This window comes from Meridianimarinicoccus marinus (genome assembly GCF_040689105.1).
Taxonomy (GTDB): Bacteria; Pseudomonadota; Alphaproteobacteria; order Rhodobacterales; family Rhodobacteraceae; genus Meridianimarinicoccus; species Meridianimarinicoccus marinus.
Map to the genome: position 1 here is coordinate 56,235 of NZ_JBFBVU010000006.1, position 54,151 is coordinate 110,385.

The 54,151-nt window shown below is 64.0% G+C and carries 58 protein-coding genes (2 of these 58 only partly in view); 26 read left to right on the plus strand and 32 right to left on the minus strand.

Annotated features, from left to right (window positions below):
* A protein-coding gene (locus tag AB0T83_RS06830) for a DegT/DnrJ/EryC1/StrS family aminotransferase (RefSeq protein WP_366192292.1) crosses the window boundary here: on the plus strand, window positions 1-211 show its 3' end. It extends 983 nt beyond the left edge of the window; the window shows 211 of its 1,194 coding nt (coding positions 984-1,194); its start codon lies off the left edge, out of view; its stop codon occupies window positions 209-211.
* On the opposite strand, the gene AB0T83_RS06835 is transcribed toward AB0T83_RS06830, so the two are convergent.
* From AB0T83_RS06835 to AB0T83_RS06850, 4 genes are all read right to left on the minus strand, one after another.
* Complete coding sequence (locus AB0T83_RS06835) at window positions 208-1,194, minus strand: LysR family transcriptional regulator (protein WP_366192293.1); 987 nt, start codon at window positions 1,192-1,194, stop codon at window positions 208-210. The genes AB0T83_RS06830 and AB0T83_RS06835 overlap by 4 nt on opposite strands.
* A 49-nt stretch (window positions 1,195-1,243) precedes the next feature.
* A complete protein-coding gene (gene phaR, locus AB0T83_RS06840) occupies window positions 1,244-1,855 on the minus strand; it encodes a polyhydroxyalkanoate synthesis repressor PhaR (RefSeq protein WP_366192294.1) in 612 nt (203 codons plus the stop codon).
* A 147-nt stretch (window positions 1,856-2,002) separates the two neighbouring features.
* On the minus strand, window positions 2,003-2,458 hold the full coding sequence (locus AB0T83_RS06845; RefSeq protein WP_366192295.1) for a phasin, PhaP: 456 nt from the start codon (window positions 2,456-2,458) through the stop codon (window positions 2,003-2,005).
* Window positions 2,459-2,589: 131 nt separating this feature from the next.
* A complete protein-coding gene (locus tag AB0T83_RS06850; protein ID WP_366192296.1) occupies window positions 2,590-4,389 on the minus strand; it encodes a PHA/PHB synthase family protein in 1,800 nt (599 codons plus the stop codon).
* Window positions 4,390-4,494: 105 nt separating this feature from the next.
* Here AB0T83_RS06850 and phaZ point away from each other — a divergent pair, with 105 nt between their 5' ends.
* Window positions 4,495-5,769, plus strand: coding sequence for a polyhydroxyalkanoate depolymerase (gene phaZ, locus AB0T83_RS06855; protein WP_366192297.1), 1,275 nt, complete (start codon window positions 4,495-4,497; stop codon window positions 5,767-5,769).
* Between the two features lie 60 nt (window positions 5,770-5,829).
* On the opposite strand, the gene AB0T83_RS06860 is transcribed toward phaZ, so the two are convergent.
* The 4 genes from AB0T83_RS06860 to AB0T83_RS06875 all read right to left on the minus strand — a co-directional run bounded on the left by AB0T83_RS06860 (window position 5,830) and on the right by AB0T83_RS06875 (window position 8,837).
* Window positions 5,830-6,282 carry a GNAT family N-acetyltransferase gene (locus AB0T83_RS06860; protein WP_366192298.1) on the minus strand — a complete coding sequence of 151 codons (453 nt, stop codon included), beginning with the start codon at window positions 6,280-6,282 and terminating at the stop codon, window positions 5,830-5,832.
* Window positions 6,264-7,256 carry an alpha/beta hydrolase gene (locus tag AB0T83_RS06865; RefSeq protein ID WP_366192299.1) on the minus strand — a complete coding sequence of 331 codons (993 nt, stop codon included), beginning with the start codon at window positions 7,254-7,256 and terminating at the stop codon, window positions 6,264-6,266. Before AB0T83_RS06865 ends, AB0T83_RS06860 begins: the two co-directional genes overlap by 19 nt.
* On the minus strand, window positions 7,253-8,014 hold the full coding sequence (locus AB0T83_RS06870; protein ID WP_366192300.1) for an alpha/beta fold hydrolase: 762 nt from the start codon (window positions 8,012-8,014) through the stop codon (window positions 7,253-7,255). Before AB0T83_RS06870 ends, AB0T83_RS06865 begins: the two co-directional genes overlap by 4 nt.
* 67 nt (window positions 8,015-8,081) lie before the next feature.
* Window positions 8,082-8,837 carry an SDR family NAD(P)-dependent oxidoreductase gene (locus tag AB0T83_RS06875; RefSeq protein WP_366192301.1) on the minus strand — a complete coding sequence of 252 codons (756 nt, stop codon included), beginning with the start codon at window positions 8,835-8,837 and terminating at the stop codon, window positions 8,082-8,084.
* Window positions 8,838-9,063: 226 nt separating this feature from the next.
* Between AB0T83_RS06875 and thrS the strand changes: the two genes are divergently transcribed.
* From thrS to AB0T83_RS06905, 6 genes are all read left to right on the plus strand, one after another.
* Window positions 9,064-11,010 carry a threonine--tRNA ligase gene (gene thrS, locus AB0T83_RS06880; RefSeq protein ID WP_366192302.1) on the plus strand — a complete coding sequence of 649 codons (1,947 nt, stop codon included), beginning with the start codon at window positions 9,064-9,066 and terminating at the stop codon, window positions 11,008-11,010.
* A gap of 339 nt (window positions 11,011-11,349) precedes the next feature.
* Window positions 11,350-11,640, plus strand: a complete 291-nt coding sequence (locus AB0T83_RS06885) for a BufA1 family periplasmic bufferin-type metallophore (protein WP_366192303.1) — start codon at window positions 11,350-11,352, stop codon at window positions 11,638-11,640.
* Window positions 11,641-11,697: 57 nt separating this feature from the next.
* The gene (bufB, locus tag AB0T83_RS06890; RefSeq protein ID WP_366192304.1) at window positions 11,698-12,564 is read left to right on the plus strand and encodes an MNIO family bufferin maturase; all 867 of its coding nucleotides are present in this window, start codon (window positions 11,698-11,700) and stop codon (window positions 12,562-12,564) included.
* Window positions 12,561-13,310, plus strand: coding sequence for an HvfC/BufC N-terminal domain-containing protein (locus AB0T83_RS06895; RefSeq protein WP_366192305.1), 750 nt, complete (start codon window positions 12,561-12,563; stop codon window positions 13,308-13,310). The genes bufB and AB0T83_RS06895 overlap by 4 nt, the downstream gene beginning before the upstream one ends.
* A 4-nt stretch (window positions 13,311-13,314) precedes the next feature.
* Window positions 13,315-13,872 carry a DoxX family protein gene (locus AB0T83_RS06900; RefSeq protein WP_366192306.1) on the plus strand — a complete coding sequence of 186 codons (558 nt, stop codon included), beginning with the start codon at window positions 13,315-13,317 and terminating at the stop codon, window positions 13,870-13,872.
* Window positions 13,873-14,095: 223 nt separating this feature from the next.
* The gene (locus AB0T83_RS06905) at window positions 14,096-14,305 is read left to right on the plus strand and encodes a cold-shock protein (RefSeq protein WP_366192307.1); all 210 of its coding nucleotides are present in this window, start codon (window positions 14,096-14,098) and stop codon (window positions 14,303-14,305) included.
* 58 nt (window positions 14,306-14,363) lie between these two features.
* Here the strand turns inward: AB0T83_RS06905 and AB0T83_RS06910 are convergent, their stop codons facing one another.
* Together AB0T83_RS06910 and AB0T83_RS06915 are read right to left on the minus strand one after the other, a co-directional pair.
* On the minus strand, window positions 14,364-14,843 hold the full coding sequence (locus AB0T83_RS06910) for a dihydrofolate reductase (RefSeq protein WP_366192308.1): 480 nt from the start codon (window positions 14,841-14,843) through the stop codon (window positions 14,364-14,366).
* Between the two features lie 2 nt (window positions 14,844-14,845).
* The gene (locus AB0T83_RS06915; RefSeq protein WP_366192309.1) at window positions 14,846-15,661 is read right to left on the minus strand and encodes a thymidylate synthase; all 816 of its coding nucleotides are present in this window, start codon (window positions 15,659-15,661) and stop codon (window positions 14,846-14,848) included.
* A 195-nt stretch (window positions 15,662-15,856) separates the two neighbouring features.
* Here AB0T83_RS06915 and AB0T83_RS06920 point away from each other — a divergent pair, with 195 nt between their 5' ends.
* Entirely contained in the window at window positions 15,857-16,285 is a 429-nt protein-coding gene (locus AB0T83_RS06920) for a VOC family protein (protein WP_366192310.1), read from the plus strand.
* A 63-nt stretch (window positions 16,286-16,348) separates the two neighbouring features.
* On the opposite strand, the gene AB0T83_RS06925 is transcribed toward AB0T83_RS06920, so the two are convergent.
* The 3 genes from AB0T83_RS06925 to AB0T83_RS06935 form a co-directional block, all read right to left on the minus strand.
* Window positions 16,349-16,846 (minus strand): MarR family winged helix-turn-helix transcriptional regulator, encoded by a 498-nt coding sequence (locus tag AB0T83_RS06925; protein WP_366192311.1) that lies wholly within the window; start codon window positions 16,844-16,846, stop codon window positions 16,349-16,351.
* Window positions 16,847-16,908: 62 nt separating this feature from the next.
* Window positions 16,909-17,193, minus strand: a complete 285-nt coding sequence (locus AB0T83_RS06930) for a succinate dehydrogenase assembly factor 2 (RefSeq protein WP_366192312.1) — start codon at window positions 17,191-17,193, stop codon at window positions 16,909-16,911.
* Window positions 17,193-17,618, minus strand: a complete 426-nt coding sequence (locus AB0T83_RS06935) for a helix-turn-helix domain-containing protein (protein ID WP_366192313.1) — start codon at window positions 17,616-17,618, stop codon at window positions 17,193-17,195. The genes AB0T83_RS06930 and AB0T83_RS06935 overlap by 1 nt, the downstream gene beginning before the upstream one ends.
* A 48-nt stretch (window positions 17,619-17,666) precedes the next feature.
* On the opposite strand from AB0T83_RS06935, the gene AB0T83_RS06940 reads away from it, so the two are divergent.
* The gene (locus tag AB0T83_RS06940) at window positions 17,667-18,869 is read left to right on the plus strand and encodes a pyridoxal phosphate-dependent aminotransferase (protein WP_366192314.1); all 1,203 of its coding nucleotides are present in this window, start codon (window positions 17,667-17,669) and stop codon (window positions 18,867-18,869) included.
* A 9-nt stretch (window positions 18,870-18,878) separates the two neighbouring features.
* Here AB0T83_RS06940 and AB0T83_RS06945 read toward each other — a convergent pair whose 3' ends face one another.
* Both AB0T83_RS06945 and AB0T83_RS06950 read right to left on the minus strand, forming a co-directional pair.
* Window positions 18,879-20,255 (minus strand): MATE family efflux transporter, encoded by a 1,377-nt coding sequence (locus tag AB0T83_RS06945; protein WP_366192315.1) that lies wholly within the window; start codon window positions 20,253-20,255, stop codon window positions 18,879-18,881.
* A 53-nt stretch (window positions 20,256-20,308) separates the two neighbouring features.
* A complete protein-coding gene (locus AB0T83_RS06950; protein WP_366192316.1) occupies window positions 20,309-21,073 on the minus strand; it encodes a hypothetical protein in 765 nt (254 codons plus the stop codon).
* Window positions 21,074-21,211: 138 nt separating this feature from the next.
* Between AB0T83_RS06950 and parE the strand changes: the two genes are divergently transcribed.
* From parE to AB0T83_RS06975, 5 genes are all read left to right on the plus strand, one after another.
* Window positions 21,212-23,173, plus strand: a complete 1,962-nt coding sequence (gene parE / locus AB0T83_RS06955) for a DNA topoisomerase IV subunit B (RefSeq protein ID WP_366192317.1) — start codon at window positions 21,212-21,214, stop codon at window positions 23,171-23,173.
* Window positions 23,174-23,275: 102 nt separating this feature from the next.
* Window positions 23,276-23,632, plus strand: coding sequence for an RcnB family protein (locus tag AB0T83_RS06960; RefSeq protein ID WP_366192318.1), 357 nt, complete (start codon window positions 23,276-23,278; stop codon window positions 23,630-23,632).
* 23 nt (window positions 23,633-23,655) lie between these two features.
* A complete protein-coding gene (locus AB0T83_RS06965) occupies window positions 23,656-24,318 on the plus strand; it encodes a DNA-3-methyladenine glycosylase I (protein WP_366192319.1) in 663 nt (220 codons plus the stop codon).
* Between the two features lie 72 nt (window positions 24,319-24,390).
* Window positions 24,391-24,858, plus strand: a complete 468-nt coding sequence (locus tag AB0T83_RS06970) for a DUF302 domain-containing protein (RefSeq protein WP_366192320.1) — start codon at window positions 24,391-24,393, stop codon at window positions 24,856-24,858.
* 64 nt (window positions 24,859-24,922) lie between these two features.
* Entirely contained in the window at window positions 24,923-25,360 is a 438-nt protein-coding gene (locus AB0T83_RS06975) for a DMT family transporter (protein ID WP_366192399.1), read from the plus strand.
* 56 nt (window positions 25,361-25,416) lie between these two features.
* Here AB0T83_RS06975 and AB0T83_RS06980 read toward each other — a convergent pair whose 3' ends face one another.
* From AB0T83_RS06980 to proS, 5 genes are all read right to left on the minus strand, one after another.
* Window positions 25,417-26,100, minus strand: a complete 684-nt coding sequence (locus AB0T83_RS06980) for an ABC transporter ATP-binding protein (RefSeq protein ID WP_366192321.1) — start codon at window positions 26,098-26,100, stop codon at window positions 25,417-25,419.
* Window positions 26,093-27,376: a lipoprotein-releasing ABC transporter permease subunit gene (locus tag AB0T83_RS06985; protein ID WP_366192322.1), complete on the minus strand. Its 1,284-nt coding sequence runs from the start codon at window positions 27,374-27,376 to the stop codon at window positions 26,093-26,095. The genes AB0T83_RS06980 and AB0T83_RS06985 overlap by 8 nt, the downstream gene beginning before the upstream one ends.
* A 107-nt stretch (window positions 27,377-27,483) precedes the next feature.
* Window positions 27,484-28,665 carry an ammonium transporter gene (locus AB0T83_RS06990; RefSeq protein WP_366192400.1) on the minus strand — a complete coding sequence of 394 codons (1,182 nt, stop codon included), beginning with the start codon at window positions 28,663-28,665 and terminating at the stop codon, window positions 27,484-27,486.
* A 205-nt stretch (window positions 28,666-28,870) separates the two neighbouring features.
* Window positions 28,871-29,560, minus strand: a complete 690-nt coding sequence (gene aqpZ / locus AB0T83_RS06995) for an aquaporin Z (protein ID WP_366192323.1) — start codon at window positions 29,558-29,560, stop codon at window positions 28,871-28,873.
* Window positions 29,561-29,714: 154 nt separating this feature from the next.
* Window positions 29,715-31,052 carry a proline--tRNA ligase gene (gene proS / locus AB0T83_RS07000; protein ID WP_366192401.1) on the minus strand — a complete coding sequence of 446 codons (1,338 nt, stop codon included), beginning with the start codon at window positions 31,050-31,052 and terminating at the stop codon, window positions 29,715-29,717.
* Between the two features lie 163 nt (window positions 31,053-31,215).
* Here proS and AB0T83_RS07005 point away from each other — a divergent pair, with 163 nt between their 5' ends.
* From AB0T83_RS07005 to AB0T83_RS07020, 4 genes are read left to right on the plus strand one after another with little or no spacing between them, the layout of a single operon-like run.
* Window positions 31,216-32,319 (plus strand): AI-2E family transporter, encoded by a 1,104-nt coding sequence (locus AB0T83_RS07005; RefSeq protein ID WP_366192324.1) that lies wholly within the window; start codon window positions 31,216-31,218, stop codon window positions 32,317-32,319.
* Window positions 32,316-33,029, plus strand: a complete 714-nt coding sequence (locus tag AB0T83_RS07010; protein WP_366192325.1) for a P-loop NTPase family protein — start codon at window positions 32,316-32,318, stop codon at window positions 33,027-33,029. The genes AB0T83_RS07005 and AB0T83_RS07010 overlap by 4 nt, the downstream gene beginning before the upstream one ends.
* A gap of 21 nt (window positions 33,030-33,050) precedes the next feature.
* Complete coding sequence (locus AB0T83_RS07015) at window positions 33,051-35,240, plus strand: RNA degradosome polyphosphate kinase (protein WP_366192326.1); 2,190 nt, start codon at window positions 33,051-33,053, stop codon at window positions 35,238-35,240.
* Window positions 35,241-35,297: 57 nt separating this feature from the next.
* Complete coding sequence (locus tag AB0T83_RS07020; protein ID WP_366192327.1) at window positions 35,298-36,848, plus strand: Ppx/GppA phosphatase family protein; 1,551 nt, start codon at window positions 35,298-35,300, stop codon at window positions 36,846-36,848.
* Here the strand turns inward: AB0T83_RS07020 and AB0T83_RS07025 are convergent.
* Together AB0T83_RS07025 and AB0T83_RS07030 are read right to left on the minus strand one after the other, a co-directional pair.
* Window positions 36,845-37,060, minus strand: a complete 216-nt coding sequence (locus tag AB0T83_RS07025) for a hypothetical protein (protein WP_366192328.1) — start codon at window positions 37,058-37,060, stop codon at window positions 36,845-36,847. The genes AB0T83_RS07020 and AB0T83_RS07025 overlap by 4 nt on opposite strands.
* A 249-nt stretch (window positions 37,061-37,309) precedes the next feature.
* The gene (locus tag AB0T83_RS07030; protein WP_366192329.1) at window positions 37,310-37,990 is read right to left on the minus strand and encodes a TerB family tellurite resistance protein; all 681 of its coding nucleotides are present in this window, start codon (window positions 37,988-37,990) and stop codon (window positions 37,310-37,312) included.
* A 112-nt stretch (window positions 37,991-38,102) separates the two neighbouring features.
* Here AB0T83_RS07030 and AB0T83_RS07035 point away from each other — a divergent pair, with 112 nt between their 5' ends.
* Window positions 38,103-38,558, plus strand: coding sequence for a GFA family protein (locus AB0T83_RS07035; RefSeq protein WP_366192330.1), 456 nt, complete (start codon window positions 38,103-38,105; stop codon window positions 38,556-38,558).
* On the opposite strand, the gene AB0T83_RS07040 is transcribed toward AB0T83_RS07035, so the two are convergent.
* Together AB0T83_RS07040 and scpA are read right to left on the minus strand one after the other, a co-directional pair.
* Window positions 38,543-39,052 carry a GNAT family N-acetyltransferase gene (locus tag AB0T83_RS07040; protein WP_366192331.1) on the minus strand — a complete coding sequence of 170 codons (510 nt, stop codon included), beginning with the start codon at window positions 39,050-39,052 and terminating at the stop codon, window positions 38,543-38,545. The genes AB0T83_RS07035 and AB0T83_RS07040 overlap by 16 nt on opposite strands.
* Window positions 39,053-39,121: 69 nt before the next feature.
* The gene (gene scpA / locus AB0T83_RS07045; RefSeq protein ID WP_366192332.1) at window positions 39,122-41,260 is read right to left on the minus strand and encodes a methylmalonyl-CoA mutase; all 2,139 of its coding nucleotides are present in this window, start codon (window positions 41,258-41,260) and stop codon (window positions 39,122-39,124) included.
* A 198-nt stretch (window positions 41,261-41,458) separates the two neighbouring features.
* Between scpA and AB0T83_RS07050 the strand changes: the two genes are divergently transcribed.
* Window positions 41,459-41,860 (plus strand): DUF4174 domain-containing protein, encoded by a 402-nt coding sequence (locus AB0T83_RS07050; RefSeq protein ID WP_366192333.1) that lies wholly within the window; start codon window positions 41,459-41,461, stop codon window positions 41,858-41,860.
* Window positions 41,861-41,936: 76 nt separating this feature from the next.
* Here the strand turns inward: AB0T83_RS07050 and AB0T83_RS07055 are convergent, their stop codons facing one another.
* The 5 genes from AB0T83_RS07055 to AB0T83_RS07075 all read right to left on the minus strand — a co-directional run bounded on the left by AB0T83_RS07055 (window position 41,937) and on the right by AB0T83_RS07075 (window position 47,062).
* Window positions 41,937-43,982: an ATP-binding protein gene (locus AB0T83_RS07055; protein ID WP_366192334.1), complete on the minus strand. Its 2,046-nt coding sequence runs from the start codon at window positions 43,980-43,982 to the stop codon at window positions 41,937-41,939.
* A gap of 77 nt (window positions 43,983-44,059) precedes the next feature.
* Window positions 44,060-44,449, minus strand: coding sequence for a hypothetical protein (locus AB0T83_RS07060; protein ID WP_366192335.1), 390 nt, complete (start codon window positions 44,447-44,449; stop codon window positions 44,060-44,062).
* The gene (locus AB0T83_RS07065) at window positions 44,446-44,835 is read right to left on the minus strand and encodes a hypothetical protein (RefSeq protein WP_366192336.1); all 390 of its coding nucleotides are present in this window, start codon (window positions 44,833-44,835) and stop codon (window positions 44,446-44,448) included. The genes AB0T83_RS07060 and AB0T83_RS07065 overlap by 4 nt, the downstream gene beginning before the upstream one ends.
* A 97-nt stretch (window positions 44,836-44,932) precedes the next feature.
* Entirely contained in the window at window positions 44,933-45,493 is a 561-nt protein-coding gene (locus AB0T83_RS07070) for a DUF4760 domain-containing protein (RefSeq protein WP_366192337.1), read from the minus strand.
* Window positions 45,494-45,529: 36 nt separating this feature from the next.
* Window positions 45,530-47,062 (minus strand): acyl-CoA carboxylase subunit beta, encoded by a 1,533-nt coding sequence (locus tag AB0T83_RS07075; RefSeq protein WP_366192338.1) that lies wholly within the window; start codon window positions 47,060-47,062, stop codon window positions 45,530-45,532.
* 177 nt (window positions 47,063-47,239) lie between these two features.
* Between AB0T83_RS07075 and AB0T83_RS07080 the strand changes: the two genes are divergently transcribed.
* Complete coding sequence (locus AB0T83_RS07080; protein WP_366192339.1) at window positions 47,240-48,478, plus strand: multidrug effflux MFS transporter; 1,239 nt, start codon at window positions 47,240-47,242, stop codon at window positions 48,476-48,478.
* Window positions 48,475-49,890, plus strand: a complete 1,416-nt coding sequence (locus tag AB0T83_RS07085) for a helix-turn-helix domain-containing protein (protein WP_366192340.1) — start codon at window positions 48,475-48,477, stop codon at window positions 49,888-49,890. The genes AB0T83_RS07080 and AB0T83_RS07085 overlap by 4 nt, the downstream gene beginning before the upstream one ends.
* Window positions 49,891-49,935: 45 nt before the next feature.
* Here the strand turns inward: AB0T83_RS07085 and AB0T83_RS07090 are convergent, their stop codons facing one another.
* Together AB0T83_RS07090 and AB0T83_RS07095 are read right to left on the minus strand one after the other, a co-directional pair.
* Window positions 49,936-50,169, minus strand: a complete 234-nt coding sequence (locus AB0T83_RS07090) for an HP1242/YdcH family protein (protein WP_366192341.1) — start codon at window positions 50,167-50,169, stop codon at window positions 49,936-49,938.
* 110 nt (window positions 50,170-50,279) lie between these two features.
* Complete coding sequence (locus AB0T83_RS07095; protein WP_366192342.1) at window positions 50,280-51,020, minus strand: YebC/PmpR family DNA-binding transcriptional regulator; 741 nt, start codon at window positions 51,018-51,020, stop codon at window positions 50,280-50,282.
* Window positions 51,021-51,492: 472 nt separating this feature from the next.
* Between AB0T83_RS07095 and AB0T83_RS07100 the strand changes: the two genes are divergently transcribed.
* The 3 genes from AB0T83_RS07100 to AB0T83_RS07110 all read left to right on the plus strand — a co-directional run bounded on the left by AB0T83_RS07100 (window position 51,493) and on the right by AB0T83_RS07110 (window position 53,017).
* Window positions 51,493-52,044 carry a hypothetical protein gene (locus AB0T83_RS07100; RefSeq protein WP_366192343.1) on the plus strand — a complete coding sequence of 184 codons (552 nt, stop codon included), beginning with the start codon at window positions 51,493-51,495 and terminating at the stop codon, window positions 52,042-52,044.
* 88 nt (window positions 52,045-52,132) lie between these two features.
* Window positions 52,133-52,402 (plus strand): hypothetical protein, encoded by a 270-nt coding sequence (locus AB0T83_RS07105; RefSeq protein WP_366192344.1) that lies wholly within the window; start codon window positions 52,133-52,135, stop codon window positions 52,400-52,402.
* Between the two features lie 189 nt (window positions 52,403-52,591).
* Window positions 52,592-53,017: a PEP-CTERM sorting domain-containing protein gene (locus AB0T83_RS07110; RefSeq protein WP_366192345.1), complete on the plus strand. Its 426-nt coding sequence runs from the start codon at window positions 52,592-52,594 to the stop codon at window positions 53,015-53,017.
* A 362-nt stretch (window positions 53,018-53,379) separates the two neighbouring features.
* Here the strand turns inward: AB0T83_RS07110 and AB0T83_RS07115 are convergent, their stop codons facing one another.
* Window positions 53,380-54,151 carry the final stretch of an SLC13 family permease gene (locus AB0T83_RS07115; protein ID WP_366192346.1) on the minus strand. It continues 989 nt past the right edge of the window, so only the last 772 of its 1,761 coding nucleotides appear in the window; its start codon lies off the right edge, out of view; its stop codon occupies window positions 53,380-53,382.

Consider the following 54,151-nt stretch of genomic DNA (forward strand, 5'->3'; position numbering starts at 1 on the left):
CTTCGGCCTGTCCACCGACAACGCCCGCGCCTTCTGGAACTGGCAGTTTCTGGACGACCGGCCCGAGCTGCCGCAAACCCGCGAGATGCTGATGCGCGCCTGCGACACGCGCCTGCCCGCGCGGCTGACCCGGCCAGAGCTGGATTTCATCGCCGGGGCGCTGCTGATGGCGGTGTCCGACATCAAGGAGGCCCGCGCCTTCGGCACCTAGGGCGCCGCCGCGCCCGGCCCGCTGTCCAGAACCTTCAACTGGCCCGCCAGCCACGGCATCTGCCGGACCGAGGGCGCGACGATCATGTCTTGCAGAATGGCCCGCAGCCGCGCGGCGGTCTGCGCCGGCACCCGGCCCATGACCTCGCGGCGGGCATGCAGCGAGATCCGGCGCGACAGCGGCTCCATCGGCAGCGGACAGATCCGCACGTCGTCAAAGAACCGATGCGCCCGCAGAAAGCCCAGCGGTGTCAGGATGGTCCAGCCCGCCCCCTGCGCCACCATCGCAAGGATGGCGTGATAGCTGTCCATCTCGAACCGATGCAGAAGCGAAACGTTCTGGCGCGACAGATGCGCGGCGATCTGGCGGCCCATGTGATGGCGCTGGGTGTATTGCACGAAGGGAAGTTCGCGCAGATCGGCCAGCACGACGGGTTCGGCCCCGCCCTTGGGCAGTGCGGCGACGAAGGGTTCCGCCAGCAGCGGATGCACCTCCATCCAGTCCGCCGCAACCGAGGTGTCCGCCGCAACGATCACGTCCAGCGCCCGTTCGTCCAACTGGGTGAACAACCGGTGACTGGCGCCGGTTTCCAGCAGGAAGCGGCAGGCGCGCAGATCTTCGGCCATCTCGGTCAGCAGGCGCGGCGTCACATCGGCATCGAAATCCTCGATCATGCCCAGACGGAACCGTGCCAGATTGGCCATGTCGCGACGGGCCAGTTCGGCGCGGGCCAGGTCGGCCTCGTCCAGGATGTTGCGCGCGCGGCGCAGGAAGATATGGCCTTCGGGGGTCAGTGTCAGGGGCCGCGCGCTGCGATCCACCAGCCGGGTCGAAAGACCGGCCTCAAGGTTGCTGAGTTGCTGGCTGACCGCCGAGGGGCTGGCCTCCAGCCGACGCGCTGCCGAAGAGATCGACCGCTCCTCGGCGATGGCGGCAAAGACTTCCACCATCCAAAGCGAGATGCGACCGGGGCTGTCTGCCATCAGGGCCAGCCCCCGGCGGCATCATGACCCGGTCGCGACGAGCGGGCAATCATTTGCCCAGCTTCGACATCTTCTCTTTCAGTTCCGCCAGTTGGGACTTGATGTCTTCCAGTTCCTGACGCTCGTCATTGCTGAGGTCTTCCGGGACCGGCGCGGCCTCTGCGCCCTGGCTTTCGCCTTCGGGGTCTTCGGGCATCGGCATGGTGCCACCCGGCCCGCCCTTCCAGCCCGGCATCATCGACGACAGGAAAGCTTTCTGCTGCCGCTGCATCGCCTCGAACCCCGACATCGGGTTCATCGGCGACGGCATATGCGTGAAGTTCTCCATCATCTTCGACTGGCTGTCGCGGAGCATTTCGAAGGACATGGCCAGAAACTGCGGTACGACGCTGTTGGCCTGGGTCGTATAGCTGCGCACGAGATCGGTCAGAACGGCGATCGGCAGGACGCTTTCGCCCTTGCTTTCGTGTTCCGCCACGATCTGCAGAAGATACTGGCGGGTCAGGTCATCGCCGCTTTTCAGATCAACAATCTGAACTTCTCGCCCCTCGCGGATAAAGCGGGCGATATCGTCCAGGGTTACATAATCACTTGTTTCCGTGTTGTAGAGGCGCCGACTTGCATAGCGCTTGATCAACAACGGCTTGTCACTGTCTGCCACGGTCATCCTCCAACTGGGATCGCTGCAACGCAGAGTATGACGGGTTCTTCACAAAAGAAAAGAGCGGGCTTGGCGCCCGCTCTCCAGAAAACCCCAAAAACACAGAGTTTTCTCTAATTCTACACCTGTACTTGCGACAGACGTTGCTTACTTGGCAACGGTGGTCGCTTTCTTGGCGGCCGCGGTAACGTCGGCAGTGGCTTTCTTGACGGCGGCGGTGGCATCTTCCGAGATGTCCTTGCCGGCGGCCAGCATCAGCTCGACGGTTTCCATCTGAACTTTCTTGGCGACTTCAGCGAAGGCAGCCAGAGCTTCCGAGGTCATTTCGGCCTGGGCCGAAGCGAAATCGGTCACGGCCTTGCCGTAGTCGGCGGGCTCTTCCTTGACGGCGGTGACAGCGGCCAGTTTGGCCAGGGTGTCTTTGGTCCACTTCGAGGAGATCTCGGTCGACTTCTCGGCGGCTTCCAGAGCCACTTTCGACATCTTCTCGCTCAGGGTCGCCTGGGTCTTGAAGGCGTCCTGGATCGCTTTGGTGTCAACAGGGAACGAACCCATCATTTCCTGCATCATCTTGGTCACGTCGTTTGCTTTGGTAGCAGCCATTGTATCTCTCCTGAGTTGTCGGTGCCCCTTGCGGGGTGCACCGTGCTGTTCCTGAGACACAATATGGCTGCTGCAGCGCAGCATTTCAAGTATTTTTTCTGCGTTGCAGCATTTTTTTTAATCCAGCAATATCATCCGGTTGAACGCTGAACCACGTAAGTTCCGGGTGCCGGGCACAATACCGGATGGTCCGAATCGCCGGGTTCTCGGGCCTCGACCATGCGGCCGGACTTCTTCTTCAGCCAGTCTTCCCAGCGCGGCCACCACGAGCCTTCGTGGAACTCCGCCCCCGACAGCCATTCATCCGCCGGCAGTTTCATGTCCGGGTTGGTATAATGGCCATATTTCTTCTTGGACGGCGGGTTGATGATCCCGGCGATATGGCCGGATTCCGAGACGATGAAGGTCTTCGACCGGCTGCTGAATTTCTGGAAGCCGTTGTAGCAGGCCTTCCACGCGGCAATGTGGTCGGTTTCGCAAGCGATGGAGCAGAAGGTCGTCTTCACGTCCGAGGCCATCAGTACCTCGCCACAGATCTTGTAGCCCTCTTCGGCGAACTCGTTGTGCTGGCACAGGCCGCGCAGGTATTCGACCGCCATGCGCGCCGGCAGGTTGGTGCTGTCGCCGTTCCAGTGCAGCAGATCGAAGGCCGGCGGGGCCTCGCCCATCATGTAGCGGCGGGTGGCGGGCGCATAGATCAGATCGTTGGCCCGCAGGAACGAGAACGTCCGCGACATGAAGAAACTGTTCAGGATGCCGGTTTCCGCCACCTCGCGCTCGACACCGTCGATGAAGCTGTTGTCCAGGAAGACCCCCACTTCGCCGGGATCCGAAAAATCGGTCATGGTGGTGAAGAAGGTTGCCGACTTGACCGATTTGTCGCCGCGCTTGGCCATCAGCGCCAGCGTCAGGCTGAGGGTCGTCCCGGCGATGCAATACCCCACCGCGTTGACTTCTTTCTGACGGGTGATCTTCTTGACCTCGTCGATGGCGGTCAGGAAACCGCTCTCGATATAGTCGTCCATACCGACATCGCCGTAGCTGCCATCGGGGTTCTTCCAGCTCACGATGAACAGCGTATAGCCCTGATCGACGATCCACTTGATCAGGCTGTTCTTCTCCTTCAGGTCCATGATGTAGAACTTGTTGATCCACGGCGGGAAGATGATCAGCGGGGTCGCGTGGACCGTTTCGGTCGTCGGCTTGTACTGGATCAGTTCGAACAGACGGTTGCGGAACACGACCGAACCTTCGGTCGTGGCCAGGTTCTCGCCGACCTTGAAAGCCTTGGGATCCGACAGTGTGACCAGAAGCTCGCCGTCGTTGGCCTCGATATCGGCCACGAGGTTTTCCAGACCCGTGACCAGCGACTCGCCCTGCGTTTCGACAGCGCGTTCCAGCGCATCGGGGTTGGTGCCCAGAAAGTTTGTCGGCGACAGCATGTCGACGATCTGCTGGGTGAAGAATTCGACCTTCTTCTTCTCGTCATCGTCCAGCCCTTCGATATCCTTGATGGCGTTCTCGATCGCCTCGGACGTCAGCTGGTAATTATTCTTGATGTAGCTGAAGAACGGATGGGTGTTCCAAAGCGGGTTCGAGAACCGTTTGTCCGCCGGATGCTCCCCTTCCGGAGCGGGCGCGACAAGACGCCCGGATGCCAGCGCTTTCTGGGCCTCGAAATAGTGTTTCAGCATCGACCCCCAATAGCCCACCTGATGCTCCATCAGCTTGGCGGGGTTCTGGAAGGCTTCCTGCATGTAAGCCGTTGCCGCCTTGGCAAACAATTCCTTTTTGGGTCCGTGCAGGGCCGGGTCGACAGCACGCTTGTGCGCCATGGCAGTGACCAGACGTTGGGACAGCTCTTCCATCTTGCTCAAATTCTCGTTCAGCCGATCCAGTTCTGCGCCTGCAGCATTTTCGTCAGTTGTCATGTCCCGATTTCCCCCGTAGGTTCATGCCCGATATATGTACCGCCGCTTAGGTGGGGGGCCAAAGCGACGAATTGTTACGGGGGGGAACCCCGACGGGAGATACTGATGCGTTATATGGCAACTTATGACCTGATGGAGACGGTTCGAAACACCAACCAATGGCTTGGTGCGACGGCCCGCGCTTTCGGCTCCTATCCCGCAACCGGCCTGTTTCCGACACCTGCATTCAAGGTGATGGCGGCCTGGGGCGAGGTCATGGAGCGCAGTTTTTCCCGCATGATCGCCAAGCCGGACTGGAACATCAGCTCGGTCGTCGGCGAGGACGGGCGCGACCATGTGGTCACCACCCATGCCTTGGTTGAACGTCCCTTCGGCGACCTCATCAAGTTCGAAGTTCAGGGCCGCGGCCCGATGCGCCGCCGGGTGCTTCTGGTGGCGCCGATGTCGGGGCATTATGCCACGCTTCTGCGCTCGACGGTGATCTCGCTTCTGCCCGACTGCGACGTCTACCTGACCGACTGGCACAATGCCCGCGACATCCCGGTGTCGGAAGGCAAGTTTGATATTGAGGATTACACCCTCTATCTGGCTGAATTCATGGAACATCTGGGCGCCGATCTGCACGTCATCGCGGTCTGTCAGCCGGCCCCTCTGACGCTCGCCGCCACCGCGTATCTGGCCGAGAAAAACCCCGACGCCCAACCCCAGACCCTGACGCTGATCGGCGGCCCCATCGACCCCGATGCCGCCGCCACTGACGTGACCGATTTCGGGGCCCGCATCACCATGGGCCAGCTGGAAGAGGTCGCCATCCAGCGGGTCGGCTTCAACTACATCGGCGCGGGTCGACTGGTGTATCCGGGCCTGCTGCAATTGTCGTCCTTCATGTCGATGAATGCCGACCGCCATGGCGAAGCCTTCTTCAACCAGATCCTGCGCGTCGCCAAGGGCGAAGCCTCGGACCACGATCATCACAACCGCTTTTACGACGAGTATCTGGCGGTGATGGACATGCCGGCCGAGTTCTACCTGTCCACCGTGGAACGGGTGTTCAAGAACCTCGAAATCGCTCGCAATGATTTTACCGTCGCCGGTCACAAAGTTGACATCGGCAAGATCACCACGGTCGCCGTGAAGGTGGTTGAGGGCGAAAAGGACGACATCTCAGCCCCCGGTCAGTGTCTTGCTGCACTGCGGCTTTGCACCGGACTACCCGAGTCGAAAAAGGCTGCGCATCTGGAGCCGGGCGCCGGTCACTACGGCATTTTCGCGGGCAAGAGCTGGCGCAACAACATCCGCCCGCTGGTTCTGGATTTCATCGACACCAACGGCATCGAAGCCGCCGCACCGTCGCCGAAACCGCAACTCAAGACGGTCTGAGCCGCCACCAGGACACTGCAAAGGCCCGCTCACCCGAGCGGGCTTTTTCATGGCCACCCGTTATCCCAGATCCTTCTCGAAGAAGACCTTGCTGACGGTGCCGTCCCCGAAGCCGTCCTGCCGGTAGACCTCGCGATACCCGGCGCGTCGATAGAAGGTCGGCGCCTGAAAGCTGAAGGTGTTCACAAAGGCCCGGCGTCCGCCCTGGGCCCGCGCCCGGCGTTCCAGATCGGCCAGAAGCCACGACCCGATTCCTTGCCCGCGTCCATCGGGGTCCACCCACAGCAGGTCGATCTCCAGACATTGCCCCCACAGCACCGCCGCAACACCTCCCAGAAGATGGCCGGCCCTGTTGCGCGCCTCCAACACGACAGGGCTTTGATCCCCGATGGTCGAGACGCGCCGATTGTCCGCGATCAGGTGCTGACGCAACTGATCCTCGGCCAAGGTCGGATCCGGCGCGGCGGCAATGGCAATCACCGCGCCAGACGGACCTACAGGCCCCGCGCCCATGCCACGATACGCTCGGCGATCGGTGCGGTCTTGTTGGGACTCAGGATGTCACCGGCCAGAACATGCCCGCCGGGATCGTCGCCTTCGACACGCACGACCGGCACCAACTCGCTCGGCGCGCCCCAGTCCGCCGACGCGCGGCGGGCCAGCTTGGGGTCGATCACCTGATCTTCGTTCGACACGAAGAAGATCGCCGGCACCGTCATCGCCCCAAGATCCATGTTGCGCACCTTGTGGCTCAGCGCCCCCAGGCGCGCGACGGCCTCAAACGGATAGGAGGTCGTCCAGTTTTCCGCATGGCCGGCGTTGCGCGGCTCGAAACTGTAGGTATCGCCAATCACCAGCCGGCCCCATGAATTGATCAGCGGCCATTCGATGGCCCGCCCCTTCAGCCCGGCGGCGCCGAAATTCGGCGACATCAGCACCAGCCCGGCCATCTGGGCGTTCAGCGTCGAGTCAGCCGCAGCGGCCACCGCCAGCGTCGAACCGGTGGAATTGCCCATGACGATCACCCGCTCGCCCAGGCGCGCACCGACGGCCAGCGCCTCGGCCACGGCGTTCATCCAGTCGTGCACCGTCGGCTCGCCCATCGCCGCCGAGTCCCGGCCGTGGCCCGGCAGACGGGTCAGAAACAGGTTGGCCCCCAGCGCCGCTGCGACCATGTCCGGCAGCGGCCGCAATTCGGCCTTGGTGGCGGAAAACCCGTGGATATAGACCACCGACAGGGGCGTCTGCACGCCCGGTTCCCCCGCCCAGACGATCTCCTTGGCGGCATTGTCGCGCAGGTTGGCCACCTGCCCCTCCTGCTCGGCCAGCCAGACATCCAGATCGGCGCCCACTTGCGCTGGATCATAGTCGACGGTCAGATCCGCCGGTTCGGTCGGCCCGATCCAGTCCAGAAGCGCCAGCGTTCCCCAGGCCAGAACGGCCAGCCCGACCGCCCATTTCACCAGTGTCAGGATCATTCCCATCATCGCGCCTCTCCCGTTGCTGCCAAGACCTGCTCCACCGAGCCCTCGATCAGAGCCAGGCATTCCGGGGTGGAAAACCGATGATCCGCCCCCTTCACCAGTGTCAGTCGCAGATCCGGTCCGGTGGCATGTGCCAGCAGGCGCAGGGCCACATCCGTTTCGACCGCCTCATCCTCGGTGCCCTGCAGGAAGCGCACAGGGACCTCAAGTGCCAGCGGTTTGTCCAGCACCGTCTGCTTCCGGCCATCCTCGATCATCCCCCGGGTGATCCGGTACGGCGCGTCGTAATCCGAGGGGATCTCATAGATGCCCTCCTCCATCACCTTGCGCTGCCCGTCCGCGCCCAGCTCTGCCCACATCGAGGTGGTCATGAAATCCGGCGCCGCGGCAATCGTTACCAGCCCGGCCACCCGCTCTGGCATCGCGCGGGCGCACAGCAGGGCAATCCAGCCGCCCATGGAGGATCCGACCAGCACCTGAGGCCCTTCGGTCAGCGCCTCCAGCACCGCCATCGCGTCCTCGGCCCAATCGCCGATACAACCGTCGATGAAGGCTTCGGACGATTGCCCGTGCCCCGAGTAATCGAAGCGCACGAAGGCGCGGCCCTGCGACCGTGCCCAGTCTTCCAGATGCACCGCCTTAGTGCCTTCCATGTCCGACACGAAACCGCCCAGAAACACCAGTCCAGGCCCGGACCCGGCGCTGCGATGATAGGCAATGCGCCGCCCCTGCGGCGTGTCCAGATAGTTCGGCTCGGTCATTTCGGCTCCTCGATTTGTCGGCCAAGCCTCGCCGCTGCCGCCGTCGCGGACAAGGGCTTTCTGCGGCTCAGTCCGGCCGCAATGCGGGCAGGCCGATGCCCGTGGCCTCGAAACCGCCATCGACAGACAGGGTTTGCCCGGTGACGAAACTGGCCTTGTCCGAACTGAGGAAGACGATGGCGCGGGCGATCTCTTCCTCGCTGCCATAGCGGTTCAGCGGCAGGGCGTCGTGATAGGCCGCAATGATCTCGGGGCTGTGCACCGCCATGGCCAGCTTGGTGCGCACCGGCCCCGGCGCCACGCAATTTGCCCGGATGCCATATTCCCCCAGTTCCACCGCCTGCTGCTGGGTCAGATGGATCACCCCGGCCTTCGAGGTGCCATAGGCCACCCGCAGGGTCGAAGCCCGCAGCCCCGAGATCGAGGCGATGTTCACAATGGTCCCGCGCGTCTTCCTCAGCGCCGGGAACGCCGCCTGCGAACACAGGAACACCCCATCCAGATTGGTCTCCATCACCCGCCGCCAGCGGGCGAAATCGGTCTCCTCAATGGGTCCGAAATCCGCGACCCCGGCATTGTTGACCAGATGGTCGATCCGCCCGAAAGCCGCCACGGTCTCGGCGATGATGGCCACCGCATCCTCGGGCCGCGACACGTCGCGCTCCAGTGCCAAAACCCCGTCCAGTCCGGCTGCGGCCTCGCGAAGCGCGGGCGCATCGCGGTCCACCATGGCCACGCGCACCCCTTCCTCAAGAAACAGCCGCGTGGTGGCCAGACCGATGCCCCGTGCCGCCCCTGTCACAATCGCCACCCGCTCGCTCATGCCCTGCCTCCGCTGGTTTCCCGGAACCCTAGGCAATCGCCGGGACGGCGGCAATCGCCCGCACCCCGTCCCTTTTTCTTGTCAAAAATACTCAAGGCACAACATCGGCCCCCGACCAACCCGCCCTGCCGTCTTGACACCCCGCCGCCAAGCGCCCAGAAGACCCGGCAAACCATACCCGCAACCGGGCGTTCCGTGGGCGCCAAACCGACGAGGAGGCCAGATCATGGCAGACATCTCCCTTACCTTTCCCGATGGCAACAGCCGCTCTTACCCCGCAGGCGTGACCCCCGCTGATGTGGCCGCTGGTATTTCCAATTCGCTGGCCAAGAAGGCCATCTCGGCCACCGTCGCCGGCCAGCACTGGGATCTGCAATGGCCGATCGAGGCCGATGCCGAGATTGCCATTCACACCCTGAAGGACGACGCCCCGGCGCTGGAACTGATCCGCCACGACTGCGCCCACATCATGGCCCGCGCCGTGCAGGAGTTGTGGCCCGACGTGCAGGTCACCATCGGCCCGGTGATCGAGAACGGCTGGTATTACGATTTCGACCGCGCCGAGCCCTTCACCCCCGAAGATCTGGGCGCCATCGAGAAGAAGATGCGCGAGATCATCGCCGCCCGCGATCTGGTCCGCACCGAGATCTGGGCGCGCGACCGCGCCGTCCAGCACTACAAGGACAAGGGCGAACCCTATAAGGTCGAACTGATCGACGCCATCCCGGGTGACGAGCCGCTGCGCATGTACTGGCACGGCGACTGGCAGGATCTGTGCCGCGGCCCGCACCTGCAACACACCGGACAAGTGCCCGCCGATGCCTTCAAGCTGATGAAGGTGGCCGGAGCCTATTGGCGCGGCGACAGCAACCGCCCGCAGTTGCAGCGTATCTATGGCGTGGCCTTCCAGAACAAGGACGGGCTGAAGAAATACCTCAACTTCCTCGAAGAAGCCGAGAAACGCGACCACCGCCGCCTTGGCAAGGAGATGGAGCTGTTCCACTTCCAGGAGGAAGCCCCCGGCATGGTGTTCTGGCATCCCAACGGCTGGACCATCTACCGCGAGTTGGAAGACTACATGCGTCGCCAGTTGACGCGCGACGGCTATAAGGAAATCAAGACCCCGCAGGTGGTGGACCGCAAGCTTTGGGAAAAGTCCGGCCACTGGGACAAGTACCGCGAGAACATGTTCACCACCGAGATCGATGAGGAACATGCCAACGAAAAGCGCACCAATGCGCTGAAGCCGATGAACTGCCCCTGCCATGTGCAGGTGTTCAATCAGGGCCTGAAGTCCTATCGCGACCTGCCCATGCGGCTGGCCGAATTCGGCTCGTGCCACCGTTACGAGGCGCATGGCGCGTTGCACGGTCTGATGCGGGTGCGCGGCTTCACTCAGGATGACGCGCATATCTTCTGCACCGAAGACCAGATCGAAAGCGAATGCGCCAAGTTCATCGACCTGCTCAGCCGCGTCTACACTGACACCGGCTTTGGTAAATTTGACATCAAGCTGTCGACGCGCCCCGAACAGCGTGTCGGGTCGGACGAGATCTGGGACAAGGCCGAGGCCGCGCTGGAAAAGGCGATCCTCAGCGTGCGCAACGATTTCGAGCTCGATCCCGGCGAAGGCGCGTTCTACGGGCCGAAGCTGGACTTCAAGCTGACTGACGCCATCGGGCGCGAATGGCAGTGCGGCACCTTCCAGGCCGATTTCAACCTGCCCGAGCGCCTGAACGCCACCTACATCGGCGCCGATGGCGACAAGCATCGCCCGGTAATGCTGCACCGCGCGGTTCTGGGCTCGTTCGAGCGGTTCCTGGGCATCCTGATCGAGAACTACGCGGGCAAATTGCCGTTCTGGCTGGCCCCGCGCCAGGTGGTGGTGGCCTCGATCATCTCGGACGCGGATGCCTATTGTCAGGAGGTCGTCAACGCGCTGACCGCCGCCGGCGTGCGCGCCGAGGCCGACCTGCGCAACGAGAAGATCAACTACAAGGTGCGCGAGCATTCACTGGGCAAGGTGCCGGTGATTCTGGCCATCGGCATGAAAGAGGTCGAGAACCGCTCGGTCTCGGTCCGCCGTCTGGGCGAAAAGTCGACCAGCGTCGTGCCGCTGGACGAGATGGTCGGACAACTGACCCAAGAGGCCACGCCGCCCGATCTGGTCTGATCCGTTTCTCGATCCTCTATTGCAACGGCCCGCGGTTTCCCGCGGGCCGAATTGTTTCAGGCCGGGAAATTTCGGCGCGACCCGCCAACCCCGCGTGCCGTGAAACCTGTAACATTTCGTGTGTAGCGGCCGAACCCAAGGTCGCGGCGTGTAATACACTGGCAGCATGTCGTTAAATATCAATGCTTTGGATGGGAACTCACCCCGCCCCGATCTGACAGGATATGACAGCCCGGTGAGTCACAGAGCCGTGTGTGGGATCGCCGATTTCCACCGTCTAGGATTTCCCTGTCGCCCGCTGCGGCACCGAAACACACAGAACCCAACAAGGATTGACCCATGTCGAACACCGTGAAGCACCTTGCCGTTGCTGGCGCCGTCGCCGCCGCCGTTGCCACCGCCGCCACTGCCCCGGCCCACGCGCAAGCCCAGGAGAAATGCTATGGCGTGTCGCTGGCCGGCGAAAACGATTGCGCGGCCGGCCCCGGCACCACCTGCGCCGGCACCTCGACCGTCGACTACCAGGGCAACGCCTGGACACTGGTGGCCAAGGGCACCTGCACGGAAATGGACCTTCCTGATGGGCGCATGGGGTCGCTGGACGCCCTGGACCGCGATCTGCCGGCCTGACCGGCCTATCGGGCAGGCCGCAACCGGCCTGCCCATCCCTGATTTCCCGAGGTGCCCATGTCGCCCAGCCGCCTGCCCTTCAACGCCCTCCCTGATGCCGTCGGCGTCGGCTACAAGTCCCGCCATTTCGCGGCGATCGAGGCCGATCCCAGCCCTGTCCGCTGGTTCGAGGTTCATGCCGAGAACTACATGGGTGCAGGCGGACGCCCCCTGGCGCAAATGCGGGCGCTGGCCGAACGCTTCCCGATCTCGGTGCATGGCGTCGGTCTGTCCATCGGCGGAGACCGCCCGCTGGATACCGACCATCTGGCGCGCCTGAAGACGCTGCTGGGCTGGCTCAATCCGGCATCGTTTTCAGAGCATCTGGCCTGGTCGACCCATGACACCGGCTTTCTGAACGACCTTCTGCCGCTGCCCTACACCGCCACCACGCTGGACCGCGTCTGCACCCATATCGACCAGGTGCAGGAGTCTCTGGGCCGCCGGATGCTGCTGGAAAACCCCTCGACCTATCTGGCCTTTGCCGAGACCGAAATGGCCGAGGTCGATTTCCTGCGCGAGATTACCACCCGCACCGGCTGTGGCCTGCTGCTGGACGTGAACAACGTGTTCGTGTCGGCCACCAACCAGCAGACCGATCCCGTCGCCTATATCGACGCCTTCCCGCTGGATCTGGTGGGCGAAATTCATCTTGGCGGCCATGACGAGGACACCGACGACGCGGGCGCGCCCCTGCTGATCGACAGCCACGGCGCCCCGGTGGTGGACCCGGTCTGGACGCTCTATGCCCATACCCTGCGCCGGGGCGGTCCGCGCCCGACCCTGATCGAATGGGACACCGATGTGCCCGACTGGCCCGTGCTTGCGTCCGAGGCCCGCCGCGCGGCAGAGCTGCTGTCCCCGGCCCCGGTTCCGGCGCAATGACCCGTCTTTCAACCTTTGGGCAGGCCGTTCTGGACCCCCAATCCCCGGTGCCAAAGGGTCTGACCGGCCCCGATGGCGCCCCCGCCGGGAAGCGATTCGACGTCTACCGCAACAACGTGGCCGTCAGCCTGACCGAAGCCTTGGAAACCGGGTTCCCGGTCATTCGCAAGCTGGTCGGAGAAGACTTTTTCAAGGCCATGGCAGGCGTTCACCTGCGGCAATCGCCCCCGCAAACGCCGCTCCTGATGTCCTATGGGGCCGCGTTTCCAGCCTTCCTGGAATCCTTCCCGCCGGTGGCGCATCTGCCGTATCTTGCCGATGTGGCGCGACTGGAACTGGCCCTGCGCGAGGCCTATCACGCCGCCGACAGCACGCCCATGGATCCCACATGCCTGCAAGACCTTCCCACTGACGTGCTGATGACCACGAGGTTCTCCATGGCCCCGGCCATGCGTCTGCTGTCCTCGCCCTATCCGATCCACGGCATCTGGCGCGCCAATACCGAAGCCACCGCCCCGCCCCCGCAACCGCAGGCCGAAGCGGTGCTGATCACCCGGCCAGGATTCGACCCGATTGTTGATCCGTTGACGCCCGGTGCCGCGGTGTTCTGCTCAATCCTTCATAGCGGCGCGCATTTCGGCGCGGCGCTGGACCGGGCCTGCAAGACCGATCCCGACTTTGACCTAAGCGCCACTCTGGGCCTGCTTCTGACCCGTGGCGCGATCCATTCCCTGACCGAAAGCTGAGACCATGAACACCCTTGTTTCCCTGTACAATTCTGCCTTCGGGCTGCTGGAACGCGCCACCGATGGCTGGCTGACCCCGACACTTGCCCGGCTGGTCTTCGCCGGCACCCTGCTGGTCTACTACTGGGCATCGGCGCTGACCAAATTGGGCGACGGTATCTTCGGCTTCCTGTTTCCCTCCCCGGGCGCCTACATCCAGATCTTCCCCAAGGCGGTGGAGGCCGCGGGCTATGACACCAGCCAGTTGGGCTTCTTCCACTGGCTGGTCGTGCTCCTGGGCACTTATGCCGAGTTTCTGCTGCCGTTGATGATTGTCATTGGGCTGCTCACCCGCGCCGCAGCCCTTGGCATGATCGGCTTTGTCATCGTGCAAAGCTGGGTGGACATCACCGGGCACGGGCTGGCGGCCAAGGACATCGGCGCATGGTTCGACCGCGACCCGAGCAGCCTGATTGTCGATCAGCGGTCGTTCTGGATCTTTCTGCTTCTGGTTCTGGTGCTGAAAGGCGCGGGTCCCTTCGCCGCAGACCGCTTTGTCCTGAACCGCAAAAGCGACGCCTGACCCGCGGATCGGCTGCCTGAAAACCGGGCAGCCGTGTCGCCGATGCCGGGGGCCACGGGAAAAAATGGCCCGGGATCCGGCACTCCGGACTTGCCTTTTTGCTCCAACATGCTTGTTCAATAGTTACGGGGCGCGGTTCCACCGCTCCCCATGCACCACGGTCGATACGGTTTCGGCTGAAGACAAACGGCCCGCTCCGGCGGGGAGGACAAGGAGACACGCGATGCCCACAGGCACCGTGAAATGGTTCAACACCACAAAAGGCTACGGCTTCATCGCCCCCGACGACGGCGGCAAGGATGTGTTCGTACATATTTCAGCGGTAGAGCGCGCCGGGCTGACCGGCCTCGCCGACAATCAGAAGGTTTCCTATGAATTGCGGGAAGGCCGCGACGGTCGGGCGTCAGCCTCGGAACTGTCTCTGGAAAGCTGAGCCGGTTCTGACCGCGAGAGATCAAGCAAACGGCCGCCATCGCGGCCGTTTTTTGCGTTTACAGCCGCAACCATTCGCCCAATTCGCAGGCCGGCGCGGTGCTGCGCAGCGGTGTGCGGGCCACCACCGTCCAGTCGGCCGGATCAATCCGGGGAAAGAAGGTGTCGGCATCTGGCACGTCGAGATCGACCTCGGTGATCATCAGGCGATGGGCCAGCGGCAGCATTGCCGTATAGATCCCCGCGCCACCAATGCCATAGATCCGGTGATAGCCCGCAGCGGCGCAGGTGGTCATGGCCGCCTCGACACTGGTGCAGACTGCGTCCGCACCGTCGATCTGTGCACTTGAGACGACGCAGTTGAAGCGGCGTTGCAACGGGCGGACCGGCAGGCTTTCCCAGGTCCGGCGGCCCATGATGATCGCCCCGCCCAGGGTTTCGCGCTGAAACGCCTTCAGATCCTCGGGCGCATGCCACGGGATATCGCCGTCCCGCCCGATGGCACCGTTTCTGGCCCTCGCAACGATCAGTGTCAGCATGGTCAGACCGCCACCGGCGCGCGGATCACCGGCGCCGGGTCATAGTCGAGAAACTCGAAATCCTCGTAGCGGTAGTCGAAGATCGACGGGACGTCGCGCGTGATCTTCAGGGTCGGACGGGCGCGCGGGCTGCGAGAGAGTTGCTCGGCCACCTGTTCCCTGTGGTTGGAATAGATATGCGCGTCGCCGATGGAATGGATGAACTCGCCAGGCTTGTAGCCGGTGACCTGCGCCAGCATCGCGAGCAGCAGCGCGTAGGAGGCGACGTTGAAGGGCACGCCCAGGAACATGTCCGCCGAGCGTTGATAGAGCTGCAGATGCATGGTGTCGCCCTGCACGCGAACCTGCCACAGGGTGTGACAGGGCGGCAGCGCCATCTCGTCGACCTCGCCGGGGTTCCAGGCCGAAACGATCAACCGGCGGCTGTCGGGGCTGGTGCGGATGGCCTCGACCAGCTTGGCGATCTGGTCCACCTCACCGATGATCGGACCAGCGGGACCGGCCTCGACCTTGGGGAAATGCCGCCATTGGTGGCCATAAACCGGGCCGAGGTCGCCGTTTTCATCGGCCCATTCGTCCCAGATGCGCACCCCGTTGTCTTTCAGGTAGCGGATATTGGTATCGCCGGACAGGAACCACAGAAGTTCGTGGACGATCGACCGCAGGTGCAGCTTCTTGGTGGTGACCAGCGGAAATCCCTCGCGCAGATCATAGCGGCATTGCAGCCCGAAATACGACCGGGTGCCGGTGCCGGTGCGATCCGAGGAGTCGACGCCCTTTTCCAGAACCGTTTGCAATGCGTTGAGATATTCCTGCACGATTTTTCCTCCCGTGGGGCCTGCTCTGACCGGCGCGACTCGGACCCCGGATGCCGTTTCCCGATATGTACCCGTTCCGTGACAGGCGGCAAAGCGGTTCGCCGGTCCGGGAACACACATCGCGGCCCGGCGCCAAGGCATTTGCAACCGCCGCCGGTCCGCCTATGTTTGCGCCATCAACAACAGGGGATCCCGATGACGATCAAATACCTCCACACCATGGTGCGCGTGAAAGATCTTGAGGCGTCGATGGCGTTCTACCGCCTGCTGGGACTGGAAGAAACCCGGCGCACGGACAGCGAGGGCGGGCGCTTCACGCTGATCTTCATGGCACCGCCGGATCAACCGGACTGCCCGCTGGAACTGACCTACAACTGGGATGGGGACGAGGGGTTGCCCTCGGACAGCCGCCATTTCGGGCACCTGGCCTATGCGGTCGACGACATCTACGCGACCTGTCAGCACCTGATGGACAATGGCGTGGTAATCAACCGTCCGCCGCGCGACGGGCACATGGCCTTCGTGCGGTCGCCGGACAACGTGTCGATCGAATTGCTTCAGAAGGGAAAATCTCTGCCCCCGCAGGAGCCCTGGGCGAGCATGGAGAACACCGGTCACTGGTGATCTGGGGGCGTTTGGACCGTTCTGGTCCCTTGTTCGGGCGGCGCGATGGCGCCCGGACGATGCTCAGTAGATATAGCGGATCTGGTCGCTCCAGTACCGCTCGACCCGGCGCAGCGAGGTGTTGATCTGGGCCATGCCATCGGCGCCCATCACCCCATGGCTTTCCAGCCCGTCAGCATGGCGCGCGAAGAGATCCTGCATGGTGGCGCGGATATCGCGGCCCTTTTCGGTCAGCTTGACCCGCACCGAGCGGCGGTCGATCTGGCAGCGCTGGTGGTCCATGAACCCCATCTCGACCAGTTTCTTGAGATTGTAGGACACGTTGGAGCCCTGATAGTAACCGCGGCTTTTCAACTCGCCCGCAGTGACCTCGTTGTCGCCGATGTTGAACAGCAGCAGCGCCTGCACCGCGTTGATCTCGATGATTCCGAGCCGTTCGAACTCATCCTTGATCACGTCCAGCAACAGCCGGTGCAGCCGTTCGACCAGCGACATGACATCCAGATAGCTGGACATCACCGACTGATCCGCCTTTTCCCCGATACCTGGGTGAACACTCATTCTGAAAACCTCCGCCAATAAGCAACTGGCGAAAACATTCAGCGCATTTTCCCAAGATCACGTTAAACTGGGCGCGATCCCGGCGAGACTGCGGTGGTTTGGCTGTCGGCGATGCGGGTCATCAGGTCCAGATACTCGGGCGGGGTCGGTTTCTGGCCGCTGACCCATTGGTACAGGTCATGATCGTTTTCCGACAGCAGCGCGTCATAGATCGCCAGATCGGCCTCGTCCAGCCCTTCAAGCTCACGATCCGCGAAACCGCCCAGGATCAGATCCATTTCCTTGATGCCGCGCCGCATCGACCGCATCTTCATGCGCTTGATCCGTGCCTCTGCCGTTTCTGCCATCACTTGTCCTCTTTCAGCACCTGCCGCAGGCGCTTTTCCAGCAGGCCCACGCGGTCGGCGCTGCGCTGCATCTCGGATTTCAGCACCCGCATCTCGGTCAGGATCGCCGCCAGATCGTCCGAGATCGTGTCCTCGACCGCCGGACCATCCAGCCCTTCGCCCTCGGCCGTCAGCAGCCAGGTCAGCGACACGCCAAGGATGCCCGACAGCATCTGCAGCTTGTTGGCGCGCGGCTCGGAAAAGTCATCTTCCCATTTGGCGACCGTGGTTTCCTTGACGCCCAGCCGCCGGGCCAGTTGCCCGCGACTCATGCCGGCGGCTTCCCGCGCGCCGGCCAGCCGGTCTCCGAAGGTCGAAGTCTCGGAACTGAACCATTCTTCGGGTTTTTCAGCGCCGCTCATGTCCATGGTATCTTGATCCGTCATGCGGCGCACCCTAAGCATAGCCAATCCCCATGACAACCGGAGAGACCGATGAGCTTCCTGTCCGAAACCCTTGCCCGCGTGAAACCCAGCCCGACGATCGCGGTCACCACAAAGGCCGCGGAACTGCGCGCCGCCGGCAAGGACGTGATCGGCCTGGGCGCGGGCGAGCCGGATTTCGACACGCCCCAGAACATCAAGGATGCCGCCGTCGCGGCCATCGCCGCGGGCAAGACCAAATACACCGCCCCCGATGGTATCCCCGAGCTGAAGCAGGCGATCTGCGCCAAGTTCAAGCGCGATAACGGGCTGGACTATGCGCCCGCGCAGGTCTCGGTCGGCACCGGCGGCAAGCAGATCCTCTACAACGCCCTGATGGCCACGCTGAACCCCGGCGACGAAGTGGTGATCCCGGCCCCCTATTGGGTCAGCTATCCCGACATGGTGCTGCTGGCCGGCGGCGAGCCGGTGATTGCCGAGGCCACCGCCGAGAACGCCTACAAGCTGACGCCCGAGGCGCTGGAGGCCGCGATCACGCCCAAGACCAAATGGCTGATCTTCAACTCGCCGTCGAACCCGTCGGGTGCTGCCTATTCGCGCGCCGAACTGAAGGGGCTGACCGATGTGCTGATGCGCCATCCCCACGTCTGGGTGATGAGCGACGATATGTACGAGCACCTCGTCTATGACGATTTCGACTTCTGCACCCCGGCCGAGGTCGAGCCGGCGCTGTACGACCGCACCTTGACCGTCAACGGCGTGTCAAAGGCCTATGCGATGACCGGCTGGCGGATCGGCTATGCCGCCGGTCCCAAGGAACTGATCGGCGCGATGCGCAAGATCCAGTCGCAAAGCACGTCGAACCCCTGCTCCATCAGCCAATGGGCGGCGGTCGAGGCGCTGAACGGCACCCAGGATTTCATCCCGGTCAACAACGAGACCTTCAAGCGCCGCCGCGACCTTGTGGTGGCGATGCTCAACGACTGCGACGGCATCACCTGCCCGACACCGGAAGGTGCTTTCTATGTCTACCCGTCGATTGCGGCCTGCATCGGCAAGACCTCGGGCGCGGGCACCGTCATCGAGAATGACGAAACCTTCGCCACAGCCCTGCTGGAGGAAACCGGCGTCGCCGTGGTCTTCGGCGCGGCCTTCGGCACCTCGCCCTGCTTCCGGGTCAGCTATGCCACCTCGGACGAGGCGCTGACCGAGGCTTGCGGACGGATCAAGGCGTTCTGCGCGGCGCTGTCGTAAGCGACCGGATCAGGCGGCCGGCGCCCTGCGCGCCGCCGCCACCTTCGGCACGATCCGGGTCCAGAACCGGCGCATCATCAGGATGCCGGCCATGGTCAGACCCAGCGCCAGACCCAACCAGATTCCGACCCCGCCCAACCCGGTGTGGAAGCCCAGAATCCAGGCCACTGGCGCGCCGACGCCCCAATAGCTGACCGCCGCATAAATCATCGGCACGCGGGTGTCCTGTACCCCGCGCAACAGCCCCAGCGCCATGACCTGCGCCGCATCGGTCACCTGGAAGATCGCGGCCGCCGCCAGCAGGCCGACACCGATGGCCACGATGGCGGGCAGTTGCGGATCGTCGGGATCGAGGAACAGCCGGATCAGCGGCTCGGGCAGCGTCAGGAAGACGACAACCGTGACAATCGCCGCCACAGCCGACAGCGCAAACGCCGCCTTGGCCCCGCCCACCAGCAGATCCACATCCCTGCGCCCATAGGCGCGCCCGGCCCGCACGGTCGCGGCCTGTGACAGGCCCAGATGCACCATGAAGGTGGCCGTCGCGCATTGCAGGGCGATGCCATGGGCGGCCAGCGCCTCGGCACTGATCCAGCCCATCAGCACCGAGGCGAAGGAGAACAGCCCGACCTCGGCCAGACTGGTCAGCCCAATGGGCACACCAATGCGAAACACCTGCCGCAGCGCGATCCAGTCGGGCCGCCAGAATCGCACGAAAATCTCGCGCCGCCGCTCTTTCCAGCGGGCGTAGATCACCAGCAGGATGGCCGCTGCAACATTCGACCCGACCGAGGCCCAGGCCGCGCCGCGCACCCCCATTTCGGGAAATCCGAAGGAACCGAAGATCAGCAGATAGTTCATCAGCGCGTTCACCGCCGCCGCCGCCAGCGTGACCCACAGAACCACCTGTGTGCGCTCCAGCGCCGACAGGTAACTGCGCAGCAGCATGATCACCAGCGCGGGCACGGTCATCCACAGGCCAATGGCGAAATACTGGCCGGCCAGCGTCGCCACCTCGGGCACCTGCCCCAGCATGCCGAACAGATCGGGCACCATTGCCAGCGGCGGCAGGACCACCACGCAGAACCCCATCGACGCCCAAAGCCCCATACGTGTGACGCGGCGCACCTGGATGTCGTCGCCCTCTTCGGCGGCCGCGGCCACCAGGGGCATGACGCCCCAGGCAAACCCTGAGCCAAGGATCAGGAACACAAAGATGACCGAGGTCGCCACCACCAGCGCCGCAAGCTCGGGCACGCCGTACCAGCCCATCATCACCGTATCGGTGACCTGGATCAGCAATTGCCCCAACTGCCCGCCGATCAACGGCAGGCCAAGGGTCAGGGTCGCTTTCACATGCGTGGAAAAGGGTTGGGGATTGGACATCCCCGGCCCTTACTCCGATTGGCCTGCCCCCTCAAGGGCCGTGCGGTTCCGGGTTATTGAACCTCGACCAACCGGAACATGGCGCGGCTCAGGTTGCTCTGATGGAAAGACCGCAGCGATTTCGCCTTTGGGATCAGCCGAATACCGACCGACAGAGAGTCGTAATTCCGCTGGCCACGGTAATCGTCGAACGCTTCGGCGTAATCCAGGAACAGGCTTACCGGTGCATCGCCGAAACGGTATTCGGTGCCGAATCCGTAGACCGCGCCATCGGTATCCGCCAGCGCCCCTGCCATCAGCAACCAGTTGTCATTGATGTAGAAGTCACCATCGACCTGGCCGAACAACCCCGGCCCGTCGCGCCCCGGCACATCGTCGGAATCGGCGATGAACTGCGCGCCGAACAGCCCGTGCCAGTCGATGGAACGGCCGAAATGCTCGGCGCTATAGGCCAGCTCGGTCGTCGTGGACAGATCATCGGCAGCGCGGAACCGCGCCCCGGCGGCATAGCGCTGCATGCCGACGCGCCGCCCGAATGCCAGTTCAAACCCGTTGACCGCCGGATAGTGTCCGTCGAAATCCTCGTTGCGCACGCCCAGTTCCAGCGCCGCCCGCATCCGTCCGTCGCCCAAGGCATCCCAACTCAGCGCCATGGCCAGCCGGAATATGTCGTTGTCCGATTTATCATGATCGCCCGGTTGAAGGATCTCGTCGCGCGCTGCATAGTTCAGTGCCGCGTCGAACTCGACATTCTGTGCCTGCGCCGTCGAAATGCCCGCAAGGACAGCAAGAACCGCCCCGAAACCTACTGCTCGCATCGTTTTTTCCCATGCGTTTGCCTCCCACATGTTGTGGCACGAGAGGCGAATCAACGCAAGTGAAGGCGCGGGAGTGATTGCCCTTCCCCGCCCGCTGCCTGTAGACTGACCGCAAACACCAACAAAAAGAGCAGTTCCATGGCCGATGACCTTCTGACCGGCGCGCAACCGTCGCCCGCCTATGACGCCGCCTCGATCGAGGTGCTGGAAGGGCTGGAACCGGTGCGCAAGCGGCCGGGCATGTATATCGGCGGCACCGATGAACGCGCCCTGCATCATCTGGTGGCCGAGGTTCTGGACAACTCGATGGACGAGGCCGTCGCGGGCCACGCCAGCCGCATCGAGATCGAACTGCACGGCGACTGCTCGGTCACCATCAAGGACAACGGGCGCGGCATCCCGGTGGATCCGCATCCGAAATTTCCCGACAAATCGGCGCTGGAAGTGATCCTGTGCACCCTGCACGCGGGCGGCAAGTTCTCGGGCAAGGCCTATGAAACCTCGGGCGGTCTGCACGGCGTCGGTGTGTCCGTCGTCAATGCCCTGTCCGATTTCGTCCGGGTCGAGGTCGCGCGCAACAAGACCGTGTACGCGCAGGAATTTTCCCGTGGCATCCCGCAGGGACCGGTGACCGAGGTCGGGCAGGCCCCCAACCGCCGTGGAACCTCGGTCACCTTCCACCCTGATGCCGAGATATTCGGTAAGTTAAGGTTAAAGCCCGCGCGATTGTTCAAGATGGCCCGCTCCAAGGCCTATCTGTTCTCGGGCGTCGAGATCCGCTGGAAATCCCACATCGACGATGGCGAAACCCCGGCCGAGGCGGTGTTCCACTTCCCCGGCGGCCTGTCGGACTATCTGACCGAAACCCTGGGCAACGCGGCCACCTATGCCGACCGCCCCTTCGCCGGAAAGGTCCAGTTCCAGGAGCGTTTCGGCGTGCCCGGTTCTGTCGAGTGGGCGATCAATTGGACCCCGGCCCGCGACGGCTTCATCCAGTCCTATTGCAACACCGTCCCCACCCCCGAGGGCGGCACCCATGAAGCCGGCTTCTGGGCCGCGATCCTGAAGGGCATCCGCGCCTATGGCGAACTGGCCAACAACCGCAAGGCCAAGGACATCACCCGCGAAGACCTGATCACCGGCGGCTGCGCGCTGGTATCCTGCTTCATCCGTGAGCCGGAATTCGTCGGCCAGACCAAGGACCGGCTGGCCACCACAGAAGCCGCCCGGCTGGTGGAAAACGGCGTCCGCGATCATTTCGACAACTGGCTGGCCGCCGACACGAAATCCGCCGGTGCGATCCTCGACTTTCTGGTTCTGCGCGCCGAGGAACGCCTGCGCCGCCGTCAGGAAAAGGAAACCGCCCGCAAGTCGGCTACCAAGAAGCTGCGTCTGCCCGGCAAGCTGGTGGATTGTTCGGCCGCCAACCGCGCCGGCACCGAGTTGTTCATCGTCGAGGGCGACAGCGCCGGCGGCTCGGCCAAGATGGCCCGCGACCGCAAGACCCAGGCCCTGCTGCCCCTGCGCGGCAAGATCCTGAACGTGCTGGGCGCGGCCTCGTCGAAGATGACCCAGAACGCCGAGATCAACGATCTGTCGCAGGCCTTGGGGGTCTCGATGGGCACCAAGTTCCGCGTCGACGATCTGCGCTATGAGAAAATCATCATCATGACCGATGCGGACGTCGACGGCGCCCATATCGCGGCGCTGTTGATGACCTTCTTTTTCAGCCAGATGCGCCCGCTGATCGACAACGGCCACCTCTACCTCGCCTGCCCGCCACTGTACCGGCTGACGCAAGGCGCCAAGCGCGTCTATTGTCTGGACGAGGTCGAGCGCGACGAATGGCTGGCCAAGGGGCTGGGCGGCAAGGGCAAGATCGACGTCAGCCGCTTCAAGGGTCTGGGCGAGATGGACGCCAAGGATCTGAAAGACACCACCATGAACCCGGCCACCCGAAAACTGATCCGGGTCTCGGTGGACGACGACGAGCCCGGCGAAACCGCCGATCTGGTGGAACGGCTGATGGGCAAGAAACCCGAGAAGCGGTTCGAGTACATCCAGGACAACGCGCGGTTTGTTGAGGAACTGGATGTCTAGGCGCGCGTTGTGATCCCTGACGTGGCGGCGCAACGCGCGGAGCGCACTGGACAGAGTCCGCCCGCGGCCCCACGTTGAGGAAACCAAATGTGGAGATCGTTCATGCCTATCAAGCTGCTCGCCTTGCCCCTGCTTGTACTAAGTCTTGCCGCGTCGGCAGGCTGGGCGGGAAACCACAAGGACAATCCCGGAAAATCCAAGGGCAACGGACACAGAACCAGTCTGACGGCCGGCAACAGCGGCAAGATCCCGCCGGGCCAGATCAAGCGCTATACCCGCGGGGCGAAGCTGCCCGCGGATCTCGACTATGTGCGGATCACCGACCTGTCGCGCTACAAGCTGCCGAAACCGGGCAAGGGCCAAAGCTATGTGATCATTGACGATGAGATCGTCGAGATCATCAACGACACCAACACGGTTGTGGATGCCATCGGAATTGTCGCAGACTGGCTGAACTGACGCATCCCCAGCAGGAGGCCACGATGCGCGCTTTCGAGGACATCTATTCCATTGCCGTTACCCGCAAAGGCGCGCCCGACGCTGTCGAAGCCCAGGTGCACGGCCCCAAACCACCCGCCGAGATCGCGCAGATCCCCGAAGCCGACTGGCTGGCCGCCTTTTCCGGCGCAATCTTCTCCACTGGCCTGAACTGGCGCGTGGTGGAAAACAAATGGCCGGACATTCTGGCGGCCTACAAGGGCTTCGACGTGAACGCCTGCGCCATGATGGATGACGGCTGGTTCGATGAGCTCATGTCCGACCCCCGCATCATCCGCAACGGCGCCAAGGTCACCTCGGTGCGCGACAATGCGGTGTTCCTGCAATCCCTGCGCGCGCAGGGCGGCGCCGGACAGGTCTTCGCCGAATGGCCCGCCACCGATTTCATCGGCCTGCTGGCCCTGATGAAAAAACACGGCGCCCGCATCGGCGGCACCACCGGCCAATACGCCCTGCGCAAGATGGGGGTCGACAGTTTCATCCTGTCCAAGGATGTGGTTGCCCGGCTGATCGCAGAAGGGGTGATCGACAAACAGCCGACCTCGAAAAAGGCCATGGCCGCGGTGCAGGAGGCGTTCAACACCTGGATGGACCAATCCGGCCGCTCCCTGACCGAGGTCAGCCGCGTGCTGGCCCTGTCGGTCTGAGGCCTTCACCCAAGCGTGATGCAGGGCCTGCACGTTCGGCGCTAGGATGGGGAAAACAGCAAGGATCCCCCCATGCGCCGCATCGCTCTCGCCCTTACCCTTCTTGCCAGCCCCGGCTTTGCCGACAGCATCGCCCCGCGTGACGGCTGGGCGATCCACGCCAGCACCAAGACCTACGACCAGATGATCGACGCGGTCAAAGCCGCCGCTGCCGAAAACCAGCTTGGCGTCGTCACCCAGGCCGGTCCCACCGGGGCCGCCAAGGCGCGCGGCATCACCATTCCCGGCAATCAGGTCATTGGGCTTTTCAACAATGTCTTCGCGGTGCGCATCCTCGGCCTGTCCACTGCGGCAATGATCGAAGCCCCGATTCGCGTCTACGTGACCGAGGAGCCTGACGGCACGGCGCTGCTGTCCTACAAGACCCCCAGCCACGTCTTTGCCCCCTATCTAGACGAAGGCGGCACCGATCTGGCCGCCGCCGCCGCTGAACTGGACGCGCTGTTTGCCGGTGTCGCCGAACAAGCCCTGGCGGACTGACCCCCCATTGCCCACCCCCAACCGGTGTGCTTTGTGATCCCGGAAGGAGATCGCAATGCCCGAGATGTTCAAATACGCCGCCGTCATGTTCCTGGCCGGTCTCGGCATCCCGGTGCTCGCGGCGCTGAACGCGGGGCTTGGGCAACGCATCGGCTCGCCGGTCTCCGCAGCGCTTGTTCTTTTCGGCGTCGCGCTTGCGGCCACAGCACTTGTGGTGCTGCTCAGCAGCGCCCCCCGGACGCCCGCGATCCTCACGGGCCACCCCTGGCCGCTGTACCTCGCCGGAACGCTGGTCGCCTTCTACGTGCTGACCATCACCTGGGCCGCGCCCCATTTCGGCGTCGGCAACGCGGTGTTCTTCGTGCTTCTGGGACAGCTCGTCTCTGCCGCCCTGATCGACCGCTTCGGGCTGCTCGGCGCGCCGATGACCGACCTCAGCCCGCTGCGCCTGGCGGGCATCGCCACCATGGCCCTGGGCCTCGGCCTGGCCCTCAAGGGCTGACCCGAGCCCTTTTTCTTGGCAGAAATACTCCCGCCGAAGGCGGAATTCCGCGGCCGTCAGGCCGCCACCAACTGCCCAGCCTCCAGCCGCAACACGCGGTCCATGCGTGCCGCCAGATCCGGATTGTGGGTCGCCACAAGACCGGCCAGACCGGTATCGCGCGCCATGGCAACCATGACGTCGAACACCGTTTCTGCCGTGTCGGGATCAAGGTTCCCGGTGGGCTCATCCGCCAGCAACAGCCCCGGACCATTGGCCAGCGCCCGGCAGAAGGCGACGCGCTGCTGCTCGCCGCCCGACAGGGCCGCTGGTCGATGCCCGGCCCGCGCGCTCAGCCCGACGCGGCCCAGCAGATCTTCGGCCCGACGGGCGGCCTCTGCCTGCCCCACCCCATTGGCCAGTTGCGGCAGGACGATGTTTTCCAGTGCCGAAAACTCCGGTAACAGGTGGTGAAACTGGTAGACGAACCCCACCTGTTCGCGCCGCATCCGGGTGCGGGCACCATCGCGCAGCGCGCCGGTGTCGCGCCCGTCAATACAGACCCGGCCCGCATCAGGTCGGTCCAGAAGCCCCGCGATGTGCAACAGCGTCGACTTGCCGGCGCCTGAGGGCGCCACCAGCGCCACCAGTTCCCCCGGTGCGACGCGCAGATCGACCCCGCGCAGGACCGAAACCTCGCCCGGCCGCCCCTTGTTGTAGACCCGCGTGATCCCGGTCAGCTCCAGCATTGGCTCAGCCATGACGCAGCGCCTCCACCGGGTTCATCCGCGCCGCACGTCGGGCCGGGAAGATCGTCACCACGAAGGACAGGAACAGCGACAGCCCCATGGCGGTCAGCACATCGTCCCAATGCAATTGCGCCGGCAGGTAATAGATCCCCCGGATCGACGGATCCCAGACCCCGCCCCCCGACAGTCCGTTCACCAGCGCGAAGATCGGATCGATATAGAGCGCAAAGAGACAGCCCAGCACCACCCCCGCCAGCGTGCCGATGACCCCGACCGAAGCCCCGCAGATGAAGAACACCCGCAGCACCGCGCCCTCGGACAGCCCGATGGTGCGCAGGATGCCGATGTCGCCCTGCTTGTTCTTCACCAGCATGATCAGCCCCGACACGATGTTCATCGCCGCGATCAGCACCAGCACCGACAGCAGCACGAACATCACGTTGTCCTCGACCGCCAGTGCCCGCAGGAACGCACCCGAGGCATCCTGCCAGGTTTGGAACAGCCCGTCGTTGCCCGCCGCGCGCCACAGGTCCGGCATCACCGCGGCCAGATCCTCGGGATCGGCCAGCATGATCTCGATCTCGTCGGCCATCCCGTCGCGGTTGAAGAACAGTTGCGCTTCGGCAAAGGGCATGTAGACCCGCGTGGAATCGATGTCATAGCGCCCGGCGCTGAACACATGCACCACCTCGTAGACACCGACGCGCGGCGAGGTGCCGAAGGGCGTCTTGGCCCCGTCGGGCGAGATCAGCTTGATCTGGTCGCCGGGCAGCAGCCCCAGCATCCGCGCCACGCCCGCGCCGATGGATACACCTTCGCCATAGCGGGCCAGGTCGCCGGTGCCCATCTCGGGATCGGCGATGCGCGGCAGGGAGGCCAGATCCTCGGCCGCCATCCCATAGACCTGCACCCCGGCGTTGCGTCCGCGCCCGCCGGCCAGCACCTGCCCCTTGACCAGCGGCGCCACGCGGGTGACGCCGGGCACGGCGCGCAGACGCTCGGCCACCTCAAGGTAGTCGGGGATCAGCCGCTCGGGCTCGCCCGCGTCATTCAGCCGGGTGATGTTGTAATAGGTGACATGGGCATTGGCGCCCAGGATCGTGTCGACAAATTCCGCCCGGAAGCCCGAGCGCACGGCCAGCGTGGCAATCAGGGCAAACACCGCCAGCGCAATGCCCACTAGCGAAATCCAGGTCATCACGCTGACGCCACCTTCGGCCCGCCGCGCGCGCAGATAGCGCCAGGCGATCATCCATTCGAAGCGGGAAAAGGGCGGTGTCTGGGCCATGTACATCTCTGCCTGTCTGCTCGCGCGGACCCTGAGCGAGCGCGCAGCAGAGGTCAACCCGGGGCAGCCGAACCGCCCCGGCACGGGATCACAAGGTCATGAGGCGCCTAGGACGCCCAGTCGTAGGCACGCTCGCCGTGCACTTCCAGATCCAGACCCTTGTGCTCCTGTTCTTCGGTGGCGCGCAGGGGCGTGACCAGACCGACCAGCTTGATCAGCACCACCGTCACAACGGCGGTGAAGACGCCGACCACTGCCAGACCGCCCAGTTGCGCCACCCATGTGCCCTGCCCGAAGACCGCGATCATGAGGGTGCCGAAGATGCCGCCGACACCGTGCACGGCAAAGACGTCCAGCGTGTCGTCGATCTTCCAGACGTTGCGGATCAGGTTGACCGCCTCTTGACACAGCACCCCGGCCACCGCGCCAATCAGCAGGGCCTCGACCGGGCCGACAAAGCCCGAGGCGGGGGTGATCGAGGCGAGCCCCGCGATGGTGCCCGTCACCGTGCCCACCAGCGAGGCCTTGCCGTATTTGATCCGCTCCCACAGCGCCCAGCTGAGCGAGGCCGTCGCCGCCGAGATATGGGTCACGGTCAGCGCCATGGCGGCCCCACCGTCGGCGGCCAGTTGCGAGCCGCCGTTGAAGCCGAACCAGCCGACCCAGAGCATCGCTGCCCCCATGAACACGAAGGTCGGGTTGTGCGGTGGCGTGGTGGTGTGGCGGCGCGGGCCCAGGAAAGCGGCAAGGATCAACGCCGCCAGACCGGCGGTTTCATGCACCACGATGCCGCCGGCGAAGTCGCGCACGCCAATTTCGCCGAAAATGCCGCCATCCGACAGCATGCCGCCACCCCAGATCCAATGCACCACCGGCGCATAGCACAGCAGCATCCACAGGCCCGAGAACAGCAGCACGAAGCCAAAGCCGATGCGCTCCACATAGGCGCCGACGATCAGCGCCGGGGTGATGATGGCAAAGGTCATCTGGAAGGCGAAGAACAGAACCTCCGGCAGGGTGCCCGACAGGGTGTCGGGGGTGATGCCCAGAAGGAAGGCCTTGTCCAGCCCGCCCCACAGCCCGCTGGTGCCGCTGCCGAAAGCGATGGAATAACCCGCCACCAGCCACAGCACGCTCATCAGGCAGGCGATCGCGTAGCAATGCATGAACACGCTCAACACGTTGCGCGCGCGGACCAGCCCGCCGTAAAACAGTGCCAGCCCCGGCAATGTCATGAACAATACCAGCGCCGTGGCGACAATGATCCAGGCGGTATCCGCTCCATTCATGATGGTCATCCCTCTCCCATTCGATGTTTCATGGGCTCAAAGCGGATGCGGGATGATTAGAAAAGCATCAAAATGTCACAGGCCCTGCTCAGGAAGCAGGCATGTGTGGTATGTCTGTTTTTTGGGCTGGTTTCGCGCGCAACGCCCAACAATGGGTCGGTTTGCGAACGGACGGCGGTGAGGACCGGCCCCACCGCCGGAGGGATCAGTCTTCGTCGCTCATCACGCCCCAGAGGAACGCGCCAAGCGCACCGCCAACCAGCGGCGCCACCCAGAACATCCAGAGCTGCTCCAGCGCCGGGCCTTCGGCGAAGAAGGCCACCCCGGTGGAGCGCGCCGGGTTCACCGAAGTGTTGGTCACCGGGATCGAGATCAGGTGGATCAGGGTCAGCCCCAGCCCGATGGCAATGGGAGCAAAGCCCGCTGGCACCAGGGACGATGTGGCACCCAGGATGATGATCAGGAAGGCCGCGGTCAGCACCACTTCGATGACCAGCGCCGACATCAGCGAATAGCCCATGGGCGAGGCCTCGCCATAGCCGTTGGAGGCAAACCCGCCGACCCCGGCAAAATCGGGTTGGCCCGAGACGATCAGGTAAAGCACCGCTGCAGCGGCGACCGAGCCCAGAGTCTGGGCGATCCAATAGGGCGGCAGATCCTTGAGGTCGAACCGACCGGCGACGGTCAGCCCCAGGGTGACGGCAGGGTTGAAATGCCCGCCCGAGATGCCGCCCACCGCATAGGCCATGGTCAGCACGGTCAGGCCGAAGGCAAAGGCGACGCCCAGCCAGCCGATCCCCACATCGGGCACACCGGCGGCCAGCACGGCAGCGCCGCAGCCGCCGAACACAAGCCAGAAGGTGCCAATGAACTCCGCCATCAATCTATTGGTCATGAAACACTCCGCAGTTGGTCAGGTTGGTTAACCGCAGTCTGCAACAGGCCCGGCGCGGCGCAAGCGATTTCAAGCGGTTGCAGGCGCGAAAGCGGCAAAAAGGCACCGCACGTCATGCGCGATGCCCTTCACTTGCCCATCCGGTGCGTGCGGGTCAGATGTCGCGATAGATCTCGACGATCCGCGCTACCGCGTCCTCGGCCGAGACCTCGACGCTGTCGCCGGTCTTGCGCGAGGTCAGCTCGACCACGCCGTTTTTCAGGCCGCGCGGCCCGACAGTGATCCGCCACGGCAGGCCGATCAGATCCATGGTGGCGAATTTCGCCCCGGCGCGTTCGTCGCGGTCGTCGTACAGCGGCTCCAGCCCGGCCCTGGTCAGCGCGGCATACAGGTCCGCACAGGCCCCATCGGTCGCCGCATCGCCCTGACGCAGGTTGACGATGCCGCAATGGAAGGGGGTCACGCCTTCGGGCCAGATGATGCCCTTGTCGTCGTGGCTGGCTTCGATGATCGCGCCCAACAGGCGGCTGACGCCGATGCCGTGGCTGCCCATGTGCACCGGGATCTGTTCCTGCTTGTCGTTGATGACCGTGGCGCCCAGAGCGTCGGAATACTTGGTACCGAAATAGAAGATCTGCCCGACCTCGATGCCGCGCGCCACGCGGCGGCGCTCTTCCGGGATCTGGTCGAACAGGGCAGCGTCATGGGTTTCGTCGGTGCGGGCATAACGCGAGGTGAACTCGTCCAGCACGCCCTGGCACTGAGCCACGTCGTCATAGTCGATCTCGCGGTCCCCGAAAGTCAGATCGGTGACCTGGCTGTCATAGAACACCTCGGATTCACCGGTGTCGGCCAGAACAAGAAACTCATGCGTATAGTCGCCGCCGATGGGGCCGCCATCGGCGCGCATCGGGATCGCCTGAAGGCCCATACGTTCATAGGTGCGCAAGTACGCGACCAGGTGCCGGTTGTAGGCGTGCAGCGCGTCGTCCTTGGTCAGGTCGAAGTTGTAGCCATCCTTCATCAGGAACTCGCGCCCCCGCATCACGCCGAAACGCGGGCGGATCTCGTCGCGGAACTTCCACTGGATGTGATAGAGCGTCAGCGGCAGATCCTTGTAGCTTTTGACGTAGCTGCGGAAAATGTCGGTGATCAGCTCTTCATTGGTGGGGCCATACAGCATGTCGCGGCCATGGCGGTCGGTGACGCGCAGCATTTCCTCGCCATAGTCGTCATAGCGGCCGGATTCGCGCCACAGGTCCGCCGATTGCAGCGTCGGCATCAGCATCGGAATGTGGCCGGCGCGGATCTGTTCCTCGTTCACGATCTGCTCGATCCGCTTCAGCACCCGGTAGCCCAGCGGCAGCCAGGAATAGATCCCGGCACTGGCCTGCTTGATCATTCCGGCCCGCAGCATCAGGCGGTGGCTGGCGATCTGCGCCTCGGCGGGGGTTTCCTTGAGGACCGGCAGGAAGTAGCGGGACAAGCGCATGTCGGGCACCTTTGTAACTGGCATTTGGCGTTCAAGACCGCTTAGGCCATCCCGGCAGGGCAGACAAGCGCGCCCGCACCCCAAGGCGCCGATGCGCCTGCGGCATGAATCCTTGCGCCCGTCTGGACCATGGGCGATGAAAGGGCGAACCGCAGGAGGAAGCATGGCCCTACCCGTCCAGACCCAGGCCAAGATCTGGGGCACCGTTGCCGTGGTGTTCTTTGCCGTGCTCTGGGCCCTGGGCAACGTCCTGCTGCCGTTCCTGATCGGCAGTGCCATCGCCTATCTGCTGGATCCGCTGGCCGACCGGCTGGAGGCGCGAGGTCTGTCGCGCACGGCCGCAACGGCGGTGATCTCGGTCGGCTTCGCCTTGGTGGCGGCGGCGGGGCTGTTGATCATCGTCCCGGCGATGATCCGGCAGTTGATCGACCTGATCCAGCTGGCCCCGGAACTGACCGCGCAGGCACGCACCTTTATCGAGACCCGGTTCCCCTCGATCGGCGAGCAGATCAGCCAGTTGCATGGCAATATGCCCGGCATCGGCGACACCATCCGCGAACGCGGCGTGGCTGTCCTGACCAGCGTGCTGAGCGGGGCCATGAGCTTCGTCAACGTGGTGGTTCTGATCTTCGTGGTGCCGGTGGTCACGGTCTACATGCTGCTGGACTGGGACCGGATGGTGGCACAGATCGACTCGCTGCTGCCCCGCGACCACGCGCCGACGCTGCGCCGTCTGGCCGCCGAAATGGATCGCACCATGGCCGGCTTCATCCGGGGTCAGGGTCTGGTCTGCCTGATCCAGGGCAGCTTCTATGCGGTGGCGCTGATGCTGGTGGGGCTGAACTTCGGCCTGCTCGTGGGCGTCTTTGCCGGGCTGATCTCCTTCATCCCCTTCGTGGGATCACTGGTCGGCGGCGCGCTGTCCATCGGGCTGGCGCTGTTCCAGTTCTGGGATCAGCCGCTGATGATCCTGCTGGTGGCCGGGATCTTCGCCTTCGGGCAGGTGGTCGAGGGCAATTTCCTGACCCCCAAGCTGGTCGGTGGCTCGGTCGGGCTGCATCCGGTCTGGCTGTTGCTGGCGCTGTCGGTCTTCGGGACATTGTTCGGTTTTGCCGGGATGCTGGTCGCCGTGCCGATCTCGGCGATGATCGGGGTTCTGGTGCGGTTTGCTGTCGAACAATACCGTTCCGGGCGGCTGTACCTCGGGATCGGGTCCCGGCGTGCGGCCGAGGCGCCGGCAGAACGGGATGACCCCGCCGCAGAATGACCGAGACGCAGCTGCCCCTCGACCTGTCGCCGGACCCGCGCCTTGGCCGGGCCGAGTTCCTGCCCGCGCCGTCCAACGCGGCCGGGCTGTTCGCCGTGGACAACTGGCGCGACTGGCCCAACCACCGGATGCTGCTGTGCGGACCGCTGGGCGCGGGGCGGACCCATCTGGCGGCGATCTGGGCGCGCGACACCGGGGCCGCGATGCTGTCGGGGGCGCGGCTGGAAACTCCGCCCGCCCCCGCGCCGGCCTATGTGGTGGATGACGCGCATCTGGTGGCCGGGCATCCGGCCCGCGAAGAAATGCTGTTCCACCTGTTCAACCGGGTGACCGCCGCCCGCGCGCCGCTGCTGCTGACCGCGCCCGACACCCCCGGCACATGGGGGCTGGCCCTGCCGGATCTTCTCAGCCGAATGCTGACCCTTGCCGTCACCCGCATCGACGCACCCAACGACACGCTGCTGCAAATGGCGCTGGTCAAGCTCTTTGACGACCGTCAGGTGCCGGTCACACCCGAGACCATTACTTATCTGACCCGGCGTCTCGATCGCTCCCTCAGCACCGCCGAGCGTGTGGTCGAAGCCCTTGACCGCGCCTCGCTCAGCCGTCAAAAACGGATTTCCCGCGTGATGGCCGCGCAGGTGCTTGAGGATCCCGACGCATTCCTCGCACTCTCCGGCCCGGATGCGGAGGACACCGACGCCCCCTGACCCAAGGATGCCCTGCCCCAGATGACCGCCGCCGATTTCCTGAACACGCCCCTCCCGGAACCTGTCGAGTTGCACGACACCGACCTGACCGGACCCGCGCGGTTCTTCAATCGCGAACTGTCCTGGCTGGCCTTCAACTGGCGCGTGCTGGAAGAGGCGGAAAACCGCGCCGTGCCGCTGCTGGAACGGGTGCGCTTTGTCTCGATCTCGGCCAACAACCTGGACGAATTCTATACCGTGCGCGTGGCGGGCCTGCGCGAACTGGCCCGCGAAGGCCACACCACGCCTGCGGCCGACGGATTGCTGCCGGCCGAGCAACTGGCGCTGATCGACAAGAACGCCCGCGCTCTGATGCAATCGCAACAGCGGGTGTTCGCCCTTCTGCGCAAGGAAATGGAAGCCGAAGGCATCTTCCTGCTGACCCGCCGCAAGCTGACCGCTGCCGACAAGCGCCATCTTGAACAGGTGTTCCTCAGCCAGGTGTTCCCGGTGCTGTCGCCACTGGCGGTAGACCCGGCGCATCCCTTCCCCTTCATCCCCAACACCGGGTTCTCGCTGGCGCTGATGCTGGAACGGCGGTCCGACAAGAAACCGCTGCGCGCCCTGCTGCCGATCCCGCAGCAGATCGACCGGTTCGTGCCGCTGCCTGCCAAGCCCGGCCAGTTGCGGTATCTGCCGCTGGAAGAGCTTCTGCTGCTGCATCTGGACAGCCTGTTTCCCGGTTATGACCTGAAGGGCGAATGCTCGTTCCGGGTGCTGCGCGACAGCGATCTGGAGGTCGAGGAAGAGGCCGAGGATCTGGTGCGCGAGTTCGAAACCGCCCTTAAGCGCCGCCGCCGGGGCGAGGTGATCCGGCTGAAGATCTCGACCAATGCACCGGGCGAGTTGACCCGTGTCATCACCGAACAGCTGCACGTCAGCGGCGACGAGGTGATCGAGACGCGCGGCATGATCGGGATTGTCGATGTCAAGGAACTGGTCACCGATGCGCGCCCCGATCTGCTGTGGCCTTCCTACACCCCGCGGGTGCCGGAACGCGTGCAGGACCATGACGGCGACATGTTCGCAGCCATCAGGCAGAAGGACATGCTGCTACACCACCCCTACGAGACTTTCGACATGGTGGTGCGCTTCCTCAAGCAGGCAGCGCAGGATCCCAATGTTCTGGCGATCAAGCAGACGCTGTACCGCACCTCGCACAACAGCCCGATCGTCGAGGCGCTGTGCGAAGCCGCCGAGGACGGCAAGTCGGTCACCGCGCTGGTCGAACTGAAGGCCCGGTTCGACGAGGCCGCCAACATCCGCCAGTCGCGCCGTCTGGAACGCGCCGGCGCCCATGTGGTCTACGGGTTTGTCAACTACAAGACACACGCCAAGATAAGCTCGGTGGTGCGGCGCGAGGGCGACAAGTTGGTCACCTATTCGCACTGGGGCACCGGCAATTACCATCCGATCACGGCGCGGATCTATACCGACCTGAGCTTCTTCACCTGCGACGAAGGGCTGGGCCGCGATGCCACCAAGGTCTTCAACTACCTGTCGGGCTATGCCCCGCCCGTGGGTCTGGAGAACCTCTCGCTCAGCCCCAAGGACATGAAGGCCGACATCATCGAGATGCTGGAAGCCGAGGCCGACCACGCCCGCGCCGGACGCCCGGCCGAGGTCTGGATCAAGATGAACTCGCTGATCGAACCGCAGGTCATCGACGCGCTGTACCGGGCAAGCCAGGCCGGGGTGAAGATCCTCTGCGTCATCCGCGGCATCTGCGGGTTGCGCCCCGGCGTGAAGGGGTTGTCCGAAACCATCCGGGTGAAATCCATCGTCGGGCGATTTCTGGAACACTCCCGCATTGCCTGTTTCGGCAATGGCGGTGGCTTGCCGTCGGACCAGTCGCGGGTGTTCATCTCGTCCGCCGACTGGATGGGGCGCAACCTGAACCGCCGGGTCGAAACGCTGGTCGAATGTCACAACTGGACGGTGAAGAAGCAGATCGTCGATCAGATCATGGTCGCCAACCTGCATGATCGGGCCCAAAGCTGGGTGCTGAACCCCGATGGCAGCTTCACCCGTGTTCTGGATGACCAGCCCGAAAAGCTGTTCAACTGTCACCGGTTCTTCATGGAAAACCCGTCGCTGTCGGGGCGCGGATCAGCCGGGGCGGACGATGTGCCACGGCTGACCACACGTCCCTTGCTGACTCACGAAAGTTGACGCGGAAGGCCATGGCGGGCAAGGTCGCCCCCGCCGGGCTGAGGGAAAGGGCGCGCGATGGTGCAGGATCTGCTGGCGGACTGGGGTCCGTTCGGACACCCGTTGTTTCAAGATCCCCGGGCCCGCAAGCTGTCCCGTGTGGGCGTTGTGGACGTGGGATCGAACTCCATTCGTCTTGTGGTCTTTGACGGCGCGGCCCGTTCGCCCGCCTATTTCTACAACGAAAAGGTCATGTGCGGGCTGGGCAAGGGACTGGCCGACACCGGCCGTCTGAACCCCGAAGGCAAGACCCGCGCGCTGGACGCGCTGCAACGGTTCCAGTCGCTCGCAGACGGTCTGGGGCTGGAGCCGCTGAACGCCGTGGCCACCGCCGCCATGCGCGAGGCCGAGGACGGTCCCGAATTCCGCGAAGAGATCGAACGCAAGACCGGCCTGAAACTCTATGTCATCGACGGCCAGGAAGAGGCGCGGCTGGCGGCGCAAGGGGTGCTGCTGGGCTGGCCCCGCGCCGAAGGTCTGGTCTGCGACATCGGGGGCTCGTCCATGGAAATGGCCCAGGTGTCGCGCGGCAAGGTCGGCAACCGCGAAACCTCGGCGCTGGGACCGCTGAAACTGCGCGATGTGAAGGGCGGCAAGAAGGCGCTGCGCAACCATATCGACAGCGAGTTGAACACGCTGAAAGAGGCGCTTGGCGCAACGGACGACCGTCTGTTCCTTGTCGGCGGCTCATGGCGGGCGATTGCCAAGCTGGACATGGTGCGGCGCGACTATCCACTCAGGGTTCTGCATGAATACAGGATGTTGCCAGACGACCTTGAAGAAACTTTGGACTGGATCAAGAACACAGATCCAGAGGAGTTACGCAGTCTGGCCGGCATCTCGTCGGGGCGGATGGCGCTGGTGCCGGACGCGGCGGATGTCTTGTTGGGCGTGCTGCGCGTGTTCGATCCCAAGGATATTTTCGTGTCCTCCTACGGCCTGCGCGAAGGGCTGCTGTACGAACAGATGCCGCAGGTGCTGCGCGACCGCGACCCGCTGATCGAGGCGGCGCGCTTCGCCGAAGCCAAGGATGCCCGCGTGCCGGGGTTCGGCAAGGCGCTGTACCGGTTCATCCGGCCGATCTATGCGAAAGAGCCGCTGGCCCTGCGGCGACTGGTCAAGGCGGCCTGCCTGCTGCATGACGTCAGCTGGCGCACTCATCCCGACTATCGCGCGGATGTCTGTTTCGACTATGCCACCCGCGCCAATTTCGGCGGGCTTAGCCATGCCGAGCGGATTTTCCTGGGGCTGGCACTGCTGCACCGCTACAAGAACAGCCGCGCCAATGGGCGCTTTGATGCGCTGGTGGATCTGATTGATCCCGAAGACGTCACCCGCGCCGAGGTTCTGGGCCGCGCCATGCGCTTTGGCGCCATGTTCACCGCCCAGCGGGCCGAACAGATGGGCACCCTGCGCTGGCAGCCCAAGGAACGGAAACTGGGGCTGACCATCGGGCCACAGGCGATGACCCTCTATGGAGAGGTCGCCCAGGCCCGGTTTGCCTCGCTGGCGCGCGCCCTTGAGGCTGAAACCGAGGTTGTCGCCCTCAGCCGGGCCAAGCCGGGTTAGCTGGGCTCTCCCGGCGGGACCATCGCGCGCAACATGGAATGCCAGTGCAGGCCCGAGGCCACCACACAGGCGCGCCCGTTGGCCTCGGTCACGACAATGGTCCAGCTGCCGCTGATCGGGTCGTTCCAGACCTCAAGAAGCTGGGTTGCGGATTGCAGGCCGGCAGCGGACAGGCGTTCGCCATAGGTCTTTTCCAGGGTTCTGGCGATCACCTCGCGCGGCGCGCAGGCCGTCGGCGATTGCGCATGAACTGGCGGCGCTGTGGCTGCGGCGCCAAAGATAAGGGCTGCGGATATCAAGCGTTTGAACATAGTGTCCTCCATCAGGTTGGAAGACGCATCCCGGCGGGCGCCGAAACGCGCCTCATACCCTTAATATCAGACTCTCGGGCATCCGCGACAAGGCGGGATACCCTCAACGTGATGCCAGGTGACAGGCAGAGTTTGGAAAATATTTCCCGTTCACGCGCGGGAATTTGATATTTCTTCCCAAGCGCTGTTCACCGCGATCAACCGTTTCTCGGCCAGCTTGATGGCTTCTTCCGGCAGGCCCCGCGACATCATCCGGTCGGGATGGGTCTCGCGCACCAACTGCCGCCAGGCCGCGCGCACCTCGGGCAGGGGCGTGTCGGGTGTCACACCCAGCACGTCATAAGGATCCGGCGCCATGTCGGGCACGAACCGCCTGCGGATGCGTGCCACTTCTGCCGCGTCCAGACCGAAGATCTCGGCCACCTGGCTGAGGAAATCATGCTCGGAGGGGTGGTATTCGCCATCGGCCACCGCGACGTAATACAGCCCCTCCATCAGGTCGTAGAGTGCGCGGTGACCTTCGCCGAACATGCGGCGGATGCGGTGGGCATAGACCTCGAACCCGGCCACGTCCTGCCGGGCCAGGTTGAACACCCGCGCGGCGTTGGCCTCTTCCGATTGTGGGATGTGGAACACCTGCCGGAAGGCAGCAACCTCGTCACGGGTCACCTGCCCGTCGGCTTTGGCCATCTTGGCGCCAAGCGCAATCACGGCGATGGTGAAAGCCACCGAGCGTTCCGGCGGCGTGCGCAGCCGGTCGAACACATCGGCCAGCGGCTGCCCCTGGGTGAGGGCAGACAGGGCATCGGCAATTCGGGTCCAGATCGACATGGGCGCAGGCTAACCGATTGTGCAGGCGCGAAAAGGGGCAACTTGGCCGCTGGCGCGCATTTCCTGCCGTGCTAGGCTGGCCGGACCCTTCTTTCGTTGACCCGGAGTTCCCATGACCGCCCCCCTGCACACCGGAAGCTGCCGCTGCGGACAGGTTCGCATGACCCTTTCGGCCAAACCGCTGATGACTTCGGCCTGCCATTGCCGGGGCTGTCAGCAGATGACCGCCAGCGCCTTTTCACTCAGCGCGCTGGTGCCCGCCGCGGCCCTACTGGTGGAGGGCGCAGACCCGGTGATCGGCGGGTTGCATGGGGCCGAGCAGCGGCATCATTTCTGCCCGCATTGCCTGAGCTGGATCTTCACCCGCATCACCGGGCTTGAGGACTACGTGAACCTGCGCAGCGTCCTGTTCGACGGGCTGGCGGATCAACCGCCCTTCATGGCCACTTGCACCGCCGAAGCCTTGCCCTGGGCGCACACCGGCGCCACCGTCAGCTTTGCCGGGATGCCCAGCGAGGCGGATTTCTACGACGCGATGGGACGGTTCGAGGTTCAGTCCGCAGGCTGATCGTCCATGATCTTCTGCATCAGCACCAGATCCAGCCAACGGCCAAACTTGCGCCCCACCTGCGGCATCCGCCCGGTTTCGGCATAGCCCAGGGCGGTGTGAAACTGCCGGGCTGCGTGGTTATCGGCGTCGATGGCGGCAACCATGACATGGACCCCGGCGGCGGCGGCCTGCGCCTCCAGCACCTGCATCAGGGCGCGACCGGCGCCCTGCCCGCGCGCCTGCGGGGTCAGGAAGATCGAATGCTCCATGGTGTGGTCATAGCCGTCGCCGCCGCGAAACCGGTCGTAGGTGGCAAAGCCCAGCACCGTGCCCACCGCATCCACCACGACCCACAGATCGCGTCCCGCCGCACGCCGGGCCGCGATCAGATCGGCGACCTGGGGGGCGGTCCATTCGTTGGTGTGAAAGATGGCGGTGGTCTGGCGCACCACATCGGTGCGGATCGCGGCAATGGCCGCGTGATGGTCGGGGGTGGCCGGCAGAATCTTCATGCCCCCGACATAGCAGGACGCCGCGCGGGCGGCGTCCTGAAAATCATGGTCTGACGACAGGGAAGACTCTCAGGCCGCCTGCGACCGCGCCTTGCGGATCAGGGTCAGGATGTCCTTGGCGGCCTCGGGAATATTTGTGCCCGGCCCGAAGATCGCCTTCACTCCGGCCCTGGTCAGGAAGTCATAATCCTGCTGCGGGATCACGCCGCCACAGATGACGATGATGTCCCCGGCGCCCTGGGCTTTCAGCTCTTCGATCAGCTGCGGTGCCAGCGTCTTGTGACCGGCAGCCTGCGAGGAAATCCCCACCACATGCACATCGTTGTCGATGGCATCCTGCGCAGCCTCGGCGGGCGTCTGGAACAGCGGCCCCACGTCCACGTCAAAGCCGATGTCGGCAAAGGCAGTGGCGATGACCTTGGCGCCCCGGTCGTGCCCGTCCTGCCCCATCTTCACCACCAGCATGCGCGGGCGGCGGCCTTCGGCCTCGGCGAAGTCCTCGATGCTGGACTGGATGGCGGCGAAATCGTCGTCGCCCTCATAGGCGGCGCCATAGACCCCGGCCAGCGTCTTGACCTCGGCACGATGGCGGCCGAATTCCTTTTCCATTGCCATGCTGATTTCTCCAACGGATGCACGGGCGCGCGCGGCCTCTACCGCCGCTTCCAGCAGATTGCCGCCCTCTTTGGCGCGACGGGTCAGTTCGGCCAGGGCAGCCTCGCAGGCGGCCTCGTCGCGTGTGGCGCGGATCTTTTCCAGACGGGCGATCTGCGAGTCCCGCACCTTGACGTTGTCCACGTCCAGAATGTCGATCGGGTCTTCCTTGGCCAGACGGTGCTTGTTGACCCCGACGATCACCTCTTCGCCGCGATCGATCATGGCCTGACGGCGGGCGGCGGATTCCTCGATCCGCAATTTGGGCATCCCCGAGGCGACGGCCTTGGTCATGCCGCCCATCTCCTCGACTTCCTCGATCAGCTTCCAGGCTTCCTCAGCCAGTTGCGACGTCAGGGTTTCGACGTAATACGACCCTGCCAGCGGATCGACGACCTTGGTCACCCCGGTTTCTTCCTGAAGGATGATCTGGGTGTTGCGGGCGATCCGGGCCGAGAACTCGGTCGGCAGGGCAATGGCTTCGTCCAGCGCGTTGGTGTGCAGCGACTGGGTGCCGCCCAGAACCGCCGACATCGCCTCATAGGCGGTGCGGATCACGTTGTTGTAGGGATCCTGCTCCTGCAGCGACACGCCCGAGGTCTGGCAATGGGTGCGCAGCATCTTGGAACGGTCCGACTTGGCCCCGAACTCGGTCATGATGCGATGCCACAGCATCCGCGCGGCGCGCAACTTGGCCGCTTCCATGAAGAAATTCATGCCGATGGCGAAGAAGAAGCTGAGACGTCCAGCGAATTTGTCCACATCCATGCCGGCCTCGATGGCAGCGCGCACGTATTCGCGTCCGTCGGCCAGCGTATAGGCCAGCTCCTGCACCAGGTTCGCGCCGGCTTCCTGCATGTGGTAGCCGGAGATCGAGATCGAGTTGAACTTCGGCATCTCGTTGCTGGTGTATTCGATGATGTCCGAGATGATCCGCATCGACGGCTCGGGCGGGTAGATATAGGTGTTGCGCACCATGAACTCTTTCAGAATGTCGTTCTGAATGGTCCCGGACAGCAGGCTGCGGTCATGGCCCTGCTCTTCCCCCGCGACGATGAAATTCGCCAGGATCGGGATCACCGCGCCGTTCATGGTCATCGAGACCGACACCTTGTCCAGCGGGATGCCGTCGAACAGGATCTTCATGTCCTCGACGCTGTCGATGGCGACGCCCGCCTTGCCGACATCACCCACAACGCGTTCATGGTCGCTGTCATAGCCCCGGTGCGTGGCCAGATCGAAGGCGACAGAAACCCCCTGCTGCCCGGCGGCAAGGTTCTTGCGGTAGAAGGCGTTTGATTCCTCGGCGGTGGAAAAGCCCGCGTACTGGCGGATGGTCCAGGGACGACCCGCGTACATGGTCGCCTTCACGCCGCGCGTGAACGGTCCGAATCCCGGCAGTTCGCCCATCTGCGGCAGGGCGGCTGTATCGGCCTCGGTATACAGCGGCTTGACGTCGATTCCCTCCAAAGTGGTCCAGGTCAGATCGTCCAGAGGCCGGCCGCGCAATTCTTTTTCGGCCAGGGATTTCCAGGTGTCCAGCTTGTCGCTCATGCGCAGGCCCTTTCTAGATAGGGGTCCGGCCGCCCGTCAGGCGCAGGTCCGGCAGGACGTGAGAAGAACGTAGGGGAAGGCAAAGCACGATGCGGTGAAATCGCCTGTGCTTCGCGCCCTCCCCCGCCTATATTTTCAGGAACGGGAGGCCGCATGAGACCTTTAAGATCACTCGCATTCGCCGTTCTGACGCTTTCGATGGCCGCCATCTTTCCGGTGTCGGCCCAGGACATGGACCGACCGCTGCTGACCGAGGCCACGGAACTGGAGCAGTTTCTCTGGGTTGCCCGGCCCGTGGTGGTCTTTGCCGACACGCCCAATGATCCGCGCTTCATCAAGCAGATCGAACTGCTGAACGCCCGCAAGGGGGAGCTTTGGGCGCGTGACGTGGTGGTGATTGCCGACACCGACCCGGCGGCAAAATCCGCGCTGCGGACGCAGTTGCGCCCGCGCGGCTTCCAGCTGACGCTGGTGGGCAAGGACGGCAAGGTTGCGCTGCGCAAGCCCGAGCCCTGGGATGTGCGCGAACTGACCCGCGCCATCGACAAGATGCCCCTGCGCAAGCAGGAGATCCGCGACGCGGCAGGCGGCGCCGGGTAGTCCCGCCGCCGCGCTGGTGTCGCGATCCGGGCGCAAGGGCTCGGATCCGCCAGCCGGGATATGGCTGGCCTGTGCGTCATTCGAATTCCATGATCACATCATCCACCGCCAGGCTGTCGCCGGCGCTGGCGTTGACCTTCGAAACCTTGCCGGATTTCTCGGCGCGCAGGATGTTTTCCATTTTCATGGCTTCCACCGTACACAACGCCTGACCTTCCTGAACCTCGTCGCCGACCTCGACATCGACTTTCACGATCAGGCCGGGCATCGGGCACAGCAGCATCTTCGATGTATCGGGTGCCATCTTCTCCGGCATCAGCCGCGCCAGTTCGGCAGCGCGCGGCGTGCGCACCTGCACCTTCAGGTCGGCGCCACGGGTGCGCAGGCGGAAGCCGCCGGTCACCTTGCCCACCTTCATCACCAGCGGACTGCCGTCCACATCCACATTGGCCAGGCTATCGCCGGGCGTCCAGTCCGACGCCACCCGCAGGCTGCCGCCGTCGTCGAAGCGGATGGTCGAGCCTTGGGCATCCGCCGCGATCACCACCGGGAATTCCTCGTCCTGCAGGGTGACCACCCAGTCGGTGCCCACTTTACGTTCGTGGTTGTCCATACGGCCCGACACGCGGGTGCGGCGAATCTCGGCGATCCGGTACATGGCGGCGGCGGCGGCGGCGATGCGTTTCAACTCGGTGTCCGGCAGGGTCACGCCTTCGAAGCCATCGGGAAATTCCTCGGCGATGAAGGCCGTGGTCATTTCGCCCGAGATGAACTTGGGATGATCCATCACCGCCGACAGGAACGGCAGGTTGTGACCGATGCCCTCGACCTCGAAGCTGTCCAGCGCCACGCGCATCGCCTCGATGGCCTCCGACCGGCTGGGCGCCCAGGTGCACAGCTTGGCGATCATCGGGTCGTAGTACATCGAGATCTCGCCGCCCTCATAGACGCCAGTATCGTTGCGCACGGCGGTCGGGCCTTGCGGCGCCTCGCCCTGCCATTTGCCGTTGACCAGCAGCGGACCGGCGGCCACTTCGGCGGGCGGGCGGTAGGCGGTCAGACGACCAATGGACGGCAGGAAACCGCGATAGGGATCCTCGGCATACAGCCGGTTCTCGATGGCCCAGCCGGTCAGCTTCACATCGTCCTGGGTGAAGCTCAGCGGCTCACCGGCGGCGACGCGGATCATCTGTTCGACCAGATCGACGCCGGTGATCAGCTCGGTCACCGGGTGCTCCACCTGCAGGCGGGTGTTCATTTCAAGGAAGTAGAAGTTCTTCTCGCCATCGACGATGAATTCCACGGTCCCGGCACTGGCGTAGCCCACGGCCTGTGCCAGTGCGACGGCCTGTTCGCCCATCGCCTTGCGGGTGGCTTCGTCCAGGAAGGGCGACGGCGCCTCTTCGACAACTTTCTGGTTGCGGCGCTGGATCGAGCATTCGCGTTCGCCCAGATAGACCCCGTTGCCGTGCTTGTCGCAGAGCACCTGAATTTCGATGTGGCGCGGCTGGGTGACGAATTTCTCGATGAAGATCCGGTCATCGCCAAAGCTGCTGGCGGCCTCGTTCTTCGAGGACTGGAAACCTTCGCGCGCCTCGGCGTCGTTCCACGCGATCCGCATCCCCTTGCCACCACCACCGGCAGAGGCCTTGATCATCACCGGGTAGCCGATCTGGTTCGAGATCTTCACCGCCTCGTCGGCATCCGCGATCAGCCCCATGTAGCCGGGCACGGTGGACACGCCCGCTTCCTGGGCAATCTTTTTCGAGGTGATCTTGTCGCCCATGGCCTCGATCGCCGGGACCGGCGGGCCGACGAATTCCACGCCCTCTGCTTTAAGAGCTTCGGCGAACTTGCTGTTTTCAGACAGGAAACCGTATCCGGGATGCACCGCCTGCGCGCCGCTTTCCTTGACCGCCGCCATCACCTTGTCGATGACGATATAGGACTGGTTGGCCGGCGGCGGACCGATGTGGATGGCCTCGTCAGCCATCTGCACATGCAGCGCCTTGCGGTCGGCATCGGAATAGATGGCAACCGTCTGGATCCCCATCTTCCGCGCCGACTTGATGACACGGCAGGCGATTTCCCCGCGGTTGGCGATCAGGATTTTATTGAACATGTTGCCTTTTCCTCTTCAGTCCTGCCCGGTGCGGCCCCGCCACCTCCGGAAATCTCGGTGTTGTCAGCGCCGCCGTTTCAGGCGTCGTCTGCATCGTCTTCGCCGTCCCAGACCTCGTCTTCATCTTGGAACAAGGCCGGAAATCCGGCGCGCGCCGCCCGCATATCCACTTGCAGCAGCGCCTCGTAACTCTCTGGATCGAAGGGATCCTCGGCGGCCACGACCTCGCGCCCCAGCAGCCAGCTCAGCCGCCCGGCGTCCAGGTTGCCGCGCTCGAATGGCGCCTCGCCGAAATGGTCGATCAGGGCGCCCAGAAAGGCGGCATCGGCGCGCCGGTCGGCGGGTTTTCGGTCCTTATACCGCTCCCGCGCCTTCAGCGGCGTCGCCCCGGCCTTGGAGGCCCGGCGGATGGTGAACTGATAGTCCGTACCGGGCAGCCGTCCGGGAAAACCGCGATGCTTGATCATGCGTTCACCTTCGTTTCGGCCCCGGCGGCCATCTTTGCCGCCTGGGGGCGCAGCCGGGCATGGGTTGCCCAGCGATGTCTGAGGGCGGGAGTTTCCAACATTCGTGCAATACGCGAGCCCAGGCCCCCCGGCACCGGTCCCGCGATCTGACCGCCGGCGCGCAGAAATAGTCCCCCTTCGCGCTCGGACAGCTCAATCACTGGTGAAAACCCCCGCTGGCTGCGCAGTAGACGCCAGAGATCCTTGCGAACCTCGTGCGCCAGAACCCGTGCCCGCAGCCGTGGCAGCCGGGTTGTTGCTTCGACATCGAACCGCGGCGGCAGCCACCGCGCCAATGTCAGACTGTCGTCCGTCTTGACCATGTGCCAGCCGTTGCGCCGCATCATACAGCCCTCCGGCGGACGGCCAGCATCCCCCAACCGCGCGCCCCGGCGGCCGGGCCGCAGGGTCGGGTTGGCACCGTGGCGATGGTGTGAAAGCGGGTCATGCCTTTGCTCCCACAGATTTGCCCAATTCGCCCAGAAACCATGTCAGATGTGGCCAGGGATCGGTGCGCGCCCGTTGCGCCCGCTCTGCCACATAGGCCGCGTACTTTTGGTTTACCGCCAGATAGTGCCGACCGTAGACATCCGTGATCACGGAGCGGTTCAGCGCATCATGCCGGATGCCGGCGGCGACGATGTTCATGGTGTTCAACAAGACGTCCACGTGCTCCTTGTCCTCTTTGGTCAACTCTTCCAGCAACACCACCGACTTTGGAAATTTCCGCTCCAGTGCGATGCGCGAGGTGTCGTAGTACCCCCAGACCGACGCGATGAAATCCAGTGTCGCGATGCGCGTTTCGCGCTTGTGGTTCTCCTGGCCTCCGGTGCGGATCCTGCGGGCCTGGGTCAGGACCGCCGCGATCAGCAACAACTGCATGGCTTCGGTGGTGAAGTACCCCTTCTGCCAGGCCAGTTCGGACAACCAATCCGGTGCCCCCGTGGCGATGATGAGACCCGAGAAAACTCCTAAGATCAGTGTCAGTAGCGGCAGTATCCCCATGACATCCCCCTTGATTGCCATGGGGAGCCTAGCGCATCACAACGGGATGTTGTCGTGCTTTTTCCAAGGGTTGGTGACCTTCTTGTTGCGCAGCGACGCAAAGGCCCGTGCCACTCGTTTGCGGGTCGATTGGGGCATGATCACCTCGTCGATGAAGCCCTTTTCCGCAGCCACGAAGGGATTGGCGAACCGGTTCTCGTAATCGGCGGTGCGGGCGGCGATCTTTTCGGGCTCGCCCAGTTCCGACCGGTACAGGATCTCGGTCGCGCCCTTGGCGCCCATGACCGCGATCTCGGCGGTGGGCCAGGCATAGTTGAAATCGCCGCGCAGGTGTTTCGAGGCCATCACGTCATAGGCGCCGCCATAGGCCTTGCGGGTGATTACCGTCACTTTCGGCACCGTGGCCTCGCCATAGGCGAACAGCAGCTTGGCGCCATGCTTGATGACCCCGCCGTATTCCTGGCTGGTGCCTGGCAGGAAGCCCGGCACGTCGACCAGCGTCAGGATCGGGATCTCGAAGGCGTCGCAGAAGCGCACGAAGCGGGCCGCCTTGCGCGAGCTGTCGATGTCCAGGCAGCCGGCCAGGATCATTGGCTGGTTGGCCACCACACCCACCGTCTGGCCTTCCAGACGGATGAAACCGGTGATCATGTTCTTGGCGTAATCTTCCTGGATCTCGTAGAAATCGCCCTCGTCGGCGGTTTTCACGATCAGCTCTTTCATGTCGTAGGGCTGGTTCGGGTTGTCCGGGATCAGGGTGTCGAGCGACCGCTCGGCCCGGTCGGTCTGGTCGAAAAACGGGCGCACGGGCGGCTTTTCGCGGTTGTTCAGCGGCAGGAAGTCCACCAGGCGGCGCACTTCGGTCAGGGCCTCGACGTCATTGTCGAAGGCGCCATCGGCCACCGAGGATTTCTTGGTGTGGGTCGATGCCCCGCCCAGCTCCTCGGCGGTGACATGTTCGTTGGTGACGGTTTTCACCACGTCCGGACCGGTGACGAACATGTAGGAGGTGTCGCGCACCATGAAGATGAAATCGGTCATCGCCGGCGAATAGACGGCGCCGCCGGCGCAGGGCCCCATGATCACCGAGATCTGCGGTACCACGCCCGAGGCCATGATGTTGCGCTGGAACACCTCGGCATAGCCCGCCAGAGAGGCCACGCCTTCCTGGATCCGCGCCCCGCCCGAGTCGTTAAGACCGATCACCGGCGCGCCGTTCTGCACCGCCATATCCATGATCTTGCAGATCTTTTCCGCGTGGGTTTCCGACAGCGACCCGCCGAAGACGGTGAAATCCTGACTGAAGACATAGACCATGCGGCCGTTGATCGTGCCCCAACCGGTCACCACGCCGTCGCCGGCGGGCCGCTCGGCTTCCATGCCAAAATCGGTGCAGCGATGCGTTTTGAACATGTCGAACTCTTCGAAGGAGTCATCGTCCAGCAACAGTTCGATGCGTTCGCGCGCGGTCAGCTTGCCCTTGCGGTGCTGCGCCTCGATCCGACGCTCACCACCCCCCTGGCGCGCCTCGGTGCGACGATGCTCAAGCTCCTGAAGAATATCTTTCATATGCCGGGTTCCCTTGTTTTGTAGGCACCCTATACATGCGGGGGCAGTCCGCAAAGTGGTATTCAGAAAATTTGCAACTGCTTTTGATACATGCTACTGCAAATTGCATAATTGCAAATATTCAGTGTAGTCAGCACCTTAGTGATTTGCCGCGCCCATCGAACGAAGGACACAACCATGGCTGCCCGCTACCCGCACACGTTCCTGGACCGGGACACGCCGCCGCACCTTGCCACGCTGGTGGTGCTGGCGGGCATGTCGGCGGCGGCGATGAACATGTTTTTGCCCTCGCTGCCCGCGATGGCCGCGCATTTCGACACCGGATATGGCGTCGTGCAACTTTCGGTGACGCTGTATCTGGCGGTCAACGCGGTGCTGCAACTGATCATCGGGCCGCTGTCGGATCGGATGGGCCGACGCCCGGTGCTGCTGTGGTCGCTGGCCCTGTTCGTGGTGTTTTCCTTCGCGATTCCGTTTTCGCCCTCGGTCGAGGTTTATCTAACCCTGCGCATGGGACAGGCGGTGGTGGTGGCCACCATGGTGTTGTCGCGGGCCATCGTGCGCGATGTGGTTCCACAGGACGAAGCCGCCTCGATGATTGGCTATGTCACCATGGGCATGGCGCTGGTGCCGATGCTGTCGCCGATGCTGGGCGGCGCCATCGATCAGCTTCTGGGCTGGGAATGGACCTTCCATATCCTCGGCATCCTAGGGCTGGGCGCATTGTACCTGACCTGGGCCGACCTGGGAGAAACCGCCACGCCCGGCCCCAACGCCCTGGCCGACCAAATGCGCGAGGCGCCCGAACTGCTCCGCTCCCCCCGCTTCTGGGGCTACAACTTCGCCGCCATGTTCTCGTCGGGGGCGTTTTTCGCCTATCTCGGCGGCGCACCCTACGTCGGCACCGAGGTGTTCTCGCTCAGCCCCCTGATGCTGGGCATCCTGCTGGGCTCTCCGGCCGTAGGCTATATGGCGGGAAATGCGATCTCGGGCGCGTTCTCGGTCCGGCGCGGCATCAACGTGATGATCTTGTCTGGAACCCTGCTGAGCTGTATCGGGCTGGGCCTGTCGCTGATCCTGTCACTGGCGGGCTGGCACAACCCGTGGGTCTTCTTCGGCTTCACCGCCTTTGTGGGGCTGGGCAACGGATTGGTCTTGCCCAATGCCACCGCCGGGATGCTGTCGGTGCGGCCGCGTCTCGCTGGCACCGCCTCGGGCCTTGGCGGCGCGATGATGATCGGCGGCGGCGCGGCGCTCTCGGCCTTGGCGGCGGCGGTTCTGGTACCGGGGCGCGGCGCCTATCCGCTGATCTGGATGATGTTCGTGACCTCGGCCCTGTCGGTGCTGTCGATCGTATATGTCATCCGCCGCGCCCGCCTTGTCGGCGCGACGGACCCGTCCGAGATGCAGCCATGACCCGCCAGAAGATCTATGCCGGCGCCAAGCTGCGCGACATCCGCCGCAGGCTGGACCTGACCCAAAAGGCCTTTGCCGAGAAGCTGGAAGTCTCGCTGCCCTATCTGAACCAGATGGAAAACAACCACCGACCCATCGCGGCGGGGGTGGTGCTGGCACTGGCGCAGGAATTCGGGCTGGATGTGACCGAACTCAGCAACAGCGAGAGCGAGCGGCTGGTGTCGGACATGCGCGAAGCACTGGCGGACCCGGTGTTTTCTGGCGACGATCCACCGCTGGCCGATCTGCGGCTGGTGGCCTCGAACGCGCCGGCGCTGGCCCGGGCCCTGCTGGAACTGCATCATGCCTATCGCCGGACGCACGAACGGCTGGCGTCGCTGGACGAGGCCCTGGGCGCGGGCGGCGGCAGCAGCCACGCCCAGTCCCCGTGGGAGGAAGTGCGCGATTTCTTTCACTATTGCGACAATTACATCGACGCGGTGGATCGCGCGGCCGAACATTTTGCCGAAGGCGCGCCGCTGGTGGGCGGCCATCCGGATCTGCGTCGGCGGGCGCTGGACGCGCTGGAAAAGATCGGTGTCAGCGTCCGGTTCGAGGACAATGCCGTTCTGCGCGGCTATGATCCGGACAGCAAGTTCCTGCATCTGTCCAACCGGGCGCCGGCGGCCTCGGTCACTTTCCAGTTGCTGCATCAGGTGGCGCTGCTGACCCAGGGCGACCTGATCGGGGCGACGCTGGATCTGGCCCGGTTCCAGTCCGAGGAGGCCGCGGCCATCGCCCGGATCGGGCTGGCCAATTATTTCGCCGGCGCGGCCCTGCTGCCCTATGGGCTGTTCCAGCAGCAGGCGCAGGCCACCCGGCACGACCTTGAGCGCATGGCCGACCAGTTCGGCGCCTCGATCGAGCAGGTGGCGCATCGCCTGTCAACACTGCAACGCCCCGGCGCCAAGGGCATCCCCTTCTTCTTCGTGCGGGTCGATCAGGCCGGCACCATCACCAAGCGCCATTCGGCCACATTGCTGCAATTCGCCCGCTATGGCGGTGCCTGCCCGCTGTGGAACGTGCACCGGGCGCTGGAAACGCCGGGGCAATTCCTGCGGCAGCTGGCCGAAACCCCGGACGGGCGGCGCTATCTCTGCCTCGCGCGGGATGTGTCGAAACCCGGCGGCAGCTTTCACGCGCCGATCCGGCGCTATGCGGTGGGGCTGGGGTGCGAGGTGCAGCATGCGGGATCGCTGGTCTACGCCGACGATCTGGACCTGGACAACGCCAAGGCGTTCGAGCCGATCGGCATCTCCTGCCGGATCTGCGAACGCACGAATTGTCACCAGCGGTCGGTTCCGCCGCTGGAACGGCGTCTTGTGGTCGATCCGAACCGGCGCGGCACCCTGCCCTATGAGGTCGAGGGCTGAGCGAAAACGGCCCGCGCAGGCGGGCCGGCCAAGCCGGTCCGAAGCCTATCCCAGCATCCGGGCGATTTCGCCCTTCAGGGCAATGCGGGACTTGCGCAGCCGCAGGGCCTCGACATCGGCCATGGGCAGCTTGTTGGTTTCGACCCGGTACAGGGTTTCGTTGATCTGATTGTATTCATCCACCAGACGCGCAACCGTGGCGTCCTTCATGCGCAGGTCGCGCAGCACATGGATGCGATCGGGAAACTCGTCTGACAGGTCATGGGGTGTATGGGCCATCTCAAACCTCGTTGGTAGCGCCCATATATCCTAGAAAAATGCATCGCCCCGCACCTTGACACGTGTCATTTGCGAGGGACGCAAATGCAGGCAAACTGCCCGCCGAGACGTCAAAGCGCGGCCATGACCTCGTCCGAAACCTCGAAATTGGCGGTGACGTTCTGCACGTCGTCATCGTCTTCCAGCGTCTCGATCAGCTTGAACAGCTTCTGTGCGGTGTCCAGGTCCAGCTCGGTCGTGGTCTGCGGCTTCCAGATCAGCTTGGTGCTTTCGCTTTCGCCAAGCGCCTCTTCCATGGCGTTCGAAACGTCGTTCAGATCGGTGTCGGCGGTATAGATGATGTGGCCTTCTTCCGAACTTTCCACATCCTCTGCTCCGGCCATGATTGCCGCTTCCATCACCGTGTCGGCATCGCCGACCGAGGCCGGATAGATGATCTCGCCCTTGCGGTCGAACATGAAGGACACCGAGCCGGTCTCGCCAAGGTTGCCGCCGTTCTTCGAAAAGGTCGACCGCACGCTGGACGCGGTCCGGTTGCGGTTGTCGGTCATCGCCTCGACGATAACGGCGACGCCGCCCGGCCCATACCCTTCGTAACGGATTTCGTCATAGGTTTCCGCGTCGCCGCCCTGGGACTTCTTGATGGCGCGATCGATCACATCCTTGGGGACCGAGTTCGACTTGGCTTCCTTGACCGCCAGACGCAGACGCGGGTTCTTGTCCGGATCCGGGTCGCCCATCTTTGCCGCAACCGTGATTTCCTTGGAAAGCTTGGAAAACAGTTTTGACCGTGCAGCGTCCTGACGGCCCTTGCGATGCTGGATGTTTGCCCATTTGGAATGGCCGGCCATACACGAATTCCTCTGCCTGTGAAGCGATGCGCCTCTATAAAGCAGGCCCGCGCGCGGCTGCAAGCCCCGGTCAATTGACAGCCCCCGCCATGCGCCTGCGGCCCGCCGGTTTTGCCAAGGAGATGGATCGGGTCAAAACGCGATCAGGCAAGAATCACGACCCCGCAAAGCACGGGACGGGTCCAGTATTTCGCGACAATACAACCTATAGCTGTGTGACCCCGGTCACACTGGTTGACTACCGATAAAGTTGCGAACTTCCGGACCTTCAGGCACCCGCGCCTGCAAAGCAACAGACACTCGGCATATTTGCTGACTTTACCTTGGGTTAGGCGGACAAGGCAGCCGCCCAGTACCGGGAAATATTCACTCAAGAGAACCTCTGACCGGGGGGATACGTTAACGCGCACGTTGACCTTTGGGAAAGATTTTGCGATGTTTGGTTAATGTTTGACGAGAGGGAAGCGCGATTATGAAAGCTATTTTGAGAGGCGCAGCCGTTGCAGCGGCCCTGCTGACGGCCAATGCCGCAAGTGCTGCCGTGGTTGTTTACGGTGCCGGCCCCACGCCCGCCGCCGTAAACGCACTGGTCATGACCGACATTTCTGTTGGTGATACCGTCAACGTGGCGGACGTCCTGTCACCCGGAGATCTTGACGAGTTCAAGTTCACCGCGTTGGAGCGTCTGCGCGTCAACACCATCGCCCTGAGCGCAACCAGTTCGCGCGCAACCGTCCGCGCCATCAAATTCGGACTGACGTCGGCAACGACCTCGTCCTTCCTGAATGATGGTCAGATCTTCACGTTTGGTCCGACGTCCTCCGTAGGGGTCGCGTCGTTGAACGGATTTGTCATGAACGCAGGGGACATGTTCTCGCTGTACTGGACCGAGAGCGGTGCGACAAGCGCAGCATCGATCAACGCATCGTTCACCACGTCCGAAGTCCCCCTGCCCGCGGCCCTGCCGCTTCTTGCCGGTGCACTCGGCCTGCTGGGGATGGCTCGGCGCAAAGCCAAGTCCTGACATCCACATCTGAACAACTCCAGGGAAGGGCATATTATGCCCTTCCCGCCTTGTTTTCGGGTGCAGATTCGCCCCGAAATGTCCGAAGATGCTGGACATTTCCGGCAGAATCGCCTGCCTCCGTCGGCACTTGATCCCCAAATCACATGAAAAATTTAGAAAGATTCTCGTTCCGGAGCTGGCTGACCTTTTCAGGCCCGCCCGTATATTGAGCAGAGTCCGGCGATTTCCTTCGCGCCACTTCCAGTGTTATTTATTTTTAATCAACAGCTTACCGATTTTAGCGCTGTTTTTTGGCGATACGTGGATGACTTCAGGCCGCGCACCCTATGCGGGAGAAATCGCAACGATTTGTTGACCCAAGGCCAGTTTTGCCCCATAACTCTATGCAGGAGTTAAGAGAGGGTAACACCGTATGAGCAAGTTTTTGAAAGCAGCGGCCATCGCCGCATCCATTTTCGCAGCAAATGCCGCTTCTGCAGCAGTTGTTGTATACGGCTCCGGCCCCGTGCCGGCACCGTCCAACAAGGTCACGACCGCGGACATCATGGCCAATGTGTCCGTGACCACCAACGAGATCCTGAACCCCGGCGACACCGCCGAGTTCACCTACACCGCCCTTGAGCGCCTGCGTGTGAACACCATCGCACTGTCCGGCACCGGCTCGAACGGTGGCAAGGATCTGGACAACATCGAGTACGGCTTCACCTCGGCCACGGTCAACTCGTTCAAGAACGACGGCATCGTGATCGTGTTCTCGAAGACCGCAGCTTCGGCTCTGGCTTCGCTGCCCGGTGGCTTCATGGACGTGGGTGACACGTTCACCATCTACTGGGAAGACGGCATCCTTTACCCGGTGAACGTTGGTGCATCCTTCACGACCTCGGAAGTTCCGCTTCCGGCCGCTCTGCCCCTGCTGGCAGGTGGTCTGGGTCTGCTGGGTCTGGCCCGCCGCCGCAAGGCACGCGCCTGATCCTATCGGATCATGAATTTGGGAAAGGGGCCTTCGGGCCCCTTTTTCTTTTGCGACCACGCTTGCTTGGCACCACATGAGCATGTGTGAACCGCGCGCCCGTCCGCTGCCTGACAGCACATGTTGCACGACCCCTTCCCCTGTATCAGACCCATTCAACACCACCGCCACGAACGCCCCGTGGCGCGTGCTTGGCGTCGCAGGCTGTGGGTTTGGGTTGTGGGTGGTGAAGCCTGACGGGCAAGCTCACGGCGTCATTTGACGGCGCGGTCACCTTCCCTGATGCGCCACGCTCCTTAACCCACGGTCCTGCCCCCAACGCCCGGTCGGTCAATGCCCCCCGCCCACATTGATCCTGCGCTTCACAGGGGCCAGATGAAGGGAATCAGGAAGGAAACGAGGATGCCCATGGTCAGGTTCAACGGGATCCCGACCTTCAGGTAGTCGCTGAACTTGTAGCCGCCCGGGCCATAGACCATCATGTTGGTCTGATAGCCGATCGGCGTGGCAAAGCTGGCCGAGGCCGCGATCATCACCGCCACCACCAGCGGACGCGGATCGATCCCCAGCGCCGCCGCCAGTCCGATCGCCACCGGTGTGACCACCACGGCCACGGCGTTGTTCGACACCAGCTCGGTCAGGACCGAGGTCAGCAGATAGACCGACCACACCAGCACGAAGGGCGGCAAGCCCGTCAGCAACGGCGCGACAGCGTCCACCAGCAGCCTGACCGCGCCCGAGGCTTCCAGGCTGGCCCCGATCGCCAGCATCGAGAAGATCAGCGCCAGCAACCGCCCGTCGACGAAAGAGAACGCCTCCTCGGCATCGATACAGCGGGTCAGCAGCACCACGGCGACGGCCATCACCGACAGCATCAGGATCGGCGCGACGCCCAGCCCGGCCAGAACGACGATGCCCGCCAGCGCCGCAAGGGCGACGGGGGCATGGCTGCGCCGGTAGGCCCGAGCCGAGGGCGACGAGACATCCACCAGTTCCATGTCGGCGGCCAGACGCTGGATATCCTCGGGCGCGCCTTCCAGCAGCAGCGTGTCGCCCACGCGCACCACGATGTCATCCATCTGCCGCCCGATGTTCTGGTTCGACCGGTGCACCGCCAGCGGATAGACACCATAC

Excerpts from the sequence above, each read along its gene's own strand:
- AB0T83_RS06835 (WP_366192293.1), bottom strand. The coding sequence starts at position 1,194 with ATGGCAGACAGCCCCGGTCGCATCTCGCTTTGGATGGTGGAAGTCTTT.
- AB0T83_RS06845 (WP_366192295.1), bottom strand. The coding sequence starts at position 2,458 with ATGGCTGCTACCAAAGCAAACGACGTGACCAAGATGATGCAGGAAATG.
- AB0T83_RS06850 (WP_366192296.1), bottom strand. The coding sequence starts at position 4,389 with ATGACAACTGACGAAAATGCTGCAGGCGCAGAACTGGATCGGCTGAAC.
- phaZ (WP_366192297.1), top strand. The coding sequence starts at position 4,495 with ATGCGTTATATGGCAACTTATGACCTGATGGAGACGGTTCGAAACACC.
- AB0T83_RS06860 (WP_366192298.1), bottom strand. The coding sequence starts at position 6,282 with ATGGGCGCGGGGCCTGTAGGTCCGTCTGGCGCGGTGATTGCCATTGCC.
- AB0T83_RS06865 (WP_366192299.1), bottom strand. The coding sequence starts at position 7,256 with ATGATGGGAATGATCCTGACACTGGTGAAATGGGCGGTCGGGCTGGCC.
- AB0T83_RS06870 (WP_366192300.1), bottom strand. The coding sequence starts at position 8,014 with ATGACCGAGCCGAACTATCTGGACACGCCGCAGGGGCGGCGCATTGCC.
- AB0T83_RS06875 (WP_366192301.1), bottom strand. The coding sequence starts at position 8,837 with ATGAGCGAGCGGGTGGCGATTGTGACAGGGGCGGCACGGGGCATCGGT.
- thrS (WP_366192302.1), top strand. The coding sequence starts at position 9,064 with ATGGCAGACATCTCCCTTACCTTTCCCGATGGCAACAGCCGCTCTTAC.
- AB0T83_RS06885 (WP_366192303.1), top strand. The coding sequence starts at position 11,350 with ATGTCGAACACCGTGAAGCACCTTGCCGTTGCTGGCGCCGTCGCCGCC.
- bufB (WP_366192304.1), top strand. The coding sequence starts at position 11,698 with ATGTCGCCCAGCCGCCTGCCCTTCAACGCCCTCCCTGATGCCGTCGGC.
- AB0T83_RS06895 (WP_366192305.1), top strand. The coding sequence starts at position 12,561 with ATGACCCGTCTTTCAACCTTTGGGCAGGCCGTTCTGGACCCCCAATCC.
- AB0T83_RS06900 (WP_366192306.1), top strand. The coding sequence starts at position 13,315 with ATGAACACCCTTGTTTCCCTGTACAATTCTGCCTTCGGGCTGCTGGAA.
- AB0T83_RS06905 (WP_366192307.1), top strand. The coding sequence starts at position 14,096 with ATGCCCACAGGCACCGTGAAATGGTTCAACACCACAAAAGGCTACGGC.
- AB0T83_RS06910 (WP_366192308.1), bottom strand. The coding sequence starts at position 14,843 with ATGCTGACACTGATCGTTGCGAGGGCCAGAAACGGTGCCATCGGGCGG.
- AB0T83_RS06920 (WP_366192310.1), top strand. The coding sequence starts at position 15,857 with ATGACGATCAAATACCTCCACACCATGGTGCGCGTGAAAGATCTTGAG.
- AB0T83_RS06925 (WP_366192311.1), bottom strand. The coding sequence starts at position 16,846 with ATGAGTGTTCACCCAGGTATCGGGGAAAAGGCGGATCAGTCGGTGATG.
- AB0T83_RS06930 (WP_366192312.1), bottom strand. The coding sequence starts at position 17,193 with ATGGCAGAAACGGCAGAGGCACGGATCAAGCGCATGAAGATGCGGTCG.
- AB0T83_RS06935 (WP_366192313.1), bottom strand. The coding sequence starts at position 17,618 with ATGACGGATCAAGATACCATGGACATGAGCGGCGCTGAAAAACCCGAA.
- AB0T83_RS06940 (WP_366192314.1), top strand. The coding sequence starts at position 17,667 with ATGAGCTTCCTGTCCGAAACCCTTGCCCGCGTGAAACCCAGCCCGACG.
- AB0T83_RS06945 (WP_366192315.1), bottom strand. The coding sequence starts at position 20,255 with ATGTCCAATCCCCAACCCTTTTCCACGCATGTGAAAGCGACCCTGACC.
- AB0T83_RS06950 (WP_366192316.1), bottom strand. The coding sequence starts at position 21,073 with ATGCGAGCAGTAGGTTTCGGGGCGGTTCTTGCTGTCCTTGCGGGCATT.
- parE (WP_366192317.1), top strand. The coding sequence starts at position 21,212 with ATGGCCGATGACCTTCTGACCGGCGCGCAACCGTCGCCCGCCTATGAC.
- AB0T83_RS06960 (WP_366192318.1), top strand. The coding sequence starts at position 23,276 with ATGCCTATCAAGCTGCTCGCCTTGCCCCTGCTTGTACTAAGTCTTGCC.
- AB0T83_RS06965 (WP_366192319.1), top strand. The coding sequence starts at position 23,656 with ATGCGCGCTTTCGAGGACATCTATTCCATTGCCGTTACCCGCAAAGGC.
- AB0T83_RS06970 (WP_366192320.1), top strand. The coding sequence starts at position 24,391 with ATGCGCCGCATCGCTCTCGCCCTTACCCTTCTTGCCAGCCCCGGCTTT.
- AB0T83_RS06975 (WP_366192399.1), top strand. The coding sequence starts at position 24,923 with ATGTTCAAATACGCCGCCGTCATGTTCCTGGCCGGTCTCGGCATCCCG.
- AB0T83_RS06980 (WP_366192321.1), bottom strand. The coding sequence starts at position 26,100 with ATGGCTGAGCCAATGCTGGAGCTGACCGGGATCACGCGGGTCTACAAC.
- AB0T83_RS06985 (WP_366192322.1), bottom strand. The coding sequence starts at position 27,376 with ATGGCCCAGACACCGCCCTTTTCCCGCTTCGAATGGATGATCGCCTGG.
- AB0T83_RS06990 (WP_366192400.1), bottom strand. The coding sequence starts at position 28,665 with ATGAATGGAGCGGATACCGCCTGGATCATTGTCGCCACGGCGCTGGTA.
- aqpZ (WP_366192323.1), bottom strand. The coding sequence starts at position 29,560 with ATGACCAATAGATTGATGGCGGAGTTCATTGGCACCTTCTGGCTTGTG.
- proS (WP_366192401.1), bottom strand. The coding sequence starts at position 31,052 with ATGCGCTTGTCCCGCTACTTCCTGCCGGTCCTCAAGGAAACCCCCGCC.
- AB0T83_RS07005 (WP_366192324.1), top strand. The coding sequence starts at position 31,216 with ATGGCCCTACCCGTCCAGACCCAGGCCAAGATCTGGGGCACCGTTGCC.
- AB0T83_RS07010 (WP_366192325.1), top strand. The coding sequence starts at position 32,316 with ATGACCGAGACGCAGCTGCCCCTCGACCTGTCGCCGGACCCGCGCCTT.
- AB0T83_RS07015 (WP_366192326.1), top strand. The coding sequence starts at position 33,051 with ATGACCGCCGCCGATTTCCTGAACACGCCCCTCCCGGAACCTGTCGAG.
- AB0T83_RS07020 (WP_366192327.1), top strand. The coding sequence starts at position 35,298 with ATGGTGCAGGATCTGCTGGCGGACTGGGGTCCGTTCGGACACCCGTTG.
- AB0T83_RS07030 (WP_366192329.1), bottom strand. The coding sequence starts at position 37,990 with ATGTCGATCTGGACCCGAATTGCCGATGCCCTGTCTGCCCTCACCCAG.
- AB0T83_RS07035 (WP_366192330.1), top strand. The coding sequence starts at position 38,103 with ATGACCGCCCCCCTGCACACCGGAAGCTGCCGCTGCGGACAGGTTCGC.
- AB0T83_RS07040 (WP_366192331.1), bottom strand. The coding sequence starts at position 39,052 with ATGAAGATTCTGCCGGCCACCCCCGACCATCACGCGGCCATTGCCGCG.
- scpA (WP_366192332.1), bottom strand. The coding sequence starts at position 41,260 with ATGAGCGACAAGCTGGACACCTGGAAATCCCTGGCCGAAAAAGAATTG.
- AB0T83_RS07050 (WP_366192333.1), top strand. The coding sequence starts at position 41,459 with ATGGCCGCCATCTTTCCGGTGTCGGCCCAGGACATGGACCGACCGCTG.
- AB0T83_RS07055 (WP_366192334.1), bottom strand. The coding sequence starts at position 43,982 with ATGTTCAATAAAATCCTGATCGCCAACCGCGGGGAAATCGCCTGCCGT.
- AB0T83_RS07060 (WP_366192335.1), bottom strand. The coding sequence starts at position 44,449 with ATGATCAAGCATCGCGGTTTTCCCGGACGGCTGCCCGGTACGGACTAT.
- AB0T83_RS07065 (WP_366192336.1), bottom strand. The coding sequence starts at position 44,835 with ATGATGCGGCGCAACGGCTGGCACATGGTCAAGACGGACGACAGTCTG.
- AB0T83_RS07070 (WP_366192337.1), bottom strand. The coding sequence starts at position 45,493 with ATGGGGATACTGCCGCTACTGACACTGATCTTAGGAGTTTTCTCGGGT.
- AB0T83_RS07075 (WP_366192338.1), bottom strand. The coding sequence starts at position 47,062 with ATGAAAGATATTCTTCAGGAGCTTGAGCATCGTCGCACCGAGGCGCGC.
- AB0T83_RS07080 (WP_366192339.1), top strand. The coding sequence starts at position 47,240 with ATGGCTGCCCGCTACCCGCACACGTTCCTGGACCGGGACACGCCGCCG.
- AB0T83_RS07085 (WP_366192340.1), top strand. The coding sequence starts at position 48,475 with ATGACCCGCCAGAAGATCTATGCCGGCGCCAAGCTGCGCGACATCCGC.
- AB0T83_RS07090 (WP_366192341.1), bottom strand. The coding sequence starts at position 50,169 with ATGGCCCATACACCCCATGACCTGTCAGACGAGTTTCCCGATCGCATC.
- AB0T83_RS07095 (WP_366192342.1), bottom strand. The coding sequence starts at position 51,020 with ATGGCCGGCCATTCCAAATGGGCAAACATCCAGCATCGCAAGGGCCGT.
- AB0T83_RS07100 (WP_366192343.1), top strand. The coding sequence starts at position 51,493 with ATGAAAGCTATTTTGAGAGGCGCAGCCGTTGCAGCGGCCCTGCTGACG.
- AB0T83_RS07105 (WP_366192344.1), top strand. The coding sequence starts at position 52,133 with ATGCTGGACATTTCCGGCAGAATCGCCTGCCTCCGTCGGCACTTGATC.
- AB0T83_RS07110 (WP_366192345.1), top strand. The coding sequence starts at position 52,592 with ATGGCCAATGTGTCCGTGACCACCAACGAGATCCTGAACCCCGGCGAC.